Origin of the sequence: Salsipaludibacter albus (assembly GCF_019798055.1) — a bacterium.
Classification (GTDB): Bacteria; Actinomycetota; Nitriliruptoria; order Nitriliruptorales; family Nitriliruptoraceae; genus Salsipaludibacter; species Salsipaludibacter albus.
This window is the reverse complement of record NZ_JAHOPH010000032.1, coordinates 1-42,650: the sequence shown is the minus strand read 5'-3', so window position 1 is coordinate 42,650 and position 42,650 is coordinate 1. Positions and strand designations below refer to the sequence as shown.

Here is a 42,650-nt window from a genome sequence, read left to right as displayed (position 1 = left end):
GGCCGAGCGCGAGGCGGCGGAGGAAGCCGAGCGCGAGGCCGCGGAGCGGGAGGCCGCCGAGGAGGCTGAACGCGCGGCAGCCGAACAGGCCGCGGAATCCTCGGCGCCGGATCCCGAGCCGGAATCCGAGCCCGAGCCCGAACCGGAGCCCGAACCCGAACCAGAGCCCGAACCCGAACCGGAACCCGAGCCCGAACCGGCTCCCAAGCCGAAGCCCAAGCCGAAGCCTGCACCGGAACCCGAGCCCGAACCGGAGCCCGAGCCCCCGCCACCCCCGCCGCCGTCGTCGTCCGGCCGGGCCTGCCCGATGGACTCCATCCCGCGTCTGTGGAACGACTGGGGCTGGCCACGCGGTGGCGGGACCCGCTCCCACCAGGGCAACGACCTGTACGGCGACTACCGCGAGGACGTGTTCGCCATCGTGTCGGGTGTCTGGGACCGCAAGTCCTACGGCAACAGCGCCGGGGTCTGGGCCGTCCTGCACGGCGACGACGGCCACGACTACTGGTACCTGCACCTGGACGAGCACGCGGTGTCGGACGGTGCCCGCGTCCGGGTGGGACAGAAGGTGGCCTACAACGGGTGGACCGGCAACGCGGTCGGCACCGTCTACCACATCCACTTCGAGTACCACCCCAATGGCGGCGGACCGGTGGACCCCTACCCGATCCTGTCACCGATCTGCTGAGCGGGTCGCCGAAAACGTTTCCGGTGCACCTCGTGTGGGTTGACGACAGGTGAACGGTTCCCGTCCGGAGGTGGACGCGGCGACCGCGGGTGCGTCCATGTACGAACGGCCGGTGTTGGTGCGGGTGCAACCATCGTGCGCACCTACAGTCCCCGGGCGATGTCCTCCTCACCTTCTCCACGTCCCCCGACGCTGCCTGCCAACCCGACCGTGCGTCGGGTCGCGGCTGCGTTGTCCGCCCTCGCACTGGTCGTCGGCGTGCCCTCGCTGGCCGCCGCCCAGGACGAGGACGACCTGGCCGAGGCCAGGCAGGAACTCGCCGAGACCCGGACGGCGATCGACGCGACCAACGCCGACCTGTCGGACGTCCGTGCGCGCATCGACGAGATCGAGGACGACCTCGCGGTCGCCGAGCAGCGCCTCACGGCGATCACGGGCGAGATCGAGCACACCGAGGCCGACATCGAGGACCTGACGCTGGAGGCCCTGCAGTTGCAGGAGACCGTCGGCGCCGCCCGCGAGCGCATCCGCGAGAAGGCCCGCTCGCTGTACACCAACGGGCCCGAGGCCCCGGTCATGGAGCTGTTCGAGTCCACGACCGCCGAGGGCGCCATCGACCGGGCCGCGATGATGACGCGCCTGGCCGACGGGGACCGCTCGGTCGCCGAACAGGCCGAGGTCGACCGTGCCCGGCTGGACGTCGTGTCGGCCGAGCTCGAGGAGCGCAACGGCCTGCTGGCCGACCTGCGCGCCGAGGCCGACGACCGCAAGGCCGAGGTCGACGCCAACCTCGACGAGGCCGAGGAGCTGCGCACCGGTCTGCAGTCCCGCGCCGCGAACCTGTCCGACGACGAGTCCGCCCTGGGCGCCGAGATCCAGCGGATCAACGACGCCATCGCGGCCCGCAAGGCAGCCGAGGAGGCTGCCCGTCGCAAGGCAGCCGCCGAGGCCGCCGCACGCGAGGCCGCCGAGGAAGAGGCCGCCGCCCAGGCTGCCGCGGCCGCCGCGGCCGCCGAGGAGGAGCAGGACGAGGCCTCGAGCTCCAGCTCGTCCTCCTCCGACTCCAGCTCGTCGTCCTCCTCCGACTCGTCCAGTTCCAGCTCGTCGTCCTCGTCCAGCTCGGGCTCGTCCTCCGGCTCGTCCGGTGGTGGCGGCTCGTCCGGTGGTGGCGGTGGCGGTGGGTCGATCCCCAGCAGCGGCGGCCTGGCCTGCCCCCTGTCGGGTGTCCACCTCTACAACGACTGGGGCGCGCCCCGTGGTGGCGGCACGCGCTCCCACCAGGGCAACGACCTGGTCGGCTCCAAGGGCCAGTCGGTCTACGCGATCGTGTCCGGCACGTGGGAGCGCGAGTCCTACGGCGACAGCGCCGGCATCTGGGGCACCCTGCACGGCGACGACGGCAACGACTACCTCTACATGCACCTGGACAGCCACTCGGTCGGCAACGGGACCCACGTCTCGGCTGGCCAGCAGGTCGGGCGCAACGGCTGGACCGGCAACGCCGTCGGCACCGTCTACCACGTGCACTTCGAGTACCACCCCGGTGGTGGCGGTCCGGTGGACCCCTACCCCCTGCTGAGCCGCGCCTGCTGAGGTCGGCTCGATGCCACGGGGCCTAGGCTGGCGGCCATGACTGCCACTCCCCTGCCCCTGACCTCGCTCGAACCCGGCATGCCGATCGTCGTCGGCGGTGACCGCGTCGTGCACGTCGACGACGACCTCGCGGCCGCTTTCGGACCCGGCGACGCCCTGCTGGTGGTCGACGACACCGGCGACCTCCTCCACCTCCCCGCCACGCAGCGGTCCCTGGCAGCGGACGCGGTCGGTCGTGCCCGGCGTGCCTTCGCCGCCATGGGCGAGGTCGACGACGCCGCGATCACGACCTTCTACCACGCGTTCGCCGACCGCCTCGCCGACGACGAGGTGTTCGCACCCGTCGCGGCGGCCAACAGCGCCGACGTCGACCGGGCCAGGCAACGGGGTCGCTCGACGACTCGGCTCGTCCTGGACGACCGGATGCGCGCCGACATGGTCGCCGGGCTGCGCAGCTGGGCCGACGCACCGCCGGAGCGGGGACGACGCGTCGACCACGTCGACCATCCCGGCTGGTCGGCCGACGCGGTGCGAGACGGGCTCGGGGTCGTGGCGTTCGTCTTCGAGGGACGTCCGAACGTGTTCGCCGACGCCACGGGCGTGCTGCGCTCCGGCAACACCGTCGTGTTCCGGATCGGCTCGGACGCCCTGGGCACCGCCCGGGCCCTGGTCGGCGCCGCCCTCGATCCCGCCCTCGCGTCCTCCGGCCTGCCACCGGGTGCCGTCACCCTGCTCGACTCCCCGACCCACGCCGCCGGGTGGGCGATGTTCGCCGATCCCCGTCTCGGCCTGGCCGTGGCCCGGGGATCGGGGGCCGCAGTCGCCCAGCTCGGCGCGATCGCGCGGGCCGCCGGCAACCCGGTGTCCCTGCACGGGACCGGTGGCGCATGGATGGTCGCGACCGGGCGGGCCGAGCCCGAGCGGCTGGCCGCAGCCGTGGCCGCCTCGCTCGACCGCAAGGTCTGCAACACCCTCAACACGGTCGTGGTGACCGCCGACGCCGTCGCGACCGCACTGCCCGCCGTGCTGGCCGGTGTCGACGCCGCCGCCACGGCCCGCGCCGTCGCCCCCCGCCTGCACGTCCGCGTCGGCGACCTCGAGCACCTGGCGACGGTCGACCCGGACCGCCTGGAGACCCGGGTCGCGGTCAGCCGAGCCGACGGGATCCACGACGAGCCCGCCGTGACCGAGCTGGCCGAGGAGGAGCTCGGGACCGAGTGGGAGTGGGAGGACAACCCCGAGGTCACCGTTGCCGTGGTCGACGACCTCGACGCCGCCATCGAGTTGCACAACGCCCACGCGCCACGCTTCGTGGCCTCGCTGCTGTCGGCCGACCCCGAGGAGCAGGATCGCTTCTTCGCCCTGGTGGACGCACCCTTCGTCGGCAACGGCTTCACCCGCTGGGTCGACGGCCAGTACGCCTTGGACAAGCCCGAGCTGGGGCTGTCGAACTGGCAGTTCGGACGACTCTTCGGCCGGGCGGGGATCCTGTCGGGCGACTCCGTGCACACCGTGCGACTGCGGGTCGACCAGTCCGATCCGAACGTGCACCGATGAACTCGCCCGACCGCACGACGTCATGACCCGCCTGCTGGTGGTGGCCGGTCGCTTCCTCACCCGGCTCCCCCTCCCGGACATCGACCTCCGCGACGACGACCTCGCCCGCGCGACCGGCCTGTTCCCCGTGGTCGGCCTGGTCGTCGCCCTGCTCGCGGCGGCCGTCGCCCTGCTCGCCCGACCGCTGCTGGGCCCGCTGCCCGCCGCCGTGCTCGCCGTGGCGACCGGGGTGGTCGTCACGGGCGCCTTCCACGAGGACGGTCTCGCCGACGTCGCGGACGGCTGGTTCGGCGGCTGGGACGCCGCGGGGCGGCTCGAGATCATGCGCGACTCGCGGGTCGGCACGTTCGGTGCCAGTGCGCTGGTGCTGGTGCTGGGACTGCGGGTGGCGCTGCTGGCCGGCCTGCCCGCCACCGGCCCGACCCTGGTCGGCCGACCGGACCTGCCCACCGCGGTGCCACCCGTCCTAGCGGCGCTCGCGACCGGCCACGTGGTCGGGCGTGCCGGCATCCTGGTCGCCCTGTGGTCGGCCCCGGTCGCACCCGCCGGCTCGTTGTCGACCCTGGTGGCCGGACCGGGATCCGCGGTCACCACCGGGATCGGGCTCGCCACCGCGGTCGGCGTCGCCTGGATCGCCACCGGTGCCTGGGCACCGGTGCTGCTCGCGCTGGTCGCACTGGTGGCGATCGGCACGGCCCGGTGGTCCGTGCACAAGGTCGGGGGGCTCACCGGCGACGCCCTGGGAGCGACCGCCCTGCTGGGCCACGTCACCGCCATGGCCGTGGTGGTCGCGGTCGTCACCTGACCGGGCGACCGCCCGCGGTCAGTCCCGGGGATACAGCCAGCGTCGCACGAGCCCACTGATCCAGGGCACGGCCAGGAAGGTCATGTAGGCGGCGAAGATCACCGAGGTCACGACCGTGCGCGGGACGACCGGCAGGACGTCCAGCGCCGGCACGATCCACCAGGTCATCGCCAGCGACATCGGGATGACCGCGGCACACGCCACGACCGCCAGCTTCCACTTCGGCGGGCCGTCGGCGCCCCGACCGGGCAGGTCGAACCAGTCGTGCAGACCGCGGATGCGCCACACGCCGATGGTCTCCATCAGCTCGTCGCCGTCCTCCATGAGCGAGGCGCGCTGGTCGGACTCCTCCCAGGCGCGCTGGGCGTCCGCGTCGACGAAGCGGTAGACGACGTGGTACTCGTCCCCGCCCGGTGGCGGTCGCAGGATCCCGCCACCGAGGAAGCCGGGCCAGTCGGCCGCCGTGGCCAGCGCCCGCCGCGAGAACGCGACGAAGTCCTCCTCGCGCCCCGGGGCGATGCGGCGGGCCACGGTGACCGTGACCGGATCGGAGCGAGGCGGCCCGTCGGCCGGATCGGTGGCCACCTACGCGCCGGCCGCGTCAGCCGCGGCGTCGGCCACCAACTGGCGGGCGATGACGCGCGCCCTCCGGGCGCGTTGGAGTTCTTCGCTGCGCTCAGAACGTCCCACGCATTGGCGACCGGCCACGTCATGCATGGTCGGACACCAACTGGCGAGCGATGACTCTGAGGGCGAGGACCTCGTCGGCGCCCTCGAAGATGCTCAGGACGCGGGCGTCCACGAACAGGCGCGAGACGGTGTACTCCTCGGCGTAGCCGTAGCCGCCGTGCAGCTGCTGGGCCTCGCGGGTGACCCACTCGGCCGTGCGGCAGGCCAGCTGCTTGACCTGCGAGGCGGCGAGCTGACCGGTGCCGGCGGCGAGCATCCGGGCGACCGCCACCGCGAAGGCCCGGTTGCCCGCGATCAGGGCGGCCATGCGTGCGACCTTGACCCGGGTCAGCTCGTAGTCGGCCAGCGCACTGCCGAACACCCGACGCTGGTCGGCGTAGGCGACCGCCTCGTCCAGCGCGGACTGCATCACCCCCAGCGCCCGGGCAGCCGTCTGGAGCCGGGCGTTCGCGAAGGCCTGCATCTGGAGGTAGAACCCCCGGCCGATCCCGTCGTCCTCGCCGACCAGGTTGGCGTGGGGCACCCGCCAGGAGTCGATCGCCACCTCGAAGGAGTGCATGCCGCGGTAGCCCAGCGTCGGGATCGCCCGTGCCTCCATGCGGCCGCCGGAGCCTGGTCCGTCGGGTCCGTCCTGTTCCACCGACCACTCGTGGCCGGCGAAGCGTGGCTTGTCGACCACGAACAGCGACAGCCCACGATGGCCACGCGACCGGTCCGGGTCGGTCCTCGCCAGCACCAGCAGGTACTCGGCCCGCCCCGCGAACGTGCACCACGTCTTGACCCCGTCCAGCACCCAGTCGTCACCGTCTCGGGTCGCGGTCGTGGTCATCCCGGCCACGTCGGAGCCGACGTCGGGCTCGGTGACGGCGACGGCACACATCTTCTCGCCCGAGGCGATGGTCGGGAGCCAGCGCTCCTGCTGCTCGGTGGTCCCGCCCTTGAGGATCGCCGTGCCGATGATCTCGGGGCGCGTGATGAGGGAACCGGCCGCACCCAGCGAGCCCCGGGACAGCTCCTCGGTGACCACCACCATGTTGAGCAGCTCGTCCGGGCTGCCGTCGGCCATGCCACCGTGCTCGGTGGGGATCGACAGGGCGAAACAGCCCATCTCGGCCAGGCCGGTGACGACCTCGTCGGGGATGTCGGCGTCCTCGCGGTGGACCTGCTCGGCGATGGGCACGACCCGTTCCTCGGCGAAGCGTCGGAACGCCTGGCGCACCATCTCGAGGTCCTCGCCCAGGTGACGCGGCGCGGTCTGCCCGTCCAGGACGCGCTGGCCGACGCTGGCCAGCAGCGCCGGATCGCGCCCTGCGGCCAGTGCCGCGGCGACGTCAGGGTCACCCGGGCCGTCGTCCGGGCCGTCCGGCTCGTCGTCCAGCCCGAAGGCGGCCCGGCGGCCGGTCGTTCGGGCGACGAGGTCCGCCGCGACGTCGGCCGCGAACACCAGCGCGAGGTCCGCCTCGAGGAGGTCGTCGGTGGGTGCCGCGTCGTCGAACGCCACGGTGACCAGGGCACGGGCCGCCTCGACCCCCGAGGCGATCGTGGCGACGTCGTAGGCCACGGTGCCGTGCGCGTCGATGGCGTCCGTCGACGGCCGGCCGTCGTGGACCACGGCGTGGGCGAGGTGGTCGACCATGCGGTCGACCGTTGCCTCCAGGTGGTCGACCAGGAGCAGGGCGTCGTCGCGTACGGGCACGGTGGGGTCCTCGGATGGGCCGGACGGACCCCGAGTGTGGCCGATGCGACGCCGCCCGGCCAACTCCCCGCGGCGCGGTGTCAGGCCGGGGTGGACACCGGCCGTCCCTCGACGTGGTCGTGGACCACGGTCGCCGCCCCGACGGCTCCGCCGTAGGCACCCAGCTGGGCTGGCGCCATCGTCACGGTCGGCGGCTGGAGGAACAGGTGCGGACGCATCGCGGACTCGACCCGGTGGCGGTACCAGTCCCCCAGCTCGTCGCCCAGGCCGCCACCGACGACGACCAGGTCGACGTCCAGGAGGTTGACGACCGACGCGATGCCCGCGCCCAGCACCTGGACGGCCGTGGTCAACAGTTCGGTCACCAGCTCGTCGCCCTGCTCCAGCGCGATGCGGAAGGTGCCCGAGGTGGGCTCGCGCGTGCCCTGTTCCTCCGCGAGGTCGAACAGGGTCGTGGAGCGGCCCTGCTGCATCGCGTGGCGCGCCGTCCGGACCATGGCCTTGCGTCCGGTGTAGGCCTCGACGCAGCCTCGGCGTCCGCAGGGGCAGGTCGCGCCGTTGTGGACCACGACGGTGTGGCCGAACTCCCCGGCACCGCCGTGTCCCCCGAGGTAGGCACCACCGTTGAGGATCAGTCCGGCCCCGACACCGGTGCCCGCGAACACCACGAGCGCGTCGTCCTCGCCGCGGGCAGCGCCGAAGCGGTGCTCGGCGACGGCGGCGGCGGTGACGTCGTTGACCAGCCGGATCGGCGGTCCGAGGCGGTCACCCAGCATCTCCGCCAGCGAGAACCGCTCGGACCAGCCCGGGACGTTGGAGGCGCCACCGATCGTCCCACCCACCACCATCCCGGGGGTGGCGACGCCCACGCCGGACACGTCGGCCATGGTCAGGTCTGCGTCGTCGACGACCGAGCGCACGGCCGTCTCGAGCACGTCCACGACCTCCAGGCGATCCCCACTGCGCGGCGTCCGCATGCTCAGCTCGGCGAGTTGCTCACCGTCGGAGTCCAGGGCCACCGTCGTGACCCGGAGTCCGCCGAGGTCGACACCGATCCAGCTCATGACCGCTCCTGCACTGTTGGGGGCACTGTTGGAGGATGGATTCCAAATCCTAGTGCTCCCGCGGCCCGCTCCGGCCGGGAGCGCCCCGACGAACGGCCCACGTGCCGCCGGACGGTCAGCCGCCCAGGCCGGCGGGGTCGACCACCTGGAGGCGGACCTGGCCCTGCGCGACGAGCTTGCCGTCGTCTGCGCGGGTGATCGCCGCCCGCCACAGGTGCTGGGAGCGACCGAGGTGGATCGGGGTGGCGACCGCGTCGAGCCGCCCGACCCGGTGCGGTCGCACGAAGTCGGTGCTGTTGGACAGGCCGACCGCGCCGCGTCCGTCCGCCGCGGCGACGCCGGCGGCGCCGAACGAGCACAGTGTCTCGATGATCGCGGCGTGGACCCCGCCGTGGACCAGTCCGTACGGCTGGTGCAGGCGTTCGTCCACGTCGACGTACGCCTCCACGCGGCGCGGTGAGACGAGCGTGACCACCAGGCCCAGCACGTCGAGGAACGCGCTCGGTGGACTGGGCGGCACGAGCACCTCGGGATCGACGTCGACGAACTCCGTGTCGTGCAGGTCCACCATCGCAGTGCCTCCGAACGGGCGGGGACGACGTCCGGGGACGCTACCGGCCCGTGGCGTCGAGCCATGTCACGCCCGTCGGCCCTCCCCGGACCCGCCGGCGCGAGGCTCGCCCGTCAGGGCGGCCGGGACTACCGTGCGACGGCACTGCCCGTCCGCCCACGGAAAGCCCGCCGCCATGGCCGATCCCCGTCACCGCAGTCGCGAGGTCACCGAGGGCTACGAGCGCGCCCCGGCCCGGGCGATGCTGCGTGCCATCGGGATGACCGACGAGGACTTCACCAAGCCCCAGGTCGGGGTCGTGTCGTCGTGGAACGAGGTCACGCCCTGCAACCTGTCGCTGGCCCGCCTCGCCACGCTCGCCAAGGAGGGTGTGGCGGCCGCGAACGGCTACCCGATCGAGTTCACGACCGTGTCGGTGTCCGACGCGATCTCGATGGGCCACGAGGGCATGCGCGCCTCGCTGGTGTCGCGCGAGGTGATCGCCGACTCGGTCGAGACGGTCATGCACGCCGAGCGCTTCGACGGCATGGTCACCCTGGCCGGGTGCGACAAGTCCCTGCCGGGCATGGCGATGGCGGCGGTCCGGCTCGACGTGCCCAGCGTCTTCCTGTACGGCGGGTCCATCCTCCCGGGCCACCACGACGGACACGACATCACGGTCCAGGCGGTCTTCGAGGCCGTGGGCGCCCGTGGGCGGGGCGCGATCGACGACGAGGAACTGCTCGCGATCGAGCGTGCCGCGTGCCCCGGCGAGGGCTCCTGTGGCGGCATGTTCACGGCCAACACGATGTCGTCGGCGCTCGAGGCGATGGGCCTGTCCCTGCCCGGCTCGGCCTCCCCGTCCGCGGTCGGTCCACGACGCGAGGAGTTCGCCGTCGCGTCGGGCAGGGCCGCCGTGGCGCTGCTCGAACAGGGCATCACCGCACGTGACATCGTGACCCGGGAGGCGCTCGAGAACGCCGTGGCGGTGACGATGGCGCTGGGTGGCTCGACCAACGCGGTCCTCCACCTGCTGGCGATCGCCCGCGAGGCCGACGTCGACTTCACGATCGACGACTTCAACCCGGTCGGGGCCCGGGTGCCCCACATCGCGGACATGACCCCCGGCGGGGCCTACGTCATGAACGACCTCGACGCGCTCGGCGGCGTGCCGGTCGTGATGCGCGAACTGCTCGACGCCGGGCTCCTGCACGGCGACGCGCTGACCGTGACCGGGCGGACGGTCGCCGAGAACCTGGCCGGGATGGACGTGCCGGGCCCCGACGGCGACGTCGTGCACCCGCTCGACGACCCGATCCACCCCGAGGGTGGACTGGTCATCCTCAAGGGCTCCCTGGCCCCGGGCGGCGCCGTGGTCAAGGTCGCCGGCATCCCCGTCGACGCCCACGAGTTCACCGGGACGGCCCGGGTCTTCGACGGTGAGCAGGGTGCGCTGGAGGCTGTCCTGACCGGGAAGGTCGAGCCCGGTGACGTCGTGGTGATCCGCTGGGAGGGTCCGATCGGCGGGCCCGGGATGCGCGAGATGCTGGCGACCACGGCGGCGATCAAGGGTGCCGGGATGGGCGACTCGGTGGCGCTGCTCACCGACGGCCGGTTCTCCGGCGCCACCCACGGGTTCTCGATCGGCCACGTCGCCCCCGAGGCCGCCGACGGTGGCCCGATCGGGCTGGTGCGGGACGGCGACGAGATCCGCATCTCGGTGCCCGAGCAGGTCCTGGACCTGCACGTCGACGCCGACGAGCTGGAGCGGCGCCGCGCCGACTTCGTCCCGATCGAGCCGCGCTACACCCGCGGCGTGCTCGCCAAGTACGCCCGCACGGTCTCGTCGGCCTCGGTCGGCGCCACCACGAGCGTGTGACGTCGTGGCCCGGATCGACGCCGGGTTCGTGGGCTCTCGTGCTGCGGGGCGGTGGACGGGTGGCCCGTGACGCGACGGCGAGTGGGGCCGTACCGTCGCGGCCGTCGTCGTCGAGGACCCTGGTGTGCAGTTCGAGGATCTCCGCAAGCTCTGCATCGCGGCAGCCATGGAGTTGGCCGGCCGCGAGGAGCGCCCGATCCCCCCGACCATGCTGGTTCCGGGTGGTGAGCGGACCCAGTTGCTGACGCTGGCCGGGTTCCCCGAGGAGGACGAGGCGCGGCACGCCTACCTCGCCACCTTCGCCAAGGAGCAGCTGGAGGCCAACCGCGTGCCGGCCTGGGGGTTCCTCGCCGAGGGGGAGGTCGGGGACGCCGACGCGATCGTGGCGGTCTACGGGGCGCGCAAGAAGCACCCGCGCATCACGGCAGCGCCGCTGGCGGACGACGGGGTCGGGGACTTCGTGGAGGCCGAGGAGCTCGACCCGACGGCCATGCCGTTCCTCCACCCGCTCCAGCACGTCGTGGATGCCCTGCCGGCCGAGCCTGCCGACCGCCCGGAGGGTCCCGGGCCGATCACCCCCGACACGGGCCTGCCACTCTTCGGCGACTGAGTCGGGCGGGGCCGCGTTGTCGGCGTGCCGGTGGGTTCGCCTGGGCATTGGTCCGGTGGTCGGGCCGCACCGTCGGCCCGGGTGGGCTGTGGGCCGGTGGTCGGGCCGCACCGTCGGCCCGGGTGGGCTGTGGGCCGGTGGTCGGGCCGCACCGTCAGCCCGGGTGGGCTGGGGGCCGGTGCTCGGGTGGCACCGTGCGGTCGCGTGGGCTTCGGGCAGCGGGCGTCAGGCCGGTAATTGGGCCGCACCGTCGGCCCCGGGTGGGCTTCTGGCAGCGGGCGTCAGGCCGGTGGTCGGGCCGCACCGTCGGCCCGGGGCTCCGCTTGGTGCTCGCGCGCCCGCCGGCAGCGAGGGTCTTCGCCATGGGCCATGTTCGGGCGCACTGCGCTCCGCTTGAGTCGCTCCGGTCCGTCGGCACGGTCCCTCCCTCCGGCAGGAGGCCCAGGGCGCGAGGGCCGGTGCAGGGCTGGATCCTCGGCCCACGGTTTCGCCGGTCCGGGCGATCCGCGGACCCGGCCCTTGGGACGATCTCCCGGTTCTCCACAAGGGGCCGGATTCGATGGTCGGGATGTCGCAGCAGGGGGTTACGGTGCATCACATGGACTCGAACGACGCCCCGACTCCCGACCCCCGACCCGCCGGTCGGGCACGCACCGTCGCCCCGGTGGCCGAGGGGGTGGCGCCGGCGCCGTCGGCAGCCAGGGAGGTCGACTGGTCCGGGAGCCGCCAGGCCGCCAAGGTGGGCAGGTTGGTGGAGGCGGCGGGGCGGTTCGACCGGCTCGCGGCCGACCTGGTCGAGACGTTGATCCGCGCGATCGAGGACGACGCGTGCGAGACCACGCTCGGCGTGCCGGTCGAGGTCGTGTTGGCGCAGACGTGTCGGCAGGTCGGGTTCGAACGCAACACGCTGCTGCGGGTCGCGACCACGCTCGCCGCCATGCCCGCCGTCCGGTCCGCGTTCGTGCAGGGCCAGGTGTCGTGGAGCCAGGTTCGAGGGATCGTCACCGCGGCCCGGACCGTGGACGTCGCGGGGCGTGACCGCATCGACGCACTCGTCGCCGAACGGGCCGTGTCGCATGCCGACGTGGAGGCTGACCACCTGGTGTGGGAGGTTGACTGGCTCGCCGACCAGCTCGTCGGGCAACGCACGAAGGAGCGTGACCGCACGCCGGTCGCAGCGAACCGCACACGGATCATGCCTCGTGTGGACGGGTCCGGATCGTTCAACGGCGACTGGGACCCGACCCACTTCACCCCTTGGGTCGAGGCCATCGACCACATGGCAGCCACCCTCGCCGCCGATGCTGACGAAGATGCCGACGAAGGCGCGCTGGACGTTGTGACGGCATCGGACGACTCCGACGCCCCCGAGGGCTACGACGGCTCGTCGGTGCACGACGACCGTGCTCTCACCGAGGCGCACCGGCATGCCGCTGCGCTCGACGCGGCACGGAGCCGTCGGCGGGCCGATGCGTTGTTCGCGCTGGTGACCGGCAGGCGGGCCGGCACCCTGGAACCGCTCCACGTCGACGACGACACGTCCGGGCGGGGGCGGCGGGTGCCGTCGGTGACGCTGACGTGCCATGTCGACAGCCTCATCGACGGGACCACGCCGGCGTGGGTGCTGACGAAGCTGGCCGGACGGATGAAGGTCACCTCCGACGTCGCACGCCGCTGGGTGGCCGACGGCGCCGCGACCCGGCTCGTCGCAGTCGACGACGTCGGCCAGGTGGTCGGGGTCGGACACCGCACGAAGGTGCCGCCCGGGTGGCTGCGCGACGCCGTGATCGCGCGCGACCTCCACGACACTGCTCCTGCGTCGACCACTGCGGCGCGGTTGTGCGACGTCGACCACGTCGTCCCGTGGCCGGAAGGTCCGACCGACGTCGGCAACCTCGGACTGGTGTCGCGACGGGCCCACACCCGCAAGACCCGCAAGCAGTGGCGGCTCGACCGCCACCCCGACGGGTCCCGCACCTGGACCGTCCCCGCGTCCGGATACCAGGTCCACCAGCCTGCACCCTTCCACCTCCCACCTCCATCACGCACGGGCAAGGACCCGCCCGCTACCCGGGCCCCCTGATCCCGCCGACACCTGGCCCCGGTGCCGTCACCTCCCCCGGTGATCGTGGCCGCCGCCTCGACCGACCCTGATCCGACCACGTTCCCCCTGGCCTCGCCCGCGCCTGCCCCATGGCATGCGCGGATCGAGGCATGCCAGCCACAGCCACGTCGAGTGTGCGGATCCCGGACGCATGTGGCCGCGATCAGCACTCTCGACGTGCCCGGTCTGGTCGCAGATCGCCTACCAGGTGGTGGGACGGCTCGGGGTGTCGAGCCACACGTCGAAGAGCTGGTCGAGGTCCTGGCCGGAGACCTCCTCGGCCAGGGCGCGGAAGTCGTTGGTGGAGGCGGTCCCGCCGCCGTACCGCACGACCCACTCCTTGGCGAGGGCGAAGAAGTCCTCGTCGCCGATCTCCGTCCGCAACGCGTGCAGCGTGGCCGCCCCGCGCGTGTACACCGGGCTCGAGAACAGTCCGAACGGCCCCGGGTCCGACACTACGATCGTCCAGTACGACGAGGCCTCGGAGATGTTCAGGACGTTGTCGAAGGACTGCTGGGCGGTGGTCCCGCCGTTGGCCTCGGCCCACATCCACGACGAGTACGTCGCCCAGCCCTCGTTCAGCCAGATGTCGGACCACTGGGCGGGACTGACGTGGTTGCCCATCCACTGGTGGGCGAGTTCGTGGGCGACCGTGGACTCGTTGGCGTTGCGCGAGAAGAACGAGCGGGTCTGGGTCTCCAGGGCGTAGCCGACCGAGTCGTCGTCCACGATGGCGCCGTAGGACACGAACGGGTAGTCGCCGTACAGCCCCTCGAAGAAGGTCAGCATCGCCCCCGTCTTGGCCAGGTTCGCCGACGACGACGCGGGTCGCGACGGGTCGACGGCGTCGATGATCGGCGTGCCGTTCTCGGCCGTGTAGCTGTCGAGCACGAAGTCCCCGACCGTCGCCGTGGCCAGGTAGGCCGCCATCGGGTCCGGGGCGTCCCAGGTCCAGGTGGTCCAGCCGTCCACGGTGGACTCGCCGACCAGCAGCCCGTTGGCCACGGCCACCAGGCCCTCGGGAACGGTGATCTCGAACTCGTAGGTCGCCTTGTCCAGCGGGTGGTCGTTGACCGGGAACCACGTCGCGGAGCCGTCGGGCTCGCTGACCACCATGGCCCCGTCCCGCGTCGTGACCCACCCGTACAGCGCGTTCTCGATGTCACGAGGTCGGATCGTCGTGCCGCCGTACTCCACGACGACCGTGACGTTGCGACCTGCCTGCAGCTTCGGGCGGGGCGTGACGACCAGCTCGTTGTCGGTCTGCGTGAACGCCATCGGCTTGCCGTCGACCACCACCGACTCGGCGACCAGCCCCCGCAGGTCGAGGTTGAACTGGTCGAGGTCAGCCGTGGAGGCCAGCTCGATGGTGGCCGTGGCGTCCATCGTCCCCTCGAGCGGCGCGGGGTCGGGCTCCGGCGGCGTGTAGTGGATGTCGAGGTCGTAGTGGACGACGTCGATCCCACCGTTCCCGGCCAGGGGGAAGTAGGGATCGCCGATCCCGTCCGCCCCGGCGGAGAAGTTGGGCTCACCCGGTCGGTCCGGTGCCGCACCGGCCGCGGTCGCCGTCGCCACCAGGGCGGCAGCCGCCACCCCTGCGCCGATGGAGCGGAACACACCTCGTGTCGTCATGCCAGGCTCCCAGTCGTGCCCCGGGTCCGTTCCCGCAGCGCACCGACAGTAGTCGTGGCGTCTCGGTTCGGTACGCCGGCAGCGCGCCTGCCGCACCCCACCCGGCTGCACTCAGTCGTCGCGCCCGAGGTCGATCGTGTCGTCGTCCAACAGGGTGAACGCGATGACGGCACCCACCGCGGCCAGACCGGCGGTCAGGCGCAGGGCCAGGGCGTAGCCCACCCGGAAGGTCGCCGGATCGGCGAAGTCGTCGCCGGACAGCCCGACGGCCAGGGGCAGGACCGCCACCACCAGGAGCTGGGCGGTCCGTGCCACGGCGTTGTTGAGCCCCGAGGCCAGCCCCGCGTGGTCGTCGTCCACGACCGCCAGGGCCGACGCGGTCACCGGGGCCACCAGGAACATCAACCCGACGCCGAACACGGCCACCCCGGGCAGGACCCCGACGAGGTAGGAGTCCCCGGGTGACAGGAACGACAACAGCAGCATCCCGACCGCCATCAGGACGCTGCCGGCGACCAGCGGGCGTCGCGGACCGGACCGACGGGCCACCTCACCCATCCGCGGCGACCCGACCACCATCAGCACGATCATGGGCAGGGAGGCCGCCCCGGCCGCGGCCGCGGAGTAGCCGAGCGCGTTCTGGAGGTACAGGGTGAGCAGGAACGACATCCCACCCAGGGCGCCGTAGACGACGAACGTCAGCCCGTTGACGACAACCAGGGGCCGGTTCGCCCCGAGCTCCGGCGGCAGGAGCGGGTCCTGCACCCGCCGCTCGGTCGCCACGAACGCCACGACCGCCACGATCGCGACCCCGATGGCCGCGAGGACCTCGGGGGGGAAGCCACCGCGGTCGCCGGCCGTCGTCAGCCCCCACGACAGGGCGGCCAGCGCGACCCCGGCGAGCACCGCCCCCGCCACGTCCACGCGACCCGCCGCCGCACGATCGCGCGACTCCGGCACCGCCCGCACGGCCAGGACGAAGGCCCCGATCCCGAGCACCACCAGCAGCACGAAGACGCTCCGCCAGCCGAACTGGTCGGTCAGCCACCCGCCGGCCACCGGTCCCCCGGCCGTCGTGGCCCCCGACAGTGCCGTCCACAGGCCGATCGCTCGTGCCCGGTCGTGGCGACGGAAACTCGCCTGGATGATCGACAACGAGCCGGGGGTCAGGAGCGCCCCACCGACGCCCTGCAGGGCGCGCGCCGCGATCAGCACCTCGATCGTCGGGGCGAACGCGGCCAGTCCCGCCGTCACGACGAACGCTCCCAGGCCCCACAGGTACATCCGCCGGCGCCCGAACCGGTCCCCCAGCCGGCCGCCGAACAGCAGCAGGGCCGACAGGGTCACCATGTAGGAGTTCGCCACCCACTGCTGGTCGGCGACGTCGGCGCCGAGGTCGGTGGCGATCGCCGGCAGCGCGACCGTGATCACGGTCGAGTCGAGGAAGACCGCGGCCGACCCCAGCACGACGGCGGCCAGCGCCAGCCGGCCGGCCCGCTCCTCCAGGGACAGTGACGCCGGCCCGGACACCCGGGCAACGGCGGCGGGATCGTGCGCAGCGGGGTCGGCCACCTCGTCCTCCCAGGGATCATGACGTGCACCGGCCAACGCGCCGACGGTCCGGTGCAATCCCCACCCGCCGGGCTCGCATAGCCTCGCCCCTCCTGCCCCGCCCCCGACGGAACCCGACGATGCCTGCGCCGACGATGCTCGACAGACTCGCCACCGGACAGCCCGGCGTGCTGACCTACGGCGTGACCCCACCCAAGCAGTCGTGGGGAGCAGACCGGATCGTGGACGTCGCCGGGCGCCAGGCCGAGCGGATCGCGGACATGCCGGTCGACGGTGTCGTCGTGTACGACCTGCAGGACGAGTCGGTCCGCACGTCGGTGGAGCGACCGTTCCCGTGGGAGGAACCGCTCGACCCGGTGGACTACGCCTACGACCTGCTCGCCGACGTCGACCGACCCAAGATCGTGTACCGGTGTGTCGGGAGACTGCCCGAGCAGGACCTGGCGGACAGCCTCGAGCGGATCGCTGCCCGGGGCGGGGCGACCGTGCTCGTCGGCGCCGCGTCACGTCACCAGGACACCACGATGCGGCTGTCGGACGCGTACGCGTTGCGACGTCGTGGCCACACCGACCTCCTGACCGGTGGGGTCCTGATCGGCGAACGCCATCGCAACGGGCACGGCGAGCACGAGCGCGTGCTGGGCAAGGTGGATGCCGGCTGCTCCTTCTTCGTCAGCCAGGCCGTCTACGCCGCGAGCGACACCAAGGACGTGCTCAGCGACCTCCACCTGGCCTGCCTCGACCAGGGCCGCCCCGTGCCCCCCGTGCTCGTCACCCTGTCGCCCTGTGGCTCGGAGCGCACGCTGGGCTTCCTGCGCTGGCTGGGCGTGGACGTGCCCCGGTGGATCGCGAACGACCTGCTGCGTGCCGAGGACACCCTGGCCGCCTCGCTGGACGCCTGCGAGCGCACCTTCCGCGACCTGTGGGCCTTCGCCCGCAGGCGCGACATCCCGCTCGGCGCCAACGTCGAGAGCGTGTCGATCGCCCGGGCCGAGATCGACGCCTCGGTCGAACTCGTCCACCGCATCCGCGCCGTCATGGACGCCGGCTGACCGGCTTTGGGCCGCCAGCCCTATCCTGACGCACACCTCGCGAGCGTGGCGGAACCGGTAGACGCGCTGGGTTTAGGTCTCAGTGGCCCTTGGCCGTGGGAGTTCGAGTCTCCCCGCTCGCACCGTCGCGACGCCGTCGATCAGCCGGCGAGGACGTCGCCGAGGGTGGCCACCAGCAGCTCGATCTCGTCCTCGGTGACCACCAGCGGTGGCGCCAGCCGGATGGTCGAGCCGTGCGTGTCCTTGGCCAGCACGCCGGCGTGCATCAACTCGACACACACGTCCTTGCCCGTGCGGCCCCCGGCGACGTCGATCCCGGCCCACAGCCCCCGGACCCGCACCGCGTCGAGGCCGTCGAGGTCCGCCAGTCCGTCGGCCAGCAGCTTGCCCAGCGCCCGGGCGCGGGCCTGGAACTCGCCCGTGGACAGCAGGTCCACCACGGCCGTCCCCACCGCGCAGGCCAGGGGGTTGCCCCCGAAGGTCGACCCGTGCGAGCCCGGGGTGAACACATCCATCACGTCGCGGTTCGCCACGATCGCGCTGACCGGCACGACCCCACCACCCAGCGCCTTGCCCAGGACGTAGACGTCCGGCTCGACCGCCTCGTGGTCACAGGCGAAGGTGTGGCCGGTGCGACCCAGTCCCGACTGGATCTCGTCGGCGACGAACAGGACGTCGTGGTCGTCGCACAACTGTCGGACCCCGGTCAGCCATCCGTCGGGCGGCAGGACCACGCCCGCCTCGCCCTGGATCGGTTCGAACAGCACCGCGACCGTCGTGTCGTCGATCGCCGCCTCGAGGGCGTCGAGGTCGCCGTGGGGCACCGACACGAAGCCCGGGGTGAACGGCCCGAAGTCGGCGCGCGCGTCCTCGTCGGACGAGAACCCCACGATGGTCGTCGTCCGGCCGTGGAAGTTGCCGTCGGCCACGATGATGGTCGCCTGGTCGGCCGGCACGCCCTTGACCCGGTAGCCCCACCTCCGCGCGGCCTTGATCGCGGTCTCGACCGCCTCCGCCCCCGTGTTCATCGGCAGGATCGCGTCCTTGCCGGCCAGGGCGGCGAGCCGCTCCGCGAACACGTCGAACCGATCGTGGCGGAAGGCCCTGCTGGTCAGGGTGACCCGGTCCAGCTGGGCGTGGGCCGCCGCGAGCAGGTCGGGATGGCGGTGGCCGAAGTTCAACGCCGAGTACCCGGCGAGGGCATCGAGGTAGCGCCGTCCCTCGACGTCGGTGACCCACGCCCCGCGGGCATCGGCGATGGTCACCGGCAGCGGCGAGTAGTTGTGGGCGGCGTGGTCGGTCATGCGGGCCCTCCCGGTCGCGTCGTGTCCGTGGTGGTCGTCGGCTCGGCGCTGGACGGCAGGATGCCGGGGCGGAGCTCCATGGTCATGCACTTGACCCCGCCGCCTGCCTTGGTGAACTCGTCGACCTCGACGGGCACGGGCACGAACCCGGCATCGGCCAGGTCGTCGGCCAGCGTCTCCGCCCGGTGGTCGAGCACGACGTGGCGCCCGTCACCGACGACGTTGCACCCCAGGACGGCGGCGTCCGCACCCGTCACCTCCAGCGCCTCGGGGAATCGCCCGGCGAGCAGTGCCTGCGACGTCACCGAGAAGGCGGGCGGGTACCACGCGATCGTGGCGTCGTCGAGCACGGCCAGGGCCACGTCGAGGTGGTAGTAGCTCGGATCGACGAGTTCGAGGGTCACGACCTCCCGGCCGAACATGGCCTCGACCTCGTCGTGGGTCGCGCGGTCCGTGCGGAACCCGGTCCCCGCCAACACGAGGTCCCCGACGACCAGCAGGTCGCCCTCGGCCTCGCTGGTCGCGAACGACTGCCGGGCAGTCGGATCGAGGTTGGCCCGCAGCCACGCCAGGTGGTGGTCGGCCTCGGCCCGTCGCTCGGGATGGGCGAAGCGGGCCACGTGGGCCCGGCCGTCGACCACCAGCGCCCCGTTGGCCGTGAAGACCATGTCGGGCAGGCCCGGCACGGCCGGCAGCAGGTCGACCCGGTGGCCGAGCCCCCGATGGGTGTCGACCAGGTCGTGCCACTGGCGCATCGCCCGGGCGCGGTCGACCGGGACACCGGGGTCCATCCACGGGTTGATCGCGTAGGCCACCTCGAAGTGCTCGGGGGGACACATCAGGTAGGAGCGGGCACGCGCCCGGCGGGGTGCGACATCGGCGCAGGCGGCATCGACGGACGGACGCGCGCGGACGACGACGGACATGCACACTCCCCCCGGTCGCCCCCGGGTCGGAGGCGACGTTGACATGTCCCACGATAGATCGCCAGCCATACGCAACGAGCCACTATCCTTTGCACATCTGCGGAGGAACGTTGCGCATGGACGACATCGACGAACAGATCGTTTCGTATCTGAGCAATCATGGCCGTGCGAGCTTCCGCGAGGTCGGCAGCCATGTCGGCCTGTCGGCCCCGGCAACGAAGCGCCGCGTCGACCGGCTGCTCGACGACGGGGTGATCGAGGGCTTCGCGGCCCTGGTCGACCCCGCCTCCATCGGCTGGAACACCGACGTGTTCGTCTCGATCTTCGCCCGGGGCAACATCCCGCCGGACCGGATCCGCACCGCCGTTGCCAAGGTCCCCGAGGTCATCGCCGCCTACACGGTCACGGGTGACGCGGACGCGTTGCTGCACGTCCGGGTCCGCGACACGCGCCACCTCGAACAGACCCTCGAGCGCATCCGCCAGGAGGAGTTCGTCGCCCAGACCCGGTCCCTGGTCGTGCTGTCCCGGCTCGTCGAGCGTGGCACCCCGGTCTGACCCGCGCGGCCCGGGCCTACCCTCGATGCTCCGCCCACCCGAGGATCCTGACGTGGATGATCCCGAGCGCGCCCCCACACGGGAGGCGCTGGTCGCCGACGTCCTCGCCGAGGTCGACGCCTGGCCGGTGGACACGGTGGCGGCCGGGGTGACCGACGCCACCACGACCCTGGCGACGGTCGGCCCCGGCGACCACGCGTTCCCCCTGGCGAGCGTGACCAAGCCGTTGTCGGCCCTCGGTGTGCTGTTGGCCGTGCAGTACGGCGACCTCCACCTCGACGAACCGGCCGGCCCCGAGGGGGCCACGGTCCGCCACCTGCTCGCGCACGCCAGCGGCCTGCCCATGACGTCGACCGGTCGAACCGTGGCCGTCGGCACCCGCCGCGTGTACTCCAACGTCGGCTTCGACCTGCTGGGCGAACTCGTCGCGGAACGGGTCGGCACGGCGTTCGCGGAGCACCTCGAGCACGAGGTGTTCGCGCCCCTGGGGATGGACGGCTCGCGACTGGACGGCTCCCCCGCCCACGCAGCCACCTCGACGGTCGACGACCTCCTGGCCCTCGGCCGCGAACTGCTCGCACCCGAGCTGCTCGACGACGGGCTGGCCCGCGACCTGGCGACCGTGCAGTTCGACGGCCTCGACGGAGTCGTGCCGGGATACGGCCGGCAGGTGCCCTGCCCGTGGGGGCTCGGCGTGGAAATCCGCGGCACGAAGTCCCCGCACTGGACCGGTCCGGAGCAGTCTCCCGACGTGTTCGGACACTTCGGCCAGTCCGGCACGTACCTGTGGGTGGACCGAGCCCTGGACGCCGCCGCCGTCGTGCTCACCGACCGCGACTTCGGCCCGTGGGCGGTCGACGCCTGGGCACCGTGCAACCAACGTCTCGCCGACGTACTGGAGCAACGCTGATGGACATCCTCTGGGCCGGCTGGGGCGACCTCGGCCGCGCGGCCCTGCCCGCCCTGGTGGCCGAGGGGCACCGGGTCCACGGGCTCCGGCGCGAGTCCGTCGACCATCCACCCGACGGCCTCGTCCCGCTGCGCGGCGACCTGCACGCCCCTGGGGACCTCGACCCCCTCCCCGACGTCGAGGCCTGCGTCGTGACGCTCACGCCCGACACGCGCGACCTGGCGGGCTACGAGCACACCTACGTGCACGCCATGGCCAACCTTCATGCTCTACTTCAGGGTGAGGATCTGGCAGCTCAGCCTCGACTCGAACGCCTGGTTTTCGTCTCCTCCACGGCCGTCTACGGGCAACAGGGTGGCGAACGGGTCGACGAGACGTCATCGACCTCTCCTTCACGGTTCAACGGGACGGTCATGGTGCGCGCTGAGCGGCTGGTGGCGAGCGCTCGGTGGCCCACGACCATCGCGCGGCTGGCCGGGATCTACGGACCCGGCCGCGATCGGCTCCTGCGCAAGGTCCGGGAGCAGAAACCGAGCACCGATCGGTGGACCAACCGGATCCATCGCGACGACGCAGCCGCCGCGATCGTGCACCTGCTCGGGATGGACACGCCCCCGCCCGTCGTCGACGTCGCGGACACCGAGCCGGCGACCAACCGCACGGTGTTGGGCTGGCTGGCCGACCGGATGGGCCTGCCGACCCCGCCGATCGAGGGCGAAGGCGAGCCCGGTGGCAAGCGCGTCTCCGCGGACCTCCTCGCGGCCACCGGCTTCCGCCATGCGTTCCCGACGTTCCGGGACGGGTACGCCGCGATGCTGGACGATCGACCGGAGGCCTGACCCGGCCCGGGGCTAGCCTCCCCGTCAACCAACAGGTGCGGGGTCCGATGTCCACGTTCGAGACGGTCACGGCACGGTTCGGCGAGGTGCCGTACATGCAGGAGGCAGCCGCGGGCACCCTCCGGGACGTGCTCCTGGAGGCGGGGGCCACCGACCTGCTCGAGATCGGCTTCTACCAGGGCAAGAGCAGCGCCTACATGGCAGCGATCCTCGAGGACCGTGGTGGCGACGGCTCCCTGCTGACCGTCGACCGCACCGGAGCCAGGGACCACGACCCCAACATCGACACCATCCTCGACGACCTCGAACTGTCCCACCGGGTCACGCCGCTGGTCGCCAAGCGGTCCTACACCTGGGAGCTGCAACGCCTGATCGCGGACCCGGACGGACCCCGGTTCGACTTCTGCTACTTCGACGGCGGACACACCTGGGACCTCACCGGGTTCGGGGTCGTGCTCGTCGACATGCTGTTGCGTCCCGGCGGGCTGTTGCTGCTCGACGACATGGACTGGGCCATCGCGAACTCGCCGTACTACACCGCCCGTCCGTCCATCACGCAGAAGTACGACGACGACGAGGTCGAGGCCTTCCCCGTCCGGCTGGTCTGGGACACGGTGCTCCCCCACCTGGGCTACGAGCAGGTCCGCGAGTACCCCGAGCACCACTGGGGGCTGTGCCGCAAGCCGGCCTGACGCCGGGCCCGGTCAGCGTGGTCCGTCCTCCGCGAGGAGCTGCACGAGCACGGGCCTGATCGCCTCCAGCGCACGGCCACGGTGCGAGATCGCGTCCTTCTCGTCGGCCGTGAGCTCACCGTTGGAGCGTTCGTGGCCCTCGGCCCGGAACAGTGGGTCGTAGCCGAACCCGCCGGTGCCCCGCCGCTCGGTGAGCAGGTGCCCCTCCATCGTCCCGCGCTCCACCCACGCACGACCGTCCGGTGCCACGACGGCCACGGCGGACACGAACCGACCGGTGCGCTGCTCGTGCGGCACGCCGTCGAGGCGGGACAGGAGCAGGTCGTTGTTGTCCCGGTCGTCCCCGCCGGACCAGCGGGCCGAGTGCACCCCGGGGGCCCCGTCCAGGGCGTCGACCTCCAGCCCCGAGTCGTCGGCCACCGACGGGTGCCCGGTGGCGGCCGTCGCGGCCCGCGCCTTGATCAGTGCGTTGGCCTCGAACGTCTCGCCGTCCTCCACCGGGCGGGGCAACCCCAGGTCGGCGCTCGCCACGAGGTCGACCGCCAGCCCGTCGAGCAGGCGTCGCAGTTCCCGGAGCTTGCCGGCGTTGCCGGTCGCGACGACCAGGGTCGGCGGAGCGCTCGCAACGGCCACGGCTCAGCCCAGGGCCGCGCGTTGCGCGGCGAACAGTTCGTCACAGCCAGCAGTCGCGAGGTCCAGCAGGGTGTCCATGGCGGCACGACCGAACACGTCGCCCTCGGCGGTGGCCTGGACCTCGACCAGGCCCCCGTCGGCCGTCATCACGACGTTGGCGTCCACGTCGGCGGTCACGTCCTCGACGTACTCGAGGTCGAGGCGCTCCTGGCCGGCGACGATCCCCACCGACACGGCGGCCACCTGGCCGACGACGGCCTGCTCGGCACCGACCGTCCGCAGGGCGGCCACCAGGGCGACCCAGGCCCCGGTGATGGCCGCGGTCCGGGTGCCGCCATCGGCGTCGAGCACGTCGCAGTCCACCGTGACCGTGCGTTCGCCCACGGCCTCCAGGTCCACGACGGCACGCAGGCTCCGGCCGACCAGGCGCTCGATCTCCTTGGCGCGCCCGTCCGGCCCGGAGCGCTGTCGCCGGGCACGGGGGGCCGTCGAACCGGGCAGCATCGCGTACTCGGCCGTGACCCATCCCCCGGACGCCTTCCAGCGGGGTGCCCCCTCGGCGACCGACGCCGAGACGGCCACGCGGGTCCCACCGAACTCCACGAGGCAGGATCCGGCCGGCGCGTGCTGGAAGCCGGTGGAGATCCGCACGGGACGCATGGCACCCACGGGGCGGTCGTCGGGACGAGTCATCGGGGCTGGCCTTCGGGACGCGGATCCGGGCAGGGTGACCCGGGCGGCCCGATGGTAGGGGTCCGTGGCACCGCCCGGCCCGGGGGGCATGGTGGTACACCGACCAGCGGCAGCGCCCCCGACCCCAGGACGACCGTGGACACCCGCACGCTCCGCGACCTGACCGTGTCCGCCCAGGGACTGGGGCAGGCCGACCGACACGCCCTGTCCACGCTGGCCGACGAGGTGGTCGGGGACCGCTACTGAGGGTCCGGCTCGCGGTCCGGGTCGACCGCGACCGGGATGCCGCGGCCGGACTCCACGGTGAACGCCAGCCCGTCGCGTGCCACCTCCACCACCGCGTCGTACACGGCGGACGCCTCGGCGCGGGACACCGCGGGGTCCAGCTCCGGACGCAGGTGGGTCAGGACCAGGGACCGGGCACCAGCGGCCACGGCCATCCGCGCCGCCCGCGTCGCGGTCATGTGCCCGTCGTCGCGGCGCTCGTCGTCGCGGCCCTGCCAGGTCGCCTCCGCCAGCAGCAGGTCGACGTCCCGGGCACACGCCACCAGCTCGTCGTCACCCCCGCTGTCCGACGAGTACGCGAGCGAGGCGCCGTCCGGACCCTGCAGGCGCAGGGACACCGTCGGCACGCGATGGTCACTGGCGTGGGCGACGAGGTCGATGTCGCCGACCGTCCAGGTGTCCCCGGGGGACACCGTCGTCCAGGGGAAGATCCGCTCCCAGTCGTCGCGGCGATGGTCGTGGACCATCGGCAGGAGCGCGTCGTCGACGTCGGCGGCCGCGTGGACGGCCACCACGCCCTCGCCGGCCCACAGGACCCGGAACAGGCCGAGCAGGTCGATGCTGTGGTCCAGGTGGCGATGGGTCACGACGATCGCATCGAGGTCCGCGGGGTCCAGCAGGCCGGTCAGGCGCGCGGCCACCCCGAACCCGCAGTCGACCAGCACCCGCGTCGTCGACGTCGAGACCAGGTAGCCGGAGCAGGCCTGTCCCCCACCGGGCTGGGACCCCGAGCAGCCGATCACCTGCACCTGCATGGCGGCCTCGCGTGGTCGGGGGACGGGCCCGTTCAGGCCCAGAGGGTGTTCTCGAGATCACTCGACAGCTCGTCGACGTCGCCGGCGTCGTAGGCGCCGGTGGACAGGTACTTCCAGCCACCATCGGGTGACAGGGCGACGACCTTGGACCCCACGGGCAGCCGCGAGCACACGCGGATCGCCACGGCCAGCGACGCGCCCGTGGACACGCCCGCGAAGATCCCCTCGACCGTGGCCAGTCGACGCGTGGCCGCCAGTGCCTTGCGCGAGTCGACCTTGATGCGCGAGTCGAGGACGTCGGGGTCGAGGACCTCCGGCACGTAGCCCTCGTCGAGGTTGCGCAGCCCGTAGACCAGGTCGCCGTACTGCGGCTCGGCCGCGTAGACCTTGATGTCGGGGTTGTGCGCCTTGAGGCGGCGCCCCGCCCCGGTCACGGTCCCCCCGGTGCCGAGCCCGGCCACGAACGCGGCCACGTCGGGCAGGTCGTCGATGATCTCGGGCGCCGTCGTCTCGTAGTGGGCGCGTGGGTTGGCGGGGTTGCCGTACTGGAACGGCATGTGGACGTCCGGGTCGTCCTCGGCCATCTGCTGGGCCAGGCGCACGGATCCGTTGGAGCCCTCCTGGGCGGGCGAGTCGACGATGTCGGCGCCGAACAGCGTCAACAGCTGGCGCCGCTCCTGGGAGGTGTTGGACGGCATGACACAGGTCAGGTGGTAGCCACGCGAGCGGCAGATCGCGGCCAGCGCGATCCCGGTGTTGCCCGACGTGGGTTCGAGGATCCGGCTGCCCGGGCCGAGCAGGCCACGCTCCTCGGCATCGGTGACCATCGCCAGGGCGACCCGGTCCTTGACCGACCCGGTGGGGTTGGCCCCCTCCAGCTTGAGGTGGATCTCGTAGCCCTCGGGAGACAGCCGGGGCAGGCCGACGAGCGGGGTCCCGCCGATCGACTGGGTGATGTCGTGGAAGCGCAGCTCAGGCCCCGCCGGCGACCGCGGGCATGATGGCGATCTCGTCGGAGGTGTCGACCGCGGTCGACAGGCCGTCGAGATAGCGGATGTCCTCGTCCTCGACGTAGACGTTGATGAACCCACGCAGGTCCTGGCCCTCGAACAGCGAGTCACCCAGCCCGGGGTGGCTCGCCACGATGTGGTCGAAGACCTCGCGGACGGTCACGCCGTCGGCGGCCAGGCGGGACTCGCCGTTGGTGTGCTTGCGCAGGACGGTGGGGATTCGCACGGACGCCATCGTGGGGCCTTCGGTACTCGTGGTGGTCGGGTCGTGGTCGGTGCAGGGGCGGCCCCGCATCGGGACCGCCACGTCGCCTGCTCGGAGGAACGGTCCCCGGTCGGAGTGCTATTCCGCCTGGTCGTCGCGGTCGGGCCCCGGCCGTCGCGACCGGATGTGCCCGGACGGGTCCAGACGGCCGTTGGACGACGTTGACGACACGTCCGCGTAGTCTGGCCCGTCTGGACGGGCCGCACCCTCGAGACAGGAAAAACCGTGCAAACCACGCGTCGGCTGCGACCCGATCAGGTTCGTCGGATCGCGGTGCGGGCGGCCGGGCTGGATCGGGCACGCCCCGATCGGGTCGACGTCCGCCACCTCCGCCGGGTCGTGGACGACCTCGACGTCGTCCAGCTGGACTCGGTCAACGTGGTCGACCGGGCCCACCGGTTGGTGTTCTACTCGCGGCTGGGCGTCCACGACGTCGATGCGCTCGACCAGTGGCTGTGGCGCTCGCGCGACCTGCACGAGTGCTGGGCCCACGTGGCCAGCCTGATGCCGACGTCGGCATGGCCGCTGCTGGCCCATCGCCGTGCCGACGCCACGGTGCCGTGGAAGTCGGTGCAGCGGATCTCCCGCGAGCGCCCCGACTTCCTCGCCGACGTGCTGGCCCAGGTCCGCGAGCGGGGCCCCCTGACCGTGTCGGACCTGGAGGGGGGCGGGGACCGGACGTCGGGCTTCTGGGGCTGGAACCCGGGGCGGACCGCCCTGCAGTGGTTGTTCGAGTCGGGACAGCTGGCGATCGACCATCGCGACCGGACCTTCCGTGCCGCCTACGACCTGCCCGAACGGGTGCTCGGCGAGGTCGTCCACGAGCCCGACGTCCCGCAGGACGAGGCGGTGCGTGCGCTGGTCCTGCGGGCCATCGCCGCCCAGGGGGTGGGCACGGCCGCCGACCTCGCGGACACCCATCGGCTGGGGGTCCGCGAGACCCGCACGGCCCTGGCACACCTGGTCAGCGAGGGCGTGGTCGACGCCGTCCACGTCGACGGCTGGGGCGAGCCGGCCTACGCGCTGCCCGACCTGGTGGTGCCACGCCGGGTCGAGGCCCGGGCGCTGGTCGCCCCGTTCGACCCGCTGGTGTGGTTCCGCCCACGGGTGGAGCGCGTGTTCGGCATGCACTACCGGATCGAGATCTACGTCCCCGCCGACCGACGCGAGTACGGCTACTACGTGCTGCCGTTCGTGCTGGGCGACCAGCTGGTCGCCCGGGTCGACCTGAAGGCCCACCGTCGCCGGGGCGTGCTGGAGGTCCGCGGCGCGTGGGCCCAGCCGGTGGCCGTCGGCGAGCGTGACCGGGTGGGCGCCCACCTGGCGATCGAGCTCGCCACGCTCGGGCGCCACCTCGGCACGCCGGAGGTCGAGGTGGCCGACCACGGCGACCTCACCGGGCCAGTTCGCCACTGGCTGCCCTGAGCCGGGATCAGGTCTCCTCGTCGTCCTGCTCGGGGGCAGGCACCCAGGTCTCGCACCCCAGTCGCTGGCCGAGCGAGCCGACGAGGAACGCGAAGTCGGCGCCTGCGTGGCGTCGGTGGCTGCGGACCTGGAACAGGTCCGCCACCAGGCGACCCGGCCCGGTCGCGACGTTGTGCACGCGATGACGGATGTGGGTGCCCTGCTCGTGGCGGGTCACCCGGTCGCGGCCCTCGTACCACCAGCCGCCATGCACGATCACCTCACCGGTCTCCTCGTCGACGGTGACCTCGCCGACCCCCGGCCGGCGACGTGCCTCGGCCAGCAGGGGCCAGACCTCCTCGGGATCGGCGCCGACGACGCCGTCCACTTCGAACACCACGGGGTGGTCGGACATGGGTCCTCCTGTTCCAGGGTCGGGGTTCGGTGGTGTGGGGCAGGTGTGGTCAGGCTGGCCGGTCAGCGGCCGATCCGTGCGGCGGCGAGGGCGTAGCCGGCCGCGGCCCAGCCGGGCACGCCGTGGACGGCACCGCCCGGGAACGTCGACGCCGACCCCAGCCACAGGCCGCGGATCGGGGTGGCATAGGGCACCAGCGCGGGCAGGGGCCGGAAGACCGTCTGGTGCAGGACGTAGCTGCCTCCACCGACGTCGCCACCGACGAGGTTGGGGTCGCCGGCCTCCAGGTCCGCCGGACCCTGGACGTGGCGCGCCAGGACGAGGTCACGGAACCCGGGGGCGAAGCGCTCGACCTGGTCGGTCATGCGTTCGACGTGGGCCACCGCCGCCTCGGGGCCATGCACGGCAGCCGGCACGCGGGTGTAGGCCCAGGCCGTGTGCTTGCCCTCGGGTGCACGCGTCGGGTCGGCGATCGACTGCTGCCCGAACAGCATGAAGGGGCGCTCCGGGACGTCCCCCCTGGCCACGGCGCCGGTCTGGGCGGTGACGGCCTCGGCCTCGCCACCGACGTGGACGGTGCCCGCACGCCGGGCCTCGGGGGCCGTCCACGGGGTGGGTCCGTCCAGCGCCCAGTCGACCTTGACGGTGCGTGGCCCGTAGGTGAACCGTCGCAGCCGCCGCGCGTACCGGGACGGCATGGCATCACCGACCAGGTCCAGGAGGGCGTGCGGCGTCGTGACCGCAACCACGATCGGGGCCCGGTACCTGGCGCCGGTCGCGGTGGCCACGCCGGCCACCTCGCCGTCGTGGGTCACGATCCGCGTGACCGGCTCGGACAGCCGCACCTCACCACCGAGGTCGCCGAGGTGTCCGACCAACGCATCGGTCAGCCCCGACGCACCGCCGCGCGGCGAGGGCCATCCGACGGCGTGGCCGAGCAGGTGGAGGTAGGCACCGGCGATCGCGCTGCCGGAGCCCTCGGCCGGCACGTCGGCGTGCAGGACCGATCCGTACAGCCACGCACGCGCATGCGGACCGTCGAACAGTTCCTCGGCCAGGTCGGCGGCGGGCATCAGGAGCAGCCGGGCGAAGTCGAGCACCCCGGACAGGCCGACGCCGGCGGCCAGTCGCGCCGCTCCGGGCAGCGGCGGGAACCCACCGAGCATGGTCCGTCGGAGGGCGTCGAAGTGGTCGAGCCAGGGCTGGGCCCATCCCTTCCACGCCGTCCCGTCGCCCGGATGCAGGTCGTCGAGGTGGGCGGCCGTTCGGTCCAGGTCGCGGTACAGCGCACCCGCCCGCCCGTCGGGCATCGGGTGGGCCATCGCGATCTCGGGCTGGACCCATTCCAGGCCGTGCTCGGCCAGTGGCAGCCCGGCGAAGACCGGCGACGCGGCGCCGGCCGGATGCACGGCACTGAAGGTGTCGGACACGAAGCCCGGGAGGGTCAGTTCCTCACTCTTGACCGCGCCCCCCGCCTGGGGCATCGCCTCGCACACCACGACCGACCGACCACTGCGCGCCAGCCGGATCGCGGCCGACAGGCCGTTGGGCCCCGAGCCGATGACCAGCGCATCGACGGGCTCGGGCCGGCTCATGACGGCGCCTCGACGGCCGTACGACGCGAGACCTGGGCCGCGAGCTGGTGCAGCATGGACTGGCGTGGCGCCTCCATCCCCCAGAAGGCGTGCTGTGACCAGCGACCCACGCGGTCGTACATCTCCGACAGGTGCCAGGTCATCGGGTCCCAGGAGCCCCCGGCCCGGACCCAGGTGCGACCGTCGGCGCGGTACAGGAGCAGGCGGTTCTTGGCGTTGCCCATGAAGTGGCCCTCGTGGCACACCAGGTCGAACCCGGCGAGCAGCTCGGCGCCCTCGGGGAGTGGGTCGAGCTCGTCCGGGCGGGCCGCGAAGCCCGCCCGCACGTCGTCGACCCAGGCGTCACGGGCGGCCGGGTCAGCCGCGGTCACGAGGTTGTCGATGGTGACGTAGGCGCGGATGAACACCGGCGTGCGGGGACTGGGGAACCCGACGACCTCGATCTCGAAGGTCTGGCCGTCCAGGCCGCGGTCACGCAGGGGGGTGAACCGCCCGAGCTCGCTCGCGTAGTCCGGCCAGTGCTCCACCGCCAACAGGGCGTCCACGGTGGCCTCGGCGTCGGGGACCTCCACCGGCGGGTAGGTGTGCCAGACCTGCTGGGCCGGGGGTGCCGTCGGCGGGGTCAACGGTCCCAGCTTCGCCCGGGCCAGGCGCACCTCCGGGTCATGGGCCTGCTTGTCGGCCACGGTCGGGAAGACGATGCCCCATCCCGTGCGGTCCCAGTCACGGGCAGCCTCCGGGAACCAGTCCCCGAGCAACTCGGCGGCGCCGGCCTCGAGGTGGGCGCGGTCGAGCGTGCCGGTGCGGCCGCCCGTGCCCGCGAACCTGGCCGTGCCGAAGGCCCGGTGGAAGGCCAGCACGTCGGCCGCACCGAGCCGACCCGTTCCATGGCGGTGCCAGGCCGTGGTGAGGACGGCGAAGGCCAGTCGCAGGTCGTCGAGATCACGCCGGTCGGATGGCTTGGCGTAGTACGAGGCGTTGAGGAAGTCGGTCACCCACGGCGCGGCCGTCGGCGTCGCGAGGGTCGACCCCCCGAGCCGGGCGAGCTGTCCGGCGCCCTCGCCGGACAGTCGCCCCACCACCATTCCTGCGGCGGCCCCGCCCAGTGCGGACCACACGTGCGACCATGCCATGGTGTCTCCCGGATCGACTCCCTTCGACCGTACTGGTCCCGAGTGGGTCGACCACCCTCACCAGCGGGCGGGCGACACCTCCACGCCGGCTGCCACCGCGGGCTCGCGGTAGGCCCGGGCCAGCGACAGCACCGTCTCGTGGGCGTTGAGCCCGCTGGGGTTGGGCACCACCCACAGTCGGGCGTCCCCGAGGCCGTCCGGTTGCTTGCCGGCGACGGCGCCGCGCCGCCGGAACGCGGTGCGGTACGCCGTCAGGCCGGCGATGGCCACGACGGCCGGACCCCAGCCCGCGACCCGCGCGACCAGTTCCTCGGCGCCCACCCGGTAGTCCGCCGTGGTCAGCTCGCTGGCACGGGCGGTGGCGTGGCGGACCACGTTGGTGATCGCGATGCCACGGGCCAGCAGGTGGGCGCGGTCCTCGTCGTCCATCCCGTCGGGTGGGATCGCGCGGTCGATGATCCCGGCCAGGTGCAGTGCGGGGTAGAACCGGTTGGAGGGATGCGCGAAGTGGGTGTTGGTGGCCGCGGTCATCAGCCCCGGGTTGATGCCGACGAACACCAGCCGGACGTCCGGGCCGACGAGGTCGTCGACCTCGGCGCCACGGAAGTCCTCGAGCTGTTCACGGGTCCACATGCCGGGTCCTCGGTCGGACGGCCACGACGGGGGGTTCGAACCACGTGCGGCGAGGTCTACGATCGCGGTCGAAGGGGGGAACGACCGGAACCGGAGGATAGGTGACCACCGCCACGCCACCGCGGGCCGAGTCGCGCGCATCCGCCGCGACCGATGTCACCCGCCGTGGGCGGAGCCCGCGGTGGATCCTCCCGGCCGTGGCAGCCCTGGCCACCCTGGTGGTCACGGCCAACGTGGTCGCGATGCTCGGCCGCGGCTACGAGTTCACCGACGGCGGCAACGCCTGGAACCTCGCCGTCCACCCGGACGGCACGCCCCTGGTCGTCACCCAGGCCGGGTGGCTGCAGCACGGCATGCTGGTGGCGCTCGGCAACGACGAGATCCTCTTCCAACGGGCCAACGCCGTGCTGACGCTCGTGCTGGGGATCGCACTGGCCGGCGTGCTGGTGGCCCGCTCCCGGAGCCGCTCGACGCCGGCGTGGGAGACCGCCGGGATGGCCGTGGGCGGCGGGGTCGGTGCCTTCGCGCTCATGGTCCAGTGGCAGGCGCCGCCGAACTACAAGTGGCTCGCGCTGCAGGGCTTGCTGGTGGCCGCGGTCGGGCTGCTCGCCAGACCCGGACCCACCGGCACCCGCGCGAGGAGCGGCGACGTGGCGCTGGGCGTGGTGCTCGGGCTGGGCGGCTGGGTGACGTTCATGGCCAAGCCGTCGAGCGCGGCCCTGCTCGCACTCGTGGCGCTGGTCCACCTGTGGGTCCGCCGCACCACTTGGCTGCGTGCGGTGGTGGGTGCCGGCACGGCCCTGGTGGCGCTGCTGGTGACCGGGCTGGCCGTCGCCGGGTCGATCACCACGTTCATGACCGACGTCCAGACCGGCGCGACCCTGACCGCGGTGCTCGACCCCAACCACTCCCTGGGAGCGCTGCTGCAGCCCGACCTCCCACCGATGTCGACCAGCACCTGGGTCGTCCTGGGCGCGGCCACGGTCGCCTGCGCGGCGCTGCTCTGGTGGACCCGAGTGGCCACCGACCGGTCCCGGCTGCCCACCGGACCGGCGGTCACGTGGGTCGTGCCGGGCGCGATCGCCGTGGCTGCCGCCGTCGTGGCGTCCACGACCTGGTCGTGGTGGCCGGACTTCGCGATCGCCCAGGGGACCTGGGGGCTGGCCCTGCCGGCGGCCGCGGGCATCGTGCTGGTCGCGGCGCGACGGAGGCTGCGCGGCCCGACCCGCGGGGTCGTGGCCGACACCGTCCTGCTGCTGGTCCTGCCGGCGGTGTTCGCCTTCGGCAGTGGCAACAACTACTGGCACGAGGCCGGGCGAGCGGCGGTCTTCTGGATGTTCGCCGCGATCCCACTGGTGCTGGCGGTGCGTGGTCACCCGAGGCGGCGCCGCGCGATGGTGGCGGTGTGCGTGGTCGCCGCGCAACTGGTCACCGCGGCGCTGGTGCACGTGGGCATCCGCGAGCCCTACCGCCAGGACATCGCGCTGCGCGCCATGGACGTCCCCGTGACGGTCACGACCCCGGTCGAGGGACTGCTGCTCTCACCGTCGCAGGCGGCGTTCGTGGAGGCGATGGTCGGGCCCGCCCAGGCCGCGGGGTTCCGGGCCGGGACCGGCGTGGTCGACCTGTCCGGTCGCACTCCGGGGCTGCTGCACCTGCTCGACGCAGACCCCCTGGGCCGTGCGTGGCTGCTGGGCGGCTACGAGGGCAGCACCGAGGTCGCGATCCGCTTCCTGGCGGCCGAGGGCTGCCCGACGCTGGCCACGGCCTGGGTGCTGGACGGACTCGGGGGCCGCCGATCGCTGGCGCCGGAGGTGCCCGACGCACTGGGGATGGACCTGGTCACCGACTACCGGGTGGTCGCCACGGGCGTCGCCTTCGACGGCGTCCGGCGACGCCTGCTCGCCCCGACCCGTCCGGCGGCGGAGGCCACGACCGCCTGCCAGGACGCGCTCAGGGAGCGGGGTGGTCCCTGGCGGGCCGATCCGCTCGACCCGGGGACCGAGCCCGAGGAAACCGGATGACCCGGTGCCCGTGCCGCGGCGGGATCAGTCCGGGACCGAGACGTGGGCCGGACCGGGGGTGTCCTCGGCGGCGGGTGCGGTGACGACGACCGTGCCGGCGCGACGGCCGTTGAGGTCCACGACACGCAGGGTCCACCCGTCCACCTCGACCTCGTCACCACGCTGGCAGAGGCGCCCGAGTCGCTCCATCAGGTAGCCGTTGACGGTCTCGGTCTCACCGTCGGGCAGGCGCAGCCCGGCCAGCCGGGCCAGTTCGTCGCGCCGCAGCAGCCCGTCGATGGTCCAGTCCCGATCGCCCGCCGACACGATGTGCTCGCCCTCGTCGAACTCGTCGGAGATCTCGCCCACCAGCTCCTCCAGCACGTCCTCGAGCGTGACCAGTCCGATCATCGCCCCGAACTCGTCCACCACCAGGACGGCGTGGGACCGGTCGGCGCGCATGTCGCCCAGCAGGTGCTCGAGGTCGCGCGACTCCGGCACCGCCTTGATCGGGCGGCGCAGGTCGTGGACCGACAGTCCGGCCACGTCCTCGGGGTCACGGATCAGCACGTCCTTGACGTGGACCATCCCGACCACCTCGTCGTGGTCGTCCAGGTAGACCGGGAACCGGGTCAGCCCGGTGCGGTCGGACGCGTCCAGCACCGCCGTCGCCGGGGCGTCGTCGGGCAGCATCTCCAGGTCGGTCCGCGGGGTCATCGCCGCCTCGGCGTCGATCGTGGCCAGCTCCAGGGCGGCCGACAGGACCCGCACGTCCTGGTCGGCCACGGTGCCCTCGCGCTGGGACTCCCGCAGCGCGACCGCCAGCTCGGCCGGCGTGTGGACCAGGTCGTGCTCGTCGACCGGCTCGACGCCGACGGCCCGCACCAGCAGGTTGCCGAGCCAGTTGAGGAACAGGATCAGCGGACGCAGGACCCAGATGAAGACGCGGAACACGCGGGCCAGTCGCAGCGAGACGTCCTCGGCACGAGCGAGCGCGAGGTTCTTGGGGGCCATCTCGCCGACGACCATGTGCAGGAACACCACCAGGCTCATCGCCAGCGCGAAGGCCAGGCCGGCCGACCATGCCGCCGACAGGTCCGTACGGTCCAGCGCCCGCGCGAACAGGGTCGCGACGGCCGGCTCGGCCACCGCACCCAGGCCCAGCGAGGCCATGGTGATGCCCAGCTGCGCCCCCGAGAACGTGATCGACAGCTCCGACAGGGCGTTGAGCGCCACGACGGCACGCGCGTCCCCGGCGTCGGCCTTCTCCTCGATGCGGGCCCGACGTGCGGCCAACAGCGCGATCTCGGCGGCGACGAAGAAGCCGTTGGCCACCAGCAGGAACACGCCCAGCAGGATCGCCGGGACGTTGATCGGGCCACCGTGGCCGCCCGCCTCGACCGCGAGGACGAGGGGGCCGGGCACCGGGAGGGTCCCGAGGAGCACAACCAGCGCCGTCATGACGAGTCCTCGTCGTCGGGCGACCGGGTCTCGGTGACGGCGGCGGGCAGGTCGAGCTCGTCCTCGGGACGATCGTCACCCGACGACGTCACCTCCAGGCGGAGTTCAGCGACCCGCTGGCCCTCCATCCGGGTGACCTCCCACGCGGCGTCGGCGGTCTCGACGCGGTCGCCCTCGGTCGGGATCCTGCCCAGTTCGCTGATCACGAAGCCGGCGACGGTGTCGTAGTCGGCCACGGGCACGTCGGTGCCGGCGAGATCGCCCAGCCGATCCACCGGCAGGCGGCCGGCCACCAGGAAGGTGCCCTGGCCGAGCCGGCGCACCATCGGCACGCCACGCGGATCGTGCTCGTCCTCGATCCGCCCGACCAGCTGTTCCAGGACGTCCTCCAGCGTGACCAGGCCGGTCGACACGCCGTACTCGTCGACCACGACACCGAAGGTCCGGGCTTCGCTGCGCAGTCGCAGCAGGAGGCGACGCAGGGTCTCGCTCTCGGGCACCAGCAGCACGCCGGTCGTGACCTCCTCGACCGTCACCCGGTCGTGGTCGGCCGCCGGCACCCGGAGCAGGTCCTTGACGTGCACCGACCCCGTCACCCGGTCGCCGTCACGGACGGGGAACCGGGAGTGGCCGGTCCTCCGGGCGGCGTCCCGCAGCGTCGACAACGGCTCCGAGGACTCGACCCAGGCGATGTCGGGCCGCGGCACCATCACCTCGACGGCGCGCCGGTCCCCCAGCGACACCGCCCGGCCGAGCAGCATGGCCTGCTGGTCCGACAACGTGCCGTCCCGACCCGACGCCTCGATGATCCTCGACAGCTCGTCGAGGCTGAGCCCACCGGCGAGCTCGTCCTGCACCTCCACGCGGAACACCCGACGGGTCAGCCATGCAGCGGCGCCGTCGAACACCCGGATGACCGGTCCGAAGACCACGCCGAAGATCTGCAGGGGCAACGACGTCGCCACCGAGGTGGCCTCCGGCCGCGAGATCGCGAGGTTCTTCGGGGCGAGCTCGCCGACGACCATCTGGAACATCGTCGAGATCAGGAAGGCCGCGGCGACCGAGATGGTCGTCGTGCTCCCACTGGGCAGCCCCAGCGCGTCGACGACCGGCTGGACCAACACGGCGCCGACCGCGTCCTCGGCCAGGAACCCCACCAGCAGGGACGTCGCGGTGATCCCGAACTGGCAGGCCGACAGGACGAACGAGAGGTTCGCGAGCTGGCCCAGGGCGCGGCCAGCGGCGCGGTCACCCCGCTGCGCCCGTTCCTCCAGCTCGCCCCGCGACGCACTCACCAGCCCGAACTCGGCGGCCACGAACAAGGCGTTTCCCGCCACCAGGACGACGACCAGCAGGAGGGCGAGGGTCGGGGTCACGAGCCGGTGCGCCCGGCCAGGGGGGAACTGGCGCGGTCACCCGGGTGTCGCGGCAGGGCTGCGGCGTGGGCGGCGAGGTCGAAGTCGGGATCCATGGCGTTGCGGATGGCCAGGCCGGTCAGCGCTCCCAGCAGCAACTCGGCATGGGCCACCGCGGTCGCCTGGTCGAGCTCCGGGTCGTGGCGTCGCATCGCGGCCTGGAACCGGTCGACCCGGCGGGCGTGGGACCGGGCGATCGGGGCGGCGACGTCCGGGGCGGTCAACGCCATGCCGGCCAGCTGGAGGTGGATGCGCGCCAGGGTCGCGGTCTCGCCCGTGACGAACGCCACGAAGGCCGTGACGAGGTCGTCGACCGTCTCGCTGCCGTGGCCGTCCGGGTCCGGGTCGACCGCCGTGATCGCCTCGGCGAGCACCTCCCAGATCGCGGCCTCCTTGGACTCGAACAGGTTGTAGAAGGAGCCGGCGCCGACCCCCGCCCGGTCGGTGATCGCCTTGAGGGTGGCCGACTCCAGGCCCTGGTCCCCCAGCACCTGCCGGGTGGCGTCCAGGATCCGCTCGCGGGTCTCGATGCCCACCCGGTAGCGCGCCATGTGTCCTCGTCCTCGATGTCGAGCTGCCGCGGTCGTCCACGGCCCGCGAGCCGGCCGCGGGCCACCGACGCCGGGCCACGACGCTACCTCCACCCCGGCGGGTTCGACGTCACCAATCCCTCGACGAACATCTGGAGTGCGTGTTACAATACTGCTCACGGATTTTGAGTGGTCGCTCCAAGTCTGTGCGCCCGCCAGCACGCCCGTCCCGACGAGGATCACGATGAGCCACTACCACGGCAACCTCCGCGACATCGAGTTCAACCTCTACGAGGTGTTCCGGACCCAGGACTGGCTGGGCACGGACACGTTCCCCGTGGACGCCGACACCGCGAGGATGATGCTGGCCGAGTTCGCCCGCTTCACCGGCGAGGGCCCGTGGGCCGACTCGTTCGTCCCGGCCGACCGGACACCCCTGCACCTGGACGCCGACGGCGACGTCACGATCCCCGACGAGCTCCACGCGGCCCTCGAGGCCTTCCACGACGACCAGTGGCACCTCCTGTCGCTGTCGACCGAGCTGGGCGGGATGGGCACGACACCGACCCTGCGCTGGGCGGCCTACGAGCTGATGTCCGGCGCCCATGCCGCGGCGACGCTGTGGTTCATGGGTCCGCTGTTCGGCCAGGTGCTGTCCGACGAGGGCACGCCTGCCCAGTACGACCGGTTCGGCCAGCACATGGTGCACGACCGCTGGGGCGCGACGATGGTCCTGACCGAGCCCGACGCCGGGTCCGACGTCGGCGCCGGCGTCACCAAGGCGGTCAAGGTCGCCGAGGACGACGGTTCTGGCCTGGGCTCGACCTGGCACCTCACGGGGGTCAAGCGGTTCATCACCTCCGCCGACGCCCAGACCCACGCCAACACCGTGCACCTCGTGCTGGCGCGACCCGAGGGTGGCGAGCCCGGCACCAAGGGCCTGCGACTGTTCATCGTGCCGAAGTTCCACGTCCTGGACGACGAGGGCACGCTGGGTGAGCGCAACGGGGTGAAGGTCACCAACCTCGAGGACAAGATGGGCATCAAGGCCTCCGCGACCTGCGAGCTGACCTTCGGTGCCGACCCCGACCGGCCGGCCGTCGGCTACCTGGTCGGCGAGCGCGACGGCCACGGCGACGGCATCGCCCAGATGTTCCGCATCATCGAGCACGCCCGGATGAGCATCGGGGTCAAGGCCATGTCGACCCTGTCGACCGGCTACCTCAACGCCCTGGAGTACGCCAAGGTGCGCGTGCAGGGGGCCGACCTGACCCGGATGGCCGACAAGACCGCCCCCAAGGTCACCATCATCAACCACCCCGACGTCCGCCGGCTGCTGATGGACCAGAAGGTGCACGCCGAGGGCATGCGGGCCCTGTGCACCTATGCCGGCGTGATGCAGGACCAGGCGATGCTCGCCGACGGCGAGGAGCGCGACGCCTGGGAGCGCCGCAACGACCTGCTGCTGCCACTGGTCAAGGGCTACTGCTCCGAGAAGGCCTACGAGCTGCTGGCCGACTCGCTGCAGGTGTTCGGCGGCTCCGGCTTCACCCGTGACTACCCGATCGAGCAGTACATCCGCGACGCCAAGATCGACACGCTCTACGAGGGCACGACCGCGATCCAGTCACTGGACCTGGTGTTCCGCAAGATCGCCCGCGACAACGCCCAGACGCTGTTCTGGTTCGCCGGACAGGTCAAGGAGACGGTCGACACCGGTCGCGACGAGTTCGCCGACGAGCGCAAGGCCCTGGGCCAGGCACTCGAGGACGTGCAGGGCCACCTGGGCCACATGCTGGGCTGGGCCATGGCCGCCCGGGACGACGCCGCCCAGGCCGGCGAGCTGTACAAGACCGGGCTGCACACGGTGTCCATGCTCGAATCGCTGTCCGAGCTCCTGATCGGCTGGCTGCTGCTGCGCCAGGCCGAGGTGGCCCACGACGCGCTCGCAGCCGATGGCGGCGCGGGCCGCGACACCGACTTCTACACCGGCAAGGTCGCCTCGGCGCGCTACTGGGCGCGGACCGTGCTGCCCAAGACCCGCCACCGTCGCGAGCAGGCCATGGCCGAGGACGGCTCGCTCATGGAGCTGCCCGAGGGCGCCTTCTGACCTTCCGCACCGCCACGCGACCCGGGCCGGAGCGCCCGGGTCGCGTCGTGATACGTCCGACCGCGATCTCGGTCCGGATCGGGCGATCAGCGGACATCGCGTGGTCGACCCTTGGCAGGTGGGGGGTGGCCGTGTACGTTCCCCCGCACCCCGAACGGGCCCGACGCCCGGACGGACCACACGACGAACGCGACCCCGGGAGGTGAGCCGATGAGGACGACCTTCATTCCGGCATCCCTCGGCAGCACCGGGGCCGCACCGTCGTGCGCCATGGTCGATCACACGATCTGACCTGGCACCCTTTCGGAAACGACGCGGTGGCCAGCGGTCACCGCGTTTCGTCGTCTCGGCGCAGTTGCTTCGACACCTCGAACCGGTGGCCCCACCACCCACCACACGAGGAAACAACCATGGAACCGCAACTGCACCTGCAACTCCACCAGGCTCGTGTCGCCGACGCCCTGCGTCGCCACGAACAGTTGGCCGCCCAACGACCCCGCCCTCCCGGGCGGTACCGGGTCGCCGTGGCCGCGGTCCTGCACCGCCTGGCCGAGCGCGTGGAGGCGGCACCCGCCGTCCGCCACGCCTGAACCGCACCGACCTCGAGCGGCCGTCCCGGATCCCGGGGCGGCCGCTCGTCGTGCGGTCAGCCCTGCAGCAGGGACTGGGCACCGTCGACGAACACCTCGGCACCGGTGACGTGGGCGGCGTCGTCGCTGGCCAGGAACGCGACCACGGCGGCGGCCTGCTCGGCCGTGCCCGGTGCCCCGTCGGTCAACGGGATCTCGCCCTCGGGGAACTCCACCGGCTCGGCGACCTCGTCGGTGCCGCGGTCCTCGGTGCTGGAGTCGATGTCGGACTCGATCGCGCCGGGACAGATCGTGTTCACACGGATCCCGTCGCTGGCCAACTCCAGCGCCAGCATCCGTGCCAGCGCGACCTGCCCGGCCTTGGAGGTCGCGTAGGCGGTCGCGCCGGTGTTGGAGAACATCCGCGTGCCGTTGACCGACGACGTGACCACGACCGCGCCACCGTGGGCCCGCAGGTGCGGCACCGCCGCACGGATGGTCAGGTAGGTCCCCGTGAGGTTGACGTCCAGCGTGTGGCGGAAGTCGTCGGCCCCGAGCTCGTCGATCGGCGCCCACACGCCGTTGACGCCGGCATTGGCCACGACCACGTCGAGCCGGCCCCACTCCCCCACGATCCTGTCGCACGCGGCGACCGTGTCGTCGGCCTCGGCGACGTCACCCGGCACGGCCATCGCCGTGCCCCCGGCCTGCTCGATCGACGCGACCACGTCGTCGAGGTCCTCGCGGGTGCGGCCCAGCACGGCCACGCGCGCTCCCTCGGCCGCCAGTCGACGGGCCGAGGCGGCCCCGATCCCCGAGCCACCGCCGGTGACCAGCGCCACCCGGCCATCGAACCGGCCCGCCCTCGATCCATCCGTCGCCATGTCGAACCTCCTCGGTCGTGAACGTCGTTCGCGACGCTCGACCGTATGCGCTACCCGGGTCACCTCCATGGCCGAACGGGGCGGTCAGGCGTCGGTCCGCGGTGGTGGCCGGCGGCACGGGAAGCGTGCGTGGCCACCGTCGACCACCTCGCTACCGTGCGGTCGATGTCATCCCAACCCCGCTCCTCCCGCAGCACCCGCGCGTCCGCCGGCGGGTCGACCGGTCGTCCCCGGCGACGCTGGACGACCTGGCTGAAGTGGCTCGCGATCCCCCTGCTGATCGTCGGACTGCTGGGCGCCGCGACGCTGTTCGTGCTGTTCGTCCGGGTCCCGCTGCCCTCCGACATCGCGCCCGGCGCGACCACCGTCCTGGACCGCGACGGCGAGGTCGTGGGCACGCTGGCCGGCGACGTCACCCGCCAGGACGTGTCCCTGGAGGAGCTCCCCGACTACGTGGGCCTGGCCGTGCTATCGGCCGAGGACCGGGACTTCTACACCCACAAGGGCGTGGCGCCACTGGGCATCGCCCGCGCGCTGTACGTCAACGTTCGGGCCGGCTCGATCGAGCAGGGCGGGTCCACGCTGACCCAGCAGTACATCAAGAACGCCGTGGTGGGCGACGACCAGACGCTGTGGCGCAAGGTCAACGAGGCGGCCCTGGCGATCAAGCTGGAGCGGACCACCGACAAGGACACCATCCTCGAGTGGTACCTCAACACCATCTACTGGGGACGTGGTGCCGTCGGCATCGGTGCGGCCGCCGAGACCTACTTCGGGGTCGACGCGCGTGAGCTGACCCTCAACCAGGCGGCGACGCTGGCCGGCATCATCCAGTCGCCCGAGAACCTCGACCCCGCGGAGGAGCCGGAGGCGGCCGACCGACGCCGTGTCTACGTGCTCGACGGGATGCTCGAGGAGGGCTGGATCACCCAGGACGAGCACGACGAGGTGGTCGCGGCCGGACTCCCGGAGGTGGGCACGGACTCCGCGGCGACCGCCCAGACGGCGCCCTACTACCTCGACGCCGTCAAGGACGAGGTCGTGGCCGCGCTCGGGGCGGAGGCGATCGCCCAGGACCTGGTGATCCGCACGGGGCTGGACCTCGACGCCCAGCTGGCGGGCGAGGAGGCCGTCCGCGAGGGCGTGGCCGACAACGAGTTCGACGTCGAGGGCCTGTCCGGGGCTCTGGTCTCGGTGGAACCGACCAGTGGCGAGGTCGTCGCGCTCGTCGGCGGTCCGGACTTCGGCACCCAGCAGTTCAACGTCGCCACCAACGGTCCCCGCCAGGTCGGCTCCACCTTCAAGGCATTCACCGACGTCGCCGCACTCGGCGAGGGCATCTCGCCCGAGCAGGAGTTCGACGCACCGGCCGAGATCGAGGTCGAGGGCGAGGACGGCGAGGAGACCACGGTCCGCGACTACGCAGACGAGGACCGCGGGGACATCACGCTGCGGCGGGCGACCGAGGTGTCGGCGAACACGGCGTTCATCAACATCCAGCGCGAGGTCGGCGTCGAGCTGGTGGTCGACGTGGCCGCACGCATGGGCCTGCCGCGTGAACGCACGACGGCGGACGGCGAGGAGCGCCAGACCTTCTCACTGGCCGAGACGACGACCCTCGGCGTGGACGAGTTCACGGCGATCGAGCTGGCCGAGGCGTACGGGACCCTCGCCGCCGAGGGGCTCCAGGTCGAGGCCCACCTCGTCCGATCGATCGAGACGGCCGACGGCGAGGAGATCTACGTCTCCCCCACCACCCAGGAGGCGGTGCTGGACGCCAACGTCGCCCACGTCACGACCGACATCCTCCGGGGCGTCGTCACGGACGGCACCGGCAGTGGGGCGGCGCTGGAGGACCGCCCGGTCGCCGGCAAGACCGGGACGACCCAGGGCGGCGCGGACGGCTGGTTCGCCGGCTACGTCCCCCAGCGGGCCACCGCCGTCTGGGTCGGCCGACTGGACTCCAACGAGCCGGTCGAGGGCCTGTCCGGGGCGAACCTGCCAGCCGACATCTGGCAGCGGTTCATGACGGCCGCCGTGGCCGACCTCGAGGTGGAGGAGTTCCCGGAGCCCGACCTCGACGCCTTCGAGCTCGAGTCCCCCAGCCCGACCCCGTCGCCGACCCCCAGCCCCACCC

38 protein-coding genes and 1 tRNA gene are annotated in these 42,650 nt (G+C 72.7%); 18 read left to right on the top strand and 21 right to left on the bottom strand.

What is annotated here, in order from left to right:
• From KR546_RS15695 to KR546_RS15680, 4 genes are all read left to right on the top strand, one after another.
• A partial coding sequence (locus tag KR546_RS15695; protein ID WP_238445666.1) for a M23 family metallopeptidase occupies positions 1–688 on the top strand: 688 nt, incomplete at its 5' end.
• A gap of 231 nt (positions 689–919) precedes the next feature.
• On the top strand, positions 920–2,281 hold the full coding sequence (locus KR546_RS15690; RefSeq protein ID WP_238445665.1) for a murein hydrolase activator EnvC family protein: 1,362 nt from the start codon (positions 920–922) through the stop codon (positions 2,279–2,281).
• A gap of 36 nt (positions 2,282–2,317) precedes the next feature.
• Positions 2,318–3,838: an aldehyde dehydrogenase family protein gene (locus KR546_RS15685; protein ID WP_238445664.1), complete on the top strand. Its 1,521-nt coding sequence runs from the start codon at positions 2,318–2,320 to the stop codon at positions 3,836–3,838.
• A gap of 22 nt (positions 3,839–3,860) precedes the next feature.
• Positions 3,861–4,643, top strand: coding sequence for an adenosylcobinamide-GDP ribazoletransferase (locus KR546_RS15680; RefSeq protein ID WP_238445663.1), 783 nt, complete (start codon positions 3,861–3,863; stop codon positions 4,641–4,643).
• Positions 4,644–4,661: 18 nt separating this feature from the next.
• On the opposite strand, the gene KR546_RS15675 is transcribed toward KR546_RS15680, so the two are convergent.
• From KR546_RS15675 to KR546_RS15660, 4 genes are all read right to left on the bottom strand, one after another.
• Positions 4,662–5,228 (bottom strand): antibiotic biosynthesis monooxygenase, encoded by a 567-nt coding sequence (locus tag KR546_RS15675; protein WP_238445662.1) that lies wholly within the window; start codon positions 5,226–5,228, stop codon positions 4,662–4,664.
• Between the two features lie 124 nt (positions 5,229–5,352).
• A complete protein-coding gene (locus tag KR546_RS15670; RefSeq protein WP_238445661.1) occupies positions 5,353–7,029 on the bottom strand; it encodes an acyl-CoA dehydrogenase family protein in 1,677 nt (558 codons plus the stop codon).
• Positions 7,030–7,109: 80 nt separating this feature from the next.
• Complete coding sequence (locus tag KR546_RS15665) at positions 7,110–8,093, bottom strand: ROK family protein (RefSeq protein ID WP_238445660.1); 984 nt, start codon at positions 8,091–8,093, stop codon at positions 7,110–7,112.
• Positions 8,094–8,208: 115 nt separating this feature from the next.
• The gene (locus KR546_RS15660; RefSeq protein WP_238445659.1) at positions 8,209–8,664 is read right to left on the bottom strand and encodes a PaaI family thioesterase; all 456 of its coding nucleotides are present in this window, start codon (positions 8,662–8,664) and stop codon (positions 8,209–8,211) included.
• Positions 8,665–8,839: 175 nt separating this feature from the next.
• On the opposite strand from KR546_RS15660, the gene ilvD reads away from it, so the two are divergent.
• The 3 genes from ilvD to KR546_RS15645 all read left to right on the top strand — a co-directional run bounded on the left by ilvD (position 8,840) and on the right by KR546_RS15645 (position 13,215).
• Positions 8,840–10,522 (top strand): dihydroxy-acid dehydratase, encoded by a 1,683-nt coding sequence (gene ilvD / locus KR546_RS15655; RefSeq protein ID WP_238445658.1) that lies wholly within the window; start codon positions 8,840–8,842, stop codon positions 10,520–10,522.
• A 124-nt stretch (positions 10,523–10,646) separates the two neighbouring features.
• Positions 10,647–11,132, top strand: coding sequence for a hypothetical protein (locus KR546_RS15650; RefSeq protein ID WP_238445657.1), 486 nt, complete (start codon positions 10,647–10,649; stop codon positions 11,130–11,132).
• A 598-nt stretch (positions 11,133–11,730) separates the two neighbouring features.
• Positions 11,731–13,215 (top strand): HNH endonuclease signature motif containing protein, encoded by a 1,485-nt coding sequence (locus KR546_RS15645; protein WP_238445656.1) that lies wholly within the window; start codon positions 11,731–11,733, stop codon positions 13,213–13,215.
• A 222-nt stretch (positions 13,216–13,437) separates the two neighbouring features.
• Here the strand turns inward: KR546_RS15645 and KR546_RS15640 are convergent, their stop codons facing one another.
• Together KR546_RS15640 and KR546_RS15635 are read right to left on the bottom strand one after the other, a co-directional pair.
• Positions 13,438–14,868, bottom strand: coding sequence for a M1 family metallopeptidase (locus KR546_RS15640; protein WP_238445655.1), 1,431 nt, complete (start codon positions 14,866–14,868; stop codon positions 13,438–13,440).
• A 111-nt stretch (positions 14,869–14,979) separates the two neighbouring features.
• Positions 14,980–16,440, bottom strand: a complete 1,461-nt coding sequence (locus KR546_RS15635; protein WP_238445654.1) for an MFS transporter — start codon at positions 16,438–16,440, stop codon at positions 14,980–14,982.
• A gap of 119 nt (positions 16,441–16,559) precedes the next feature.
• On the opposite strand from KR546_RS15635, the gene KR546_RS15630 reads away from it, so the two are divergent.
• Both KR546_RS15630 and KR546_RS15625 read left to right on the top strand, forming a co-directional pair.
• Positions 16,560–17,492: a 5,10-methylenetetrahydrofolate reductase gene (locus tag KR546_RS15630; protein ID WP_238445653.1), complete on the top strand. Its 933-nt coding sequence runs from the start codon at positions 16,560–16,562 to the stop codon at positions 17,490–17,492.
• A 39-nt stretch (positions 17,493–17,531) separates the two neighbouring features.
• Positions 17,532–17,614, top strand: a tRNA-Leu gene (locus KR546_RS15625).
• Positions 17,615–17,632: 18 nt separating this feature from the next.
• Here KR546_RS15625 and rocD read toward each other — a convergent pair.
• Together rocD and ddaH are read right to left on the bottom strand one after the other, a co-directional pair.
• Positions 17,633–18,796 (bottom strand): ornithine--oxo-acid transaminase, encoded by a 1,164-nt coding sequence (rocD, locus tag KR546_RS15620; protein WP_238445652.1) that lies wholly within the window; start codon positions 18,794–18,796, stop codon positions 17,633–17,635.
• Entirely contained in the window at positions 18,793–19,722 is a 930-nt protein-coding gene (gene ddaH, locus KR546_RS15615) for a dimethylargininase (RefSeq protein WP_238445651.1), read from the bottom strand. Before ddaH ends, rocD begins: the two co-directional genes overlap by 4 nt.
• Before the next feature lie 116 nt (positions 19,723–19,838).
• On the opposite strand from ddaH, the gene KR546_RS15610 reads away from it, so the two are divergent.
• From KR546_RS15610 to KR546_RS15595, 4 genes are read left to right on the top strand one after another with little or no spacing between them, the layout of a single operon-like run.
• Positions 19,839–20,279: an Lrp/AsnC family transcriptional regulator gene (locus KR546_RS15610; RefSeq protein WP_238445650.1), complete on the top strand. Its 441-nt coding sequence runs from the start codon at positions 19,839–19,841 to the stop codon at positions 20,277–20,279.
• Between the two features lie 52 nt (positions 20,280–20,331).
• Positions 20,332–21,189 (top strand): serine hydrolase domain-containing protein, encoded by an 858-nt coding sequence (locus KR546_RS15605; protein ID WP_238445649.1) that lies wholly within the window; start codon positions 20,332–20,334, stop codon positions 21,187–21,189.
• Positions 21,189–22,028, top strand: a complete 840-nt coding sequence (locus KR546_RS15600) for an SDR family oxidoreductase (protein WP_238445648.1) — start codon at positions 21,189–21,191, stop codon at positions 22,026–22,028. The genes KR546_RS15605 and KR546_RS15600 overlap by 1 nt, the downstream gene beginning before the upstream one ends.
• A 47-nt stretch (positions 22,029–22,075) precedes the next feature.
• A complete protein-coding gene (locus KR546_RS15595) occupies positions 22,076–22,720 on the top strand; it encodes a class I SAM-dependent methyltransferase (RefSeq protein ID WP_238445647.1) in 645 nt (214 codons plus the stop codon).
• Between the two features lie 12 nt (positions 22,721–22,732).
• Here the strand turns inward: KR546_RS15595 and rdgB are convergent, their stop codons facing one another.
• From rdgB to KR546_RS15570, 5 genes are all read right to left on the bottom strand, one after another.
• Positions 22,733–23,353: an RdgB/HAM1 family non-canonical purine NTP pyrophosphatase gene (gene rdgB / locus KR546_RS15590; RefSeq protein WP_238445646.1), complete on the bottom strand. Its 621-nt coding sequence runs from the start codon at positions 23,351–23,353 to the stop codon at positions 22,733–22,735.
• A 3-nt stretch (positions 23,354–23,356) separates the two neighbouring features.
• Positions 23,357–24,046, bottom strand: a complete 690-nt coding sequence (rph, locus tag KR546_RS15585) for a ribonuclease PH (RefSeq protein ID WP_238445645.1) — start codon at positions 24,044–24,046, stop codon at positions 23,357–23,359.
• Between the two features lie 239 nt (positions 24,047–24,285).
• Positions 24,286–25,086: an MBL fold metallo-hydrolase gene (locus KR546_RS15580; RefSeq protein WP_238445644.1), complete on the bottom strand. Its 801-nt coding sequence runs from the start codon at positions 25,084–25,086 to the stop codon at positions 24,286–24,288.
• 32 nt (positions 25,087–25,118) lie between these two features.
• Positions 25,119–26,057 carry a PLP-dependent cysteine synthase family protein gene (locus tag KR546_RS15575; RefSeq protein ID WP_238445667.1) on the bottom strand — a complete coding sequence of 313 codons (939 nt, stop codon included), beginning with the start codon at positions 26,055–26,057 and terminating at the stop codon, positions 25,119–25,121.
• A 1-nt stretch (position 26,058) separates the two neighbouring features.
• Positions 26,059–26,331 carry a MoaD/ThiS family protein gene (locus KR546_RS15570; RefSeq protein ID WP_238445643.1) on the bottom strand — a complete coding sequence of 91 codons (273 nt, stop codon included), beginning with the start codon at positions 26,329–26,331 and terminating at the stop codon, positions 26,059–26,061.
• Positions 26,332–26,586: 255 nt separating this feature from the next.
• Between KR546_RS15570 and KR546_RS15565 the strand changes: the two genes are divergently transcribed.
• Positions 26,587–27,786: a winged helix-turn-helix domain-containing protein gene (locus tag KR546_RS15565; protein ID WP_238445642.1), complete on the top strand. Its 1,200-nt coding sequence runs from the start codon at positions 26,587–26,589 to the stop codon at positions 27,784–27,786.
• A 7-nt stretch (positions 27,787–27,793) separates the two neighbouring features.
• On the opposite strand, the gene KR546_RS15560 is transcribed toward KR546_RS15565, so the two are convergent.
• From KR546_RS15560 to KR546_RS15545, 4 genes are all read right to left on the bottom strand, one after another.
• Positions 27,794–28,180 carry a hypothetical protein gene (locus KR546_RS15560; RefSeq protein ID WP_238445641.1) on the bottom strand — a complete coding sequence of 129 codons (387 nt, stop codon included), beginning with the start codon at positions 28,178–28,180 and terminating at the stop codon, positions 27,794–27,796.
• A gap of 62 nt (positions 28,181–28,242) precedes the next feature.
• A complete protein-coding gene (locus KR546_RS15555) occupies positions 28,243–29,775 on the bottom strand; it encodes a phytoene desaturase family protein (protein WP_238445640.1) in 1,533 nt (510 codons plus the stop codon).
• A complete protein-coding gene (locus tag KR546_RS15550) occupies positions 29,772–30,908 on the bottom strand; it encodes a hypothetical protein (protein ID WP_238445639.1) in 1,137 nt (378 codons plus the stop codon). The genes KR546_RS15555 and KR546_RS15550 overlap by 4 nt, the downstream gene beginning before the upstream one ends.
• A gap of 57 nt (positions 30,909–30,965) precedes the next feature.
• Positions 30,966–31,541: a mismatch-specific DNA-glycosylase gene (locus KR546_RS15545; RefSeq protein ID WP_238445638.1), complete on the bottom strand. Its 576-nt coding sequence runs from the start codon at positions 31,539–31,541 to the stop codon at positions 30,966–30,968.
• Between the two features lie 101 nt (positions 31,542–31,642).
• On the opposite strand from KR546_RS15545, the gene KR546_RS15540 reads away from it, so the two are divergent.
• The gene (locus tag KR546_RS15540) at positions 31,643–33,565 is read left to right on the top strand and encodes a hypothetical protein (RefSeq protein ID WP_238445637.1); all 1,923 of its coding nucleotides are present in this window, start codon (positions 31,643–31,645) and stop codon (positions 33,563–33,565) included.
• A gap of 24 nt (positions 33,566–33,589) precedes the next feature.
• On the opposite strand, the gene KR546_RS15535 is transcribed toward KR546_RS15540, so the two are convergent.
• From KR546_RS15535 to KR546_RS15525, 3 genes are read right to left on the bottom strand one after another with little or no spacing between them, the layout of a single operon-like run.
• Positions 33,590–35,005 carry a hemolysin family protein gene (locus tag KR546_RS15535; RefSeq protein WP_238445636.1) on the bottom strand — a complete coding sequence of 472 codons (1,416 nt, stop codon included), beginning with the start codon at positions 35,003–35,005 and terminating at the stop codon, positions 33,590–33,592.
• Positions 35,002–36,381 (bottom strand): hemolysin family protein, encoded by a 1,380-nt coding sequence (locus KR546_RS15530; protein WP_238445635.1) that lies wholly within the window; start codon positions 36,379–36,381, stop codon positions 35,002–35,004. The genes KR546_RS15535 and KR546_RS15530 overlap by 4 nt, the downstream gene beginning before the upstream one ends.
• The gene (locus KR546_RS15525) at positions 36,378–36,971 is read right to left on the bottom strand and encodes a TetR/AcrR family transcriptional regulator (protein WP_238445634.1); all 594 of its coding nucleotides are present in this window, start codon (positions 36,969–36,971) and stop codon (positions 36,378–36,380) included. The genes KR546_RS15530 and KR546_RS15525 overlap by 4 nt, the downstream gene beginning before the upstream one ends.
• Before the next feature lie 223 nt (positions 36,972–37,194).
• On the opposite strand from KR546_RS15525, the gene KR546_RS15520 reads away from it, so the two are divergent.
• Together KR546_RS15520 and KR546_RS15515 are read left to right on the top strand one after the other, a co-directional pair.
• Positions 37,195–39,060, top strand: a complete 1,866-nt coding sequence (locus KR546_RS15520) for an acyl-CoA dehydrogenase (RefSeq protein ID WP_238445633.1) — start codon at positions 37,195–37,197, stop codon at positions 39,058–39,060.
• Positions 39,061–39,470: 410 nt separating this feature from the next.
• On the top strand, positions 39,471–39,650 hold the full coding sequence (locus KR546_RS15515) for a hypothetical protein (RefSeq protein WP_238445632.1): 180 nt from the start codon (positions 39,471–39,473) through the stop codon (positions 39,648–39,650).
• 56 nt (positions 39,651–39,706) lie between these two features.
• Here the strand turns inward: KR546_RS15515 and KR546_RS15510 are convergent, their stop codons facing one another.
• Positions 39,707–40,513, bottom strand: coding sequence for an SDR family oxidoreductase (locus KR546_RS15510; RefSeq protein WP_238445631.1), 807 nt, complete (start codon positions 40,511–40,513; stop codon positions 39,707–39,709).
• A gap of 165 nt (positions 40,514–40,678) precedes the next feature.
• Between KR546_RS15510 and KR546_RS15505 the strand changes: the two genes are divergently transcribed.
• Positions 40,679–42,650 (top strand): transglycosylase domain-containing protein (locus tag KR546_RS15505; RefSeq protein ID WP_238445630.1); only part of this gene is annotated, 1,972 nt, incomplete at its 3' end.

What these genes read in the sequence shown, in the direction of transcription:
- KR546_RS15685 (WP_238445664.1), top strand. Translation starts at nt 2,318, where the DNA reads ATGACTGCCACTCCCCTGCCCCTGACCTCGCTCGAACCCGGCATGCCG.
- KR546_RS15680 (WP_238445663.1), top strand. Translation starts at nt 3,861, where the DNA reads ATGACCCGCCTGCTGGTGGTGGCCGGTCGCTTCCTCACCCGGCTCCCC.
- KR546_RS15665 (WP_238445660.1), bottom strand. Translation starts at nt 8,093, where the DNA reads ATGAGCTGGATCGGTGTCGACCTCGGCGGACTCCGGGTCACGACGGTG.
- KR546_RS15660 (WP_238445659.1), bottom strand. Translation starts at nt 8,664, where the DNA reads ATGGTGGACCTGCACGACACGGAGTTCGTCGACGTCGATCCCGAGGTG.
- ilvD (WP_238445658.1), top strand. Translation starts at nt 8,840, where the DNA reads ATGGCCGATCCCCGTCACCGCAGTCGCGAGGTCACCGAGGGCTACGAG.
- KR546_RS15645 (WP_238445656.1), top strand. Translation starts at nt 11,731, where the DNA reads ATGGACTCGAACGACGCCCCGACTCCCGACCCCCGACCCGCCGGTCGG.
- KR546_RS15640 (WP_238445655.1), bottom strand. Translation starts at nt 14,868, where the DNA reads ATGACGACACGAGGTGTGTTCCGCTCCATCGGCGCAGGGGTGGCGGCT.
- KR546_RS15630 (WP_238445653.1), top strand. Translation starts at nt 16,560, where the DNA reads ATGCCTGCGCCGACGATGCTCGACAGACTCGCCACCGGACAGCCCGGC.
- rocD (WP_238445652.1), bottom strand. Translation starts at nt 18,796, where the DNA reads ATGACCGACCACGCCGCCCACAACTACTCGCCGCTGCCGGTGACCATC.
- ddaH (WP_238445651.1), bottom strand. Translation starts at nt 19,722, where the DNA reads ATGTCCGTCGTCGTCCGCGCGCGTCCGTCCGTCGATGCCGCCTGCGCC.
- KR546_RS15610 (WP_238445650.1), top strand. Translation starts at nt 19,839, where the DNA reads ATGGACGACATCGACGAACAGATCGTTTCGTATCTGAGCAATCATGGC.
- KR546_RS15600 (WP_238445648.1), top strand. Translation starts at nt 21,189, where the DNA reads ATGGACATCCTCTGGGCCGGCTGGGGCGACCTCGGCCGCGCGGCCCTG.
- KR546_RS15595 (WP_238445647.1), top strand. Translation starts at nt 22,076, where the DNA reads ATGTCCACGTTCGAGACGGTCACGGCACGGTTCGGCGAGGTGCCGTAC.
- rph (WP_238445645.1), bottom strand. Translation starts at nt 24,046, where the DNA reads ATGACTCGTCCCGACGACCGCCCCGTGGGTGCCATGCGTCCCGTGCGG.
- KR546_RS15580 (WP_238445644.1), bottom strand. Translation starts at nt 25,086, where the DNA reads ATGCAGGTGCAGGTGATCGGCTGCTCGGGGTCCCAGCCCGGTGGGGGA.
- KR546_RS15570 (WP_238445643.1), bottom strand. Translation starts at nt 26,331, where the DNA reads ATGGCGTCCGTGCGAATCCCCACCGTCCTGCGCAAGCACACCAACGGC.
- KR546_RS15560 (WP_238445641.1), bottom strand. Translation starts at nt 28,180, where the DNA reads ATGTCCGACCACCCCGTGGTGTTCGAAGTGGACGGCGTCGTCGGCGCC.
- KR546_RS15555 (WP_238445640.1), bottom strand. Translation starts at nt 29,775, where the DNA reads ATGAGCCGGCCCGAGCCCGTCGATGCGCTGGTCATCGGCTCGGGGCCC.
- KR546_RS15550 (WP_238445639.1), bottom strand. Translation starts at nt 30,908, where the DNA reads ATGGCATGGTCGCACGTGTGGTCCGCACTGGGCGGGGCCGCCGCAGGA.
- KR546_RS15545 (WP_238445638.1), bottom strand. Translation starts at nt 31,541, where the DNA reads ATGTGGACCCGTGAACAGCTCGAGGACTTCCGTGGCGCCGAGGTCGAC.
- KR546_RS15535 (WP_238445636.1), bottom strand. Translation starts at nt 35,005, where the DNA reads ATGACGGCGCTGGTTGTGCTCCTCGGGACCCTCCCGGTGCCCGGCCCC.
- KR546_RS15525 (WP_238445634.1), bottom strand. Translation starts at nt 36,971, where the DNA reads ATGGCGCGCTACCGGGTGGGCATCGAGACCCGCGAGCGGATCCTGGAC.
- KR546_RS15520 (WP_238445633.1), top strand. Translation starts at nt 37,195, where the DNA reads ATGAGCCACTACCACGGCAACCTCCGCGACATCGAGTTCAACCTCTAC.
- KR546_RS15515 (WP_238445632.1), top strand. Translation starts at nt 39,471, where the DNA reads ATGGAACCGCAACTGCACCTGCAACTCCACCAGGCTCGTGTCGCCGAC.
- KR546_RS15510 (WP_238445631.1), bottom strand. Translation starts at nt 40,513, where the DNA reads ATGGCGACGGATGGATCGAGGGCGGGCCGGTTCGATGGCCGGGTGGCG.